The organism is Pseudomonas sp. P1_F7 (assembly GCF_056405655.1).
Map to the genome: position 1 here is coordinate 107,758 of NZ_JBFUBR010000026.1, position 40,933 is coordinate 148,690.

At 57.8% G+C, this 40,933-nt stretch carries 33 protein-coding genes and 2 pseudogenes; 17 read left to right on the forward strand and 18 right to left on the reverse strand.

Features of this window, described 5'->3' with window-relative positions; genetic code table 11:
- Positions 1-35 precede the first annotated feature (35 nt).
- Positions 36-1,649, reverse strand: a complete 1,614-nt coding sequence (locus AC1D1M_RS29095; protein WP_477778350.1) for an inorganic phosphate transporter — start codon at positions 1,647-1,649, stop codon at positions 36-38.
- A gap of 129 nt (positions 1,650-1,778) precedes the next feature.
- Positions 1,779-2,687, reverse strand: a pseudogene (locus tag AC1D1M_RS29100) (transporter); the annotation flags it as partial.
- Between the two features lie 271 nt (positions 2,688-2,958).
- On the opposite strand from AC1D1M_RS29100, the gene AC1D1M_RS29105 reads away from it, so the two are divergent.
- A complete protein-coding gene (locus AC1D1M_RS29105; protein WP_477778351.1) occupies positions 2,959-4,584 on the forward strand; it encodes a methyl-accepting chemotaxis protein in 1,626 nt (541 codons plus the stop codon).
- A gap of 199 nt (positions 4,585-4,783) precedes the next feature.
- Here the strand turns inward: AC1D1M_RS29105 and AC1D1M_RS29110 are convergent, their stop codons facing one another.
- A complete protein-coding gene (locus tag AC1D1M_RS29110; RefSeq protein ID WP_477778352.1) occupies positions 4,784-5,092 on the reverse strand; it encodes a PepSY domain-containing protein in 309 nt (102 codons plus the stop codon).
- Between the two features lie 151 nt (positions 5,093-5,243).
- Here AC1D1M_RS29110 and AC1D1M_RS29115 point away from each other — a divergent pair, with 151 nt between their 5' ends.
- Entirely contained in the window at positions 5,244-6,131 is an 888-nt protein-coding gene (locus tag AC1D1M_RS29115) for a sterol desaturase family protein (protein WP_477778353.1), read from the forward strand.
- 1 nt (position 6,132) lies between these two features.
- On the opposite strand, the gene AC1D1M_RS29120 is transcribed toward AC1D1M_RS29115, so the two are convergent.
- Both AC1D1M_RS29120 and AC1D1M_RS29125 read right to left on the reverse strand, forming a co-directional pair.
- A complete protein-coding gene (locus AC1D1M_RS29120) occupies positions 6,133-6,816 on the reverse strand; it encodes a helix-turn-helix transcriptional regulator (RefSeq protein ID WP_477778354.1) in 684 nt (227 codons plus the stop codon).
- Positions 6,817-7,947 (reverse strand): glycerophosphodiester phosphodiesterase, encoded by a 1,131-nt coding sequence (locus AC1D1M_RS29125; RefSeq protein ID WP_477778355.1) that lies wholly within the window; start codon positions 7,945-7,947, stop codon positions 6,817-6,819. It lies immediately after the preceding gene.
- A 211-nt stretch (positions 7,948-8,158) separates the two neighbouring features.
- Here AC1D1M_RS29125 and AC1D1M_RS29130 point away from each other — a divergent pair, with 211 nt between their 5' ends.
- Positions 8,159-8,485, forward strand: a complete 327-nt coding sequence (locus AC1D1M_RS29130) for a DUF2025 family protein (RefSeq protein ID WP_477778356.1) — start codon at positions 8,159-8,161, stop codon at positions 8,483-8,485.
- Positions 8,486-8,627: 142 nt separating this feature from the next.
- On the opposite strand, the gene AC1D1M_RS29135 is transcribed toward AC1D1M_RS29130, so the two are convergent.
- Together AC1D1M_RS29135 and AC1D1M_RS29140 are read right to left on the reverse strand one after the other, a co-directional pair.
- Positions 8,628-8,951, reverse strand: a complete 324-nt coding sequence (locus tag AC1D1M_RS29135; protein WP_477778357.1) for an antibiotic biosynthesis monooxygenase family protein — start codon at positions 8,949-8,951, stop codon at positions 8,628-8,630.
- Positions 8,948-9,655 carry a CTP synthase C-terminal region-related (seleno)protein gene (locus AC1D1M_RS29140; RefSeq protein ID WP_477778358.1) on the reverse strand — a complete coding sequence of 236 codons (708 nt, stop codon included), beginning with the start codon at positions 9,653-9,655 and terminating at the stop codon, positions 8,948-8,950. The genes AC1D1M_RS29135 and AC1D1M_RS29140 overlap by 4 nt, the downstream gene beginning before the upstream one ends.
- A gap of 15 nt (positions 9,656-9,670) precedes the next feature.
- On the opposite strand from AC1D1M_RS29140, the gene AC1D1M_RS29145 reads away from it, so the two are divergent.
- On the forward strand, positions 9,671-10,612 hold the full coding sequence (locus AC1D1M_RS29145) for a LysR family transcriptional regulator (protein WP_477778359.1): 942 nt from the start codon (positions 9,671-9,673) through the stop codon (positions 10,610-10,612).
- A gap of 6 nt (positions 10,613-10,618) precedes the next feature.
- Here AC1D1M_RS29145 and AC1D1M_RS29150 read toward each other — a convergent pair whose 3' ends face one another.
- Together AC1D1M_RS29150 and AC1D1M_RS29155 are read right to left on the reverse strand one after the other, a co-directional pair.
- On the reverse strand, positions 10,619-11,149 hold the full coding sequence (locus tag AC1D1M_RS29150) for a DUF1003 domain-containing protein (protein ID WP_477778360.1): 531 nt from the start codon (positions 11,147-11,149) through the stop codon (positions 10,619-10,621).
- A gap of 125 nt (positions 11,150-11,274) precedes the next feature.
- Positions 11,275-11,886, reverse strand: a complete 612-nt coding sequence (locus AC1D1M_RS29155) for a TetR/AcrR family transcriptional regulator (RefSeq protein WP_477778361.1) — start codon at positions 11,884-11,886, stop codon at positions 11,275-11,277.
- Between the two features lie 213 nt (positions 11,887-12,099).
- Between AC1D1M_RS29155 and AC1D1M_RS29160 the strand changes: the two genes are divergently transcribed.
- Complete coding sequence (locus AC1D1M_RS29160; RefSeq protein WP_477778362.1) at positions 12,100-13,158, forward strand: MBL fold metallo-hydrolase; 1,059 nt, start codon at positions 12,100-12,102, stop codon at positions 13,156-13,158.
- A gap of 61 nt (positions 13,159-13,219) precedes the next feature.
- On the opposite strand, the gene AC1D1M_RS29165 is transcribed toward AC1D1M_RS29160, so the two are convergent.
- The 3 genes from AC1D1M_RS29165 to AC1D1M_RS29175 form a co-directional block, all read right to left on the reverse strand.
- Positions 13,220-13,471, reverse strand: a complete 252-nt coding sequence (locus tag AC1D1M_RS29165) for an XRE family transcriptional regulator (protein ID WP_080925349.1) — start codon at positions 13,469-13,471, stop codon at positions 13,220-13,222.
- A gap of 10 nt (positions 13,472-13,481) precedes the next feature.
- Positions 13,482-13,799: a helix-turn-helix domain-containing protein gene (locus AC1D1M_RS29170; protein ID WP_477754433.1), complete on the reverse strand. Its 318-nt coding sequence runs from the start codon at positions 13,797-13,799 to the stop codon at positions 13,482-13,484.
- Positions 13,800-13,918: 119 nt separating this feature from the next.
- Entirely contained in the window at positions 13,919-14,884 is a 966-nt protein-coding gene (locus AC1D1M_RS29175; RefSeq protein ID WP_477778363.1) for a hypothetical protein, read from the reverse strand.
- A gap of 118 nt (positions 14,885-15,002) precedes the next feature.
- Here AC1D1M_RS29175 and AC1D1M_RS29180 point away from each other — a divergent pair, with 118 nt between their 5' ends.
- From AC1D1M_RS29180 to AC1D1M_RS29190, 3 genes are all read left to right on the forward strand, one after another.
- Positions 15,003-16,781, forward strand: a complete 1,779-nt coding sequence (locus AC1D1M_RS29180; RefSeq protein WP_477778364.1) for a SulP family inorganic anion transporter — start codon at positions 15,003-15,005, stop codon at positions 16,779-16,781.
- Positions 16,782-16,890: 109 nt separating this feature from the next.
- Positions 16,891-20,394: an alkaline phosphatase family protein gene (locus AC1D1M_RS29185; RefSeq protein ID WP_477778365.1), complete on the forward strand. Its 3,504-nt coding sequence runs from the start codon at positions 16,891-16,893 to the stop codon at positions 20,392-20,394.
- Between the two features lie 62 nt (positions 20,395-20,456).
- Complete coding sequence (locus AC1D1M_RS29190) at positions 20,457-20,702, forward strand: type II toxin-antitoxin system Phd/YefM family antitoxin (RefSeq protein ID WP_477778366.1); 246 nt, start codon at positions 20,457-20,459, stop codon at positions 20,700-20,702.
- Positions 20,703-20,969: 267 nt separating this feature from the next.
- Here the strand turns inward: AC1D1M_RS29190 and AC1D1M_RS29195 are convergent, their stop codons facing one another.
- From AC1D1M_RS29195 to AC1D1M_RS29205, 3 genes and pseudogenes are all read right to left on the reverse strand, one after another.
- The gene (locus tag AC1D1M_RS29195) at positions 20,970-21,695 is read right to left on the reverse strand and encodes a sulfite exporter TauE/SafE family protein (protein ID WP_477778367.1); all 726 of its coding nucleotides are present in this window, start codon (positions 21,693-21,695) and stop codon (positions 20,970-20,972) included.
- 445 nt (positions 21,696-22,140) lie between these two features.
- Positions 22,141-22,288: pseudogene (locus AC1D1M_RS29200) on the reverse strand (DUF1615 family protein); the annotation flags it as partial.
- A gap of 267 nt (positions 22,289-22,555) precedes the next feature.
- Positions 22,556-23,065: a BRO-N domain-containing protein gene (locus tag AC1D1M_RS29205; protein WP_477778368.1), complete on the reverse strand. Its 510-nt coding sequence runs from the start codon at positions 23,063-23,065 to the stop codon at positions 22,556-22,558.
- 606 nt (positions 23,066-23,671) lie between these two features.
- Between AC1D1M_RS29205 and dcm the strand changes: the two genes are divergently transcribed.
- The 8 genes from dcm (at position 23,672) to drmB (ending at position 37,630) form a co-directional block, all read left to right on the forward strand.
- Positions 23,672-25,102 (forward strand): DNA (cytosine-5-)-methyltransferase, encoded by a 1,431-nt coding sequence (gene dcm, locus AC1D1M_RS29210; RefSeq protein WP_477778369.1) that lies wholly within the window; start codon positions 23,672-23,674, stop codon positions 25,100-25,102.
- 58 nt (positions 25,103-25,160) lie between these two features.
- Positions 25,161-25,643, forward strand: coding sequence for a very short patch repair endonuclease (locus AC1D1M_RS29215; protein ID WP_409078356.1), 483 nt, complete (start codon positions 25,161-25,163; stop codon positions 25,641-25,643).
- A gap of 351 nt (positions 25,644-25,994) precedes the next feature.
- Positions 25,995-27,329, forward strand: a complete 1,335-nt coding sequence (locus AC1D1M_RS29220) for a type II restriction endonuclease (RefSeq protein WP_477778370.1) — start codon at positions 25,995-25,997, stop codon at positions 27,327-27,329.
- A gap of 601 nt (positions 27,330-27,930) precedes the next feature.
- A complete protein-coding gene (locus AC1D1M_RS29225; RefSeq protein WP_477778371.1) occupies positions 27,931-28,710 on the forward strand; it encodes a hypothetical protein in 780 nt (259 codons plus the stop codon).
- Positions 28,711-30,312 (forward strand): hypothetical protein, encoded by a 1,602-nt coding sequence (locus AC1D1M_RS29230; protein WP_477778372.1) that lies wholly within the window; start codon positions 28,711-28,713, stop codon positions 30,310-30,312.
- Positions 30,312-32,033 (forward strand): nuclease-related domain-containing DEAD/DEAH box helicase, encoded by a 1,722-nt coding sequence (locus AC1D1M_RS29235; protein WP_477778373.1) that lies wholly within the window; start codon positions 30,312-30,314, stop codon positions 32,031-32,033. The genes AC1D1M_RS29230 and AC1D1M_RS29235 overlap by 1 nt, the downstream gene beginning before the upstream one ends.
- Positions 32,026-35,715 (forward strand): helicase-related protein, encoded by a 3,690-nt coding sequence (locus tag AC1D1M_RS29240; protein WP_477778374.1) that lies wholly within the window; start codon positions 32,026-32,028, stop codon positions 35,713-35,715. Before AC1D1M_RS29235 ends, AC1D1M_RS29240 begins: the two co-directional genes overlap by 8 nt.
- Positions 35,705-37,630, forward strand: a complete 1,926-nt coding sequence (gene drmB, locus AC1D1M_RS29245; RefSeq protein ID WP_477778375.1) for a DrmB family protein — start codon at positions 35,705-35,707, stop codon at positions 37,628-37,630. The genes AC1D1M_RS29240 and drmB overlap by 11 nt, the downstream gene beginning before the upstream one ends.
- Before the next feature lie 248 nt (positions 37,631-37,878).
- Here the strand turns inward: drmB and AC1D1M_RS29250 are convergent, their stop codons facing one another.
- The 3 genes from AC1D1M_RS29250 to AC1D1M_RS29260 all read right to left on the reverse strand — a co-directional run bounded on the left by AC1D1M_RS29250 (position 37,879) and on the right by AC1D1M_RS29260 (position 40,372).
- Positions 37,879-39,126 (reverse strand): ribonucleotide-diphosphate reductase subunit beta, encoded by a 1,248-nt coding sequence (locus AC1D1M_RS29250; protein ID WP_007978181.1) that lies wholly within the window; start codon positions 39,124-39,126, stop codon positions 37,879-37,881.
- 527 nt (positions 39,127-39,653) lie between these two features.
- Positions 39,654-39,929: a hypothetical protein gene (locus AC1D1M_RS29255; RefSeq protein ID WP_477778376.1), complete on the reverse strand. Its 276-nt coding sequence runs from the start codon at positions 39,927-39,929 to the stop codon at positions 39,654-39,656.
- Between the two features lie 179 nt (positions 39,930-40,108).
- On the reverse strand, positions 40,109-40,372 hold the full coding sequence (locus tag AC1D1M_RS29260; RefSeq protein ID WP_477778377.1) for a DUF2790 domain-containing protein: 264 nt from the start codon (positions 40,370-40,372) through the stop codon (positions 40,109-40,111).
- 428 nt (positions 40,373-40,800) lie between these two features.
- Between AC1D1M_RS29260 and AC1D1M_RS29265 the strand changes: the two genes are divergently transcribed.
- Positions 40,801-40,933 (forward strand): acetyl-coenzyme A synthetase N-terminal domain-containing protein (locus AC1D1M_RS29265; protein WP_477778383.1); only part of this gene is annotated, 133 nt, incomplete at its 3' end.

Below are 40,933 nucleotides of genomic sequence, written 5' to 3' on the forward strand. Positions count from 1 at the left end.
GGAGCAAGCTCCCTCGCCGCAGGGTGTTGCAGTGTTTAGAACAATTGGGTGAACAACCAGTACAAGCTACCCGACAGCAGGATCGCAGCCGGCAAGGTCAACACCCAGGCCATCAGCAGGTTGCGGATGGTCTTCATCTGCAAGCCGCCGCCGTTGGCGACCATGGTCCCGGCCACGCCCGAGGACAGCACGTGAGTGGTCGACACCGGCAGGCCGAACATGTCGGCGGCGCCGATGGTCAGCATCGCCACGGTTTCTGCCGAGGCGCCCTGGGCGTAAGTCAGGTGGGTCTTGCCGATTTTCTCACCGACGGTCACCACGATGCGCTTCCAGCCGACCATGGTGCCCAGGCCCAGGGCGATGGCCACGGCGATTTTCACCCACAACGGAATGAATCGCGTGGAGTTGTCGATCTGTTGCTTGAACAGTTGCAGCTTGCCATTGGTGTCGGCGTCGAAATTGCCGACCTTGTTCTTGTCCATCAGGCGAATGGTTTCGCTGCTCAAATACATGTCGTTACGCACGTTGCCCACGGCCTCGGCCGGGACTTTTGACAGCGAGCCATAACCCTTGACCTGGGCACCGATGCTGCCGGTCAGCGCCGCCAGCGCCGGCACCAGTTGCGGGGTCGCTTCCTTGCTGCGCACGTATTCGGACAGCACCGCGCGTGGGTCGGCCGGCGCTGGCAGGGGCGCCGCCTTGACCAGCGCTTGCTGGGTCACTTCGGCGACCGCCGCGAACTGCAACGCTTGATCCGCCGGCATGGTGCGGTTCAATGCGTAAGCCATTGGCAGCGTGCCCACCAGAATCAGCATGATCAGGCCCATGCCTTTCTGGCCGTCGTTCGAACCGTGGGCAAACGACACACCGGTGCAGGTCACGATCAGCAGGCCGCGAATCCACCATGGTGGCGGGGTCTCGCCCTTTGGTTCCTTGTACAGCGCACGATTTTTGACGAACGCGCGCAGGGCCAGCAACAGCAGCGCGGCGCAGCCGAAGCCGACCAGTGGCGAGAGCAGCAGCGCGTAACCGATCTTGATGGCTTGCGCCCAGTCCACACCGCTGGTGCCGTCGCGACCGTGCATCAGGGCGTTGGCCACACCGACCCCGATGATCGAACCGATCAGGGTGTGCGATGACGACGCCGGCAGGCCCAGCCACCAGGTGCCGAGGTTCCACAGGATCGCGGCGATCAGCAGGGCGAAGATCATCGCGAAGCCGGCCGACGAGCCGACTTGCAGGATCAGCTCCACCGGCAACAGGGCGATAATGCCGAACGCCACCGCGCCGCTGGACAGCAGCACCCCGAGGAAGTTGAAGAAACCGGACCAGACCACCGCCACGTTCGGTGGTAGCGAGTTGGTGTAAATCACCGTGGCCACCGCGTTGGCGGTGTCATGGAAGCCGTTGACGAACTCAAAGCCCAGGGCAATCAAAAGCGCCACGCCGAGCAGCAGGAACGGCGTCCAGGTGGTGACCACCGTGCCGAGTTCGTTCATGTCGTGCATCAGGCTGTAGGCGGTAAACAACAAGCCGATGGCCAACACGGCAAAAAACACCACGATGGTGATCAGGCCGGGTTTCTTGTCGAATTGCGGTTTGGCGCTACTGGCGGGTGCCGGGGCGGCGGTGAAGGAGGGCGTAGCCATCACGGACATTCCTGAGGAGGGAGGTGTATCAGTGATAATCGTTGCCAATTGTTACAGGGAGACTGCTTTGGATCAGTGTTTGGGTTTTTTGCAGGGCCGCTGATCTGAAGCCACCTGTCTGTGGAAGTGAACCCTGTAGCCCCAGAAACCGGCGATGATGTTGATCGGCAGCGCCAGCACGGTCACCACCGTCAGGGTGAACAGCGTGCGGTTGGTCTGTTCGTTGATGTTGGCGGCGATCTCTTCCTGCAACAGCTTGATCCGCTCGCCCAGCGCCGTGAGGTCGTTGATGATCAGCGCAAACTCTTCGGTGGATTTGCGCAGCTCCTTGACGTCTTCCTTTTGCAGCCATTGCGGCGGCCGGTTGAGCAGACGCAGCAATGAGCCTGGCTCCAGCGCCAGCAGCCGTTGCAAACGCACCAGCACCCGGCGATTGGCGCCCAGCTCGGCGCGGTTGGTCGACAGGCGCGAAGAGAGCAATTCATCTTCGATCTGGTCCACGCTCTGGCTGGTCTTGCGCACGATCTGGGTCAGCACTTCACCCTGGTCGCGCAGCAAATGCACCAACAGCTCCAGCGGGGAGCGAAAGCATTCCCGGGCCTTCACCGACGAGCGCAATTTGTCCACCGAGTGCAGCGGTTGCAGGCGGGCGCTGATGATCAGCCGGCTGCGGGCGCACACCCACAGGGTCGAGACATCCGACGAGACCATATTGCTGAGGTTGAACACCACGTCGTTGACCACCGCCAGCAACGCCGAATCGACATGTTCGATGCGCGTCGAGCGCGAGCCTTCGTGCAGCGCTTCGAAAAACTCCTCGGGCAAATCCAGATGGCTTTTCATCCAGCGCTCGCACGCGGCGTGGGCGAGGTTCAGGTGCAGCCAGAGAAATTGCTCGTCGCTCTCCGGTTGTTGCAGGTACTGCAAGGCCTCGGCGGAATTGATTTCCCGACCGGGCTCACCGGGGCGAAAGCTGAAACCGTAAAGCAGGCCGAACAGATCCGTGTCGCGATGACTGTGATCGATGCTGTGGTTCATGAGGGCTCGCAAGGGGAGACGCCTGTCGCAGGTTTCGCAGGTTCACTTGAGCGGCATCATCGCAAGGCAGGGTGACGTTTTTGTGACAGGAAAATAACGCAAACGATTGCACTACCGGCGGTCGGGATTTTCTCAAGAACCGCTCTGGCTAGCCGATCACGCTTGGGTTGAATTGCGCGCCGCAGGCCTCGGCCGTGAACGCAGACAGGGAAGTCCGGACACCTTTCACGCCTTACCGGGGCGTGCCTCATTCCTGTCATGAGTACATCCGATGGTTTTGCAAAAGTCCCTGAGAGCACAAATTCTCGCCCTGCTGAGCGGCAGCCTGCTGGCGATGCTGTTGATCGCCCTGGCGTGCTTTCACTTCCTGTCCAGTGGCGTGCAGCGCTACGCCAATCTGATCGAGGGCCCGCTGCATACCTCGCAATTGATCGATGAAGCCAACCTGCAATTCAAGGTGCAGGTGCAGGAGTGGAAAAACGTCCTGTTGCGCGGCAAGCAACCGGCGGACCTGAGCAAGTACTGGGGGCAATTCGAAGCCCGTCAGCGCGATGTGCAAAACATCCTCGGCGAACTGGCCGCGCAGAAGGGCATCGAGCCACAACTCAAGAGCCGCATCGAGCGCTTGCGTGACGAACATCGCCAGTTGGGCGCGGCCTATCAGAAGGGTCGGGACGCGTTCGTGGCAGCGGGCGGTGACCCGACGGCGGGCGACACGGCGGTCAAGGGCGTGGACCGCACCGCCAGCGATCAGATGAGCGAACTGGTTAGCGAGTTGCGCAAACAGGGCGCCGAGCAATCGACACTGATCAGCGCCGCCGCCGATCGCACGGTGATGCTGGGGATTATGGTGATGTTGGTTTCGGGGCTGCTGATCGGTCTGCTGAGCCTGTGGCTGGTCAACCGCCATCTGGTCGAGCCGATCCGCAAACTGATCGAGTACGTGGCGCAACTCAGCCAGGGTCGTTTTGCCGAGCGGGTGGCCAGCACCCGTCAGGACGAGTTGGGCAAACTGGCGATGGCCGCCAACACCCTGCGCGATTTCCTCGCCGAAACCTTCAACCGTTTGCAGCGCAGCGCGTCGGACCTGGACAGCGCCAGCGGCGAGTTGAATTCGATTGCCACGGTGATGGCCGGCGGTACCAACGAGCAGTTCAACCGCACCGATCAGGTGGCCACGGCGATGAACGAAATGTCCGCCACCGCACAGGAAGTGGCCCGTCATGCCGCCGAAGCGGCACGGGCCGCCGATGATGCCGACCAGTCCGCCCAGCAGGGCGAAAAAGTCATGCAGGGCACCATCCACACCATCACCCAAATGCGCGGCGAAATCGCCAACACCGCCACGGTCATCCGCCAGCTGGAAACCGACAGCGGGCGTATCGGCAAAGTGCTGGAAGTGATTCGCGGCATCGCCGAACAGACCAACCTGCTGGCGCTCAACGCGGCCATCGAAGCGGCGCGCGCCGGTGAAGCCGGACGCGGATTCGCGGTGGTGGCCGATGAAGTACGCAGCCTGGCCCAGCGCACGGCGGCGTCGATCATCGAGATCAACCAGATCATCCAGACCGTGCAGACCGGTGCAATCGAAGCGGCCCAGGCGATTGAAAGCGGTCAGTCACGCAGCGAACAAAGCGTGCAGCAAGTGACCGAGGCCGGCGCCATGCTCGAACGCATCACCCTGGCCGTGGAAGCCATCCGTGATATGAACCGCCAGATCGCCACTGCCGCCGAAGAGCAGACCTCGGTGGCCGAAGACATCTCGCGCAACCTCACCGAGATCACCAGCATCGCCAGCACCAACCTGGACAACGTGCAGCGCACTGAAGCGGCCAGCACCAACCTGCACGGTTTGTCGGGGCAGTTGAACGAGGTGACGGCGCGCCTGAGCGCTTGATGAAAGGGACTGTGTACCGGGTTCCTTATCGAGTCGGTACACAGTCGGTCTCAAGTGCAGATATAGGGTGTCGATGACGGGTTGAAGCTGAATCCACATTGGAAAAAAAAACGCCATGGTCAGCACGTCGGCCTGATCAATCATCCAGACGCAGAAAAGCCGCACGATCCGAAAACCGTGCGGCTCTTTGTTGTGTGCATCAGACGTCTTTTTTGTTCTTCAGGACTTCGCCGGTGGTGGCGTTCAAATCCACGTCCCATTCAACGTTGCTGGCGTCACGCAGTTCGACTTCGTACTCGTAGATGGCAGAGTGTTTGTCCAGGTCGCTGTCGGTAATGGTGGCCCCCGGGTGCAGCTTCAACACGATCTGGTTCAACTCTTCCATAGGCTTGATCTTGCCCTCCTTCACCAGCTGAGGGATCTGGTCGACGGGAACGTCTTTGGCCTGGGCCAAACCAGCGGTGAGCGTCAGGGCGGCAGCGGTGAAGAGGGCAGTCAAAGTCTTCATGAGTTCTTTCCTTGGGATAGTTGTTCAAGTGGGATCAGGTTAGTCGTATCAACTTAATTCACCCTTAAAACTGAGCGTTCGATTGCTTCGTTTGTTCAATTCTGTGCCCGGATCAACTCGCATGCTTTGCCTTCAATCAATGGAGGTGGCGATGAAAACTATCATTGCGGGGTTGTACGCACCGGTATTCTGGGGCGGATTCATCGGGGCAGGGGTGTGGCTGATCGGTGTCGGTGGCCTGTCGACGCTGTGGTTGATGCTGCTGTTTATTGCAGCCTTGCTGGTGTCGTTCCTGGCTGAATGGGCACTGCCCTATGAAGCTTGCTGGAACCGCAGCGCCGGCGATCGTCGGCGGGACATCCTCCACGCACTCATCAACGAAACCTTGGGCGCCCTCGGGCTTTTGGCATTGCCGGCTCTGGTGGCGTTGCTGGCGATTGATGGTGCGTGGCCACGGGGCTGGCCGTTATGGCTGCAACTGGGGCTGGCGATTTTCGTGGCAGACGCCGGGGTCAGCCTGATGCACTACGCCAGTCATCGACTGCCCTGGCTGTGGCGATTGCACGCGGTCCATCACAGTGTGCAACGCCTGTATGGCTTCAACGGCTTGATGAAACATCCGCTGCATCAAATGCTGGAAGCCTCGGCGGGGCTGTTGCCGCTGCTGGTGCTTGGCATCCCGCAAGATATTGCAGCGCTGTTGGCGTTCGCCATGGCGATCCAGCTTTTGCTGCAGCATTCGAATGTCGACATGCGCCCTGGTCCCTGGCGCTGGATCTTTGCCTGGGCACCGATGCACCGCTTTCACCACATCAAGTACGGCAAAGCTGGTGACGTCAATTTCGCCTTGTTCTTCAACCTGTGGGACTGGCTGCTGGGGACCGGGTTTTACACGCAGGACTATCAGGTTCGCCAAGGCGATCTCGGGATCGGCAGTCGTCCGGATTTTCCTTTGGATTATGTGGCGCAGTTGCTCGACCCGTTTGAGTCGATAGCGCTGGCAGAAGAGCCGCTCGTGCCGCCAGCGTTGCGTCGCTGAGTCAGTCCAGCAGATGCAGGTCGAGATGCCGCAAGGCTTGGCGGGCGGTCACGCCAAAGAGTTTTTTCAGGCTGCGGGAAAAGTGCGCCGAGTCGGCAAACCCGGCCGCATGGGCCGCCAGCGTCACGGCTTCGCCCGCCAGGATCAATTCCATCGCCAGACGCAGGCGTCGCCACAGCACCAGCCTGCGCACTGGCAAGCCGACCTGGCTGACGAACAGTCGCTGTAGCTGGCTCATGGATAGATGAGCGGTGTCGGCTACCGCGCGCGCGGCCACTTTGTTTGCCAGGGATATATCGATGGCAGCGATGGCGCGTTCGATCCGTGGGTCGGTCGGTGCGCGTCGCGAACAGTTGCGCACCGCCTGATCGAGACCTTGCAGAGACTGCTCGGCGTCCGACATTGCCTGGCTGAGTGTCGGCGCATCAAAGACCAGCGGCTCGGCATACAGCGTGAACAGCGGATCCGGCGCTTCGACAATGGCATGTCGAACGTGTGAAGGAATCAGCAGGCGAGTGGCGGTGACAGGCGTGCCGTCGAGCTCAACGGTCACCGGTTTGTCGGGTGCGAAGATCAGTTGATGGGCGTAGTGAGAGTGGGGCGCGGTGCGCCCCGACCGACCGTGGATCAGGGCATAGTCACGCCCGAGCCACAGTTGGCCAGTCCACTCGTTACCTTGGGTCATTTAAAAACCGTTGTTCTTCAACACCTGATCGACACTCGCCGCCGGGCGTTTATAGAACTTCAACAACTCACTGGCGCGATTGGTGAAGATGCCGTCGACTCCGGCGTCCATGACTTTCTGGTAATCCACCGCATCGTCGATGGTGTAGACGTGCACCAGCAGGCCCTGGTCGTGGGTGTACCGGTTCATCCAGGGTTGCACCAGATCCGAGTAACTCTGGTCGCCGCCCTGGGTCAGTGCGGCGGACGGGCCGGTGCCGATGGCGCCCTGGGCCTTGGCGTAGTCGACCCAATGCTGGAACTCGGTTTTGTCCTTCGGTTCCTGCCTGGCGTAGTAAGCGGCTTTGTCCTTTTCGCCGGACTCGGCAAATGTCACCTTGGACTTGGGCTCGATACTGCCTTCACCGACCCACAGCAAAAGGATTTTCGGCACCGTCGGCATCTCTTTTTGCAGCAGTTCGAGGCTGCTCTTCTCGAAGGTTTGCAGGACCACCTTGCCTTTGCCCTGGCCGACCGCCAGCTCGCTTTTTGCCAGCTTTGAACCGGTCGGGCTCAGCCACCCGCGGTCCTGAAGTTTTTCCTTGAGGTCGTGCTCGATGCCGGGAAACTGCTTCGGCTCCTTGGTCTCGATGTACAGGCCGGGCTTGTGCAGGCTGTTGCCCTCGGCGATATCGATGATTTCATCAAGGGTCAGAATCTTCAGGCCGGCGAAGGCAGGACGCGCGCGATCCGGGTACGCGGCATTGAACCAGCTGCCCGCATCCAGGGTTTTCAGCTCGGCCATGGTGAACGCATTGGCGGGGCTGTCCTTGCGCTCGGGGAATTTGCTGGCGACGTCGGTGGTGCGTTGCAGGTTGTTGTCGTGCAGGGCAAACAGCACGCCATCCTTGCTGCGTTGCAGATCCATTTCCAGGTAGTCGGCGCCCAAGTCGCGGGCAGTCTTGTAGGCGGCGGCGGTGGATTCCGGCGCATCGAAAGACGCGCCACGGTGGGCGATCACCGCCGGATGTGGAATTCCCAAGCGGGTCGCCAGCGCTGTGGGACCGGGTTCGCTGGCGGCCTGTGCCTGGCCGAGACCGAGACCGAGCAACAGGCTCAGTAACAGGGCGCTTTTGGTAAAGGTTGCGGGCATGGTCGAGATCCTTTCGCAATGAGTGAGCGGTCCCTTTTAACAACTGATCTTTGCAGGCGCTATAGCGAGACCGACATAAACCTGTCTAAAGCTGATTTTCGTCAGCGCTTTTGTGCGCCCGTTTGCAGTACGCTGGGGCGCTGCAATTTCCCCGGCAGAGGGAAACGCAGGCCCTGCGTGCAAACCAACGATCACCATTGCGGGGTTTACCATGCGCATCACTTCCCAGCTCATCTGCCAGGCTGCCGACCAACTCAAGGGCTTCGTCGGCCTCAACCGCAAGACCGGCCACTACATCGTGCGCTTCAGCGAAGACTCGTTCGGCATGGACGTGGCGGATGACGGCATTATCCCGACCAGTGAATTTGTCTGGGTCGCGGGTCCCGGGCAGACCATGACGCTCAAGCGTGAGTTGATTCAGTTGCTGCTGGACCAGAACATCGATGACCGGATCAACATCACCGAGCCGTTGCGGGTGTACATGAACCGGCGGGAAGTGCCGGAGATTTCGGCGGTTCGCAGTCTGGTTCAGAGCTGAGTTTTTGCGGTGATTTGACTGGCCTCATCGCGAGCAAGCTCGCTCCCACAGGTTTTTGTGTCGGGAATATGTCTTGCGTACACCCGCGCCCCCTGTGGGAGCGAGCTTGCTCGCGATGGCGGCCTGAAGAACTCTAAATCAGTTACTGATTGAACCCGTAGGCCCGCTCAACCCGACACACCCGCGTATGACACCGCGCATACCAGGTCGAGCGTCCGCGCTCGCGAATGGCCGCATGCTCAGGATGATGCTTCCACGCCAGAATCGCCGCTTCGCTGGCCCAGTACGACACCGTAATCCCAAGCCCATCCTCGCCCCGGGCCGATTCCACGCCGAGAAACCCCGGCTGTTCACGGGCCAGTTCCAGCATCCGTGCAGCCGCTTCGGCGTAACCCTGGTCACCCTCGGTGCGCAGTGAGGTAAAAATCACCGCGTAATAAGGCGCATCCGGCGTATCGGCGATCATGCCGAGCGCCCCGCACAGGCTTCGACAAAGGCGCCAACCAACGGCGGCAAGACGCCCTTGAGCGCTGCCCGCTCGGGCTGGAACAAGGTCGCGACAAAGAACGGATGGCCGCTGAGTTCGACCGCCCGCAGTCCGTGTTCCGAATCGTGGCCGACGGCGTGCAGTTCGCGCTTGAGCAGCTCCCCTTCGAACTGCGGATTCACCCCATAACGACAGCGATAGCCTTCACGAATCTCGGCGCTTTCGTACGCCTGGGCGAGCAACGAACCCTCAAGCAAATGAATCGTATCGACCGCTTCCACCAGCGTGCACGACAGTGGCGTCAGCAGCGCCCGTGCTGCATCGGGATTTGTCTCGCCGTGTTCGGCATCCGACCAGCCCAGCACGTTGCGCGCATATTCCAGCACCGCGTGTTGAAAACCGCCGCAGGTGCCGAGGAAAGGTCGCCGTTGTTCGCGGGCAAAGCGGATCGCTGTTAATGCGCCGTCCGTGCTCCGGTAAGGGCTGGCCGGTACGCACCAGAAGCCATCGAATGTGTGCAGCGGTTTCTCGGCGTGGATTTCATCGGTGGTCAGCCATTGCCATTGCACGTTAAGGCCACTGCGTTCAGCGGCCTTTTCGAGGGCGACGGGAATGGCCTGGTGGGCGGTGACGTGTGGGTCGTAGTCGCCGATCAGGGCGATGCGAATCGGGCGGGTTTCCATGAGAGGCCTCTGCACTTGTTGATTCCAGGTGCCCACTATAAATTGGCGTTCACGCACTCAATATTGGCGTTTTCCCAAATGATCAATGCGCTGGCGCACTATCGACTGGACTATGCGGACCTGGCCCTGATCCTCGCACTCGTGCGCGGCGGCTCTCTGGCTCGGGCTGCGCAACTGCTGAAGGTGGATGTCTCGACGGTGTTTCGAGCGGTGCGCCGGCTGGAGGCTGCACTGGGTCAGCAATTGTTCGAAAAAAGCCGCGCCGGTTACCTGCCCACCACCCTGGCGCAGTCCCTGGCTGAACAGGCCGAGCGCGCCGAGCAGGCGCTGGAGGCGGCGCGCATCGGGGTGGAGCAGGGTGGTGAAGTGATCAGTGGCATCGTGCGCCTGACCTGTACCGATTCGGTCCTGCAAGGTTTGCTGTTGCCGGCGTTGGCGCAGTTCATGCCGAACTATCCGGCGCTGACGCTCGAGCTCAGCACGTCCAATGATTTTGCCAACCTCAGCCGCCGGGATGCCGATATCGCCCTGCGCCTGACCCGCACGCCTCCGGAGCATCTGGTAGGACGGCGGCTGGCGGATATTTCCTACCGCGTGTGCGCCAGCAAGCGATACCTGCAATCGGTCAATACCACTGACCTGGCCTCATTGACCTGGATCGCCCCGGATGACTTTTTGCCTGATCACCCGACCGTTACCTGGCGTCGCCAAGCCTGGCCGGGCGTAACGCCGGGCTATCGCTGCAACAGCATGCTGTCGGTGACCGAGCTGGTCAGGGCGGGCCTGGGTGTAGCGGCGTTGCCGGACTTCTTGATCGGCGACGGATTACAGCCGCTGAGCGAACCGTTGCACGGATACGACACCGCGCTGTGGCTGCTGACCCGTCCCGACTGCCGCGCCTTGCGTTCGGTGGTCACCTTGTTCGATGAGTTGGGGCGGGCGCTGAAACTGCCGTGAAACCGTTCAGGCCTTTGGCTCATCCTTGCGCACGAAGTGCTGATGCATTTCCGTGGTCAGGTTTTCGATGCGTTCGGTGAGGGCCTTGGTCATCTCCGTGAGACGGGTGTTCTGCTCAAGCAGCTCCAGCAGTTGCGCAGTGTTTTTCGCGGCTTGCGCCTGTCGCTCACTGTTGGCAGTTGCCAGCGCTTCGCGGTGCTGCGCATCGGCATCGGATTGGGCTTTGTCCCGTGCGGCCTGACGAGTCTGGGCCAACAGAATCAATGGCGCGGCATAGGCCGATTGCAGGCTGAAAGCCAGGTTGAGCAGGATGAACGGGTACAAATCGAAATGGGTGAAACCGGACAGGTTGAGGCACACCCAGGCCACCACGATCAGCGTTTGTGCGCCGAGAAAAGTCGGTGTGCCGAAGAACCGCGCAAAGGCTTCGGCGCGCAGGGCAAACTTGTCATTGCCAAAGGTCGGCGCCAGGTGGGCATGAGGGCGATGGAAACGCAGGTGGTCGACGTGGGGGGCGGTTTCGTGGCTAGTGGTCATGATGCTCTCTGTCTGGCGCTGGGACTGAAGCTCACTATAGCCTCAGCGCCAGTTTCATTCTGAAACACATTGCACCATTCAAATCAGCGCCATCAATCCATCGACACCGCCGTCGACCTTGTCATTTATTGCACCTGATAGCAGGCCAGAAACATGTCCAGCGCGGACTCGGCCACCCGGTGTTGTTCTTCGGCTGACAAGCCGGGTTGCCCCATGGAAATCTGCGGCCAGAATGCAAAAGACTTGAGCAGGCCATGGATCTGTTGGGCGGCGAATTCGGGAGCCACGGCCTTCAATCGGCCATCCGCTTGAGCGGCCCGAATCCACACCGTCAGTCCCTCTTCGCGCGCGCCCATTCGGGCCACCATGTCCTGCGCCCGCTCCGGGGAATGAATTGTTGCCGCAATGGCGACCCGTGCCAGGTCGAGCAGATTGTCATCGCCCAACATTTGCAGTTTGGCCATCAGCAATATGCGCAGTTGATCGCGCAGCGGCAGGTCGGGACGGTAGGACCTTTCCTGTTCTGCCGTCACCCGTATCCACAACTGATTGAGGATCTCGGCGAACAACTCTTCCTTGCTGGGAAAGTGGTTGTACACCGTGCGCTTCGACACGCCGGCAGTGGCAGCAATCTTGTCCATGCTGGTGATCTCGAAACCGTTGTCACGGAATTCGTTGATCGCGGCTTGAATGATCGCTTGGCGTTTTCGGTCGGTGAGGCGCTGTGGAGCTGTCATAAGTACGCTTCGGCAGGGAAAAGGGGGTAATTACACTCAGCAGTTTACTTGTCCTCGACATTGATGCAACCTAGAAACTACACTGTGCAGTGTAATGTTTTGTTAACCCTGCCCAGTAAAAATAGAAAGTCCGGCTAATGCGTGCGTGCCTTGGCCATTTATCGTCCCAAAGCGGAGAATCGCGTCATGCGGTTTTTCTGGAGTCATTCAGTCATGGCCAATTCAAACTCCCCGGCGGACAACGCCTCCACACCTGAAGCGTCCCGACAGGCTCAAGGGCAGTATCAAAACTTCACGCCGGTTCAACGTTTAAGCTTTGGCAAAACCATGGGCATCCTGTGGAACGTGCTGTTCCACAAACCGCAAAATACCCGCCCGAGCGCACCCGTCCCGGTGCAAGCCCTGACTCAAGCCGCGCTGATTGCCGCGCCGAACCACAGCGTCTATCGCCTGGGCCACTCCACGGTGTTGCTCAAGCTGCGCGACAAGTTCTGGATCACCGACCCGGTCTTCGCCGAGCGTGCCTCGCCGGTGCAATGGGCCGGCCCCAAGCGTTTCCACCAGCCACCGATCAGCCTGGAAGAATTGCCACCGATCGAAGCGGTGATCCTGTCCCACGACCACTACGACCACCTGGATCATCAGGCTGTGCTGAAGCTCGCGGACAAGACCAAACATTTCCTTACCCCGCTGGGCGTAGGCGACACCTTGATCAAGTGGGGCATCGACGCCAGCAAAGTCCGCCAACTGGATTGGTGGCAAGGCACGGAAGTCGATGGCATCCAGTTCATCGCTACTCCATCGCAGCACTTTTCCGGCCGTGGCCTGTTCGACAGCAACAGCACCCTCTGGGCTTCGTGGGTGATGATCGACGGCGACACACGCATTTTCTTCAGCGGCGACAGCGGCTACTTCGACGGCTTCAAACGCATCGGCGAACAGTACGGCCCATTCGACCTGACCCTGATGGAAACCGGTGCCTACAACGTCGACTGGCCGCACGTGCACATGCAACCCGAACAAACCCTGCAGGCCCACCTCGACCTCAAGGGCCGCTGGCTACTGCCGATCCACAACGGCACCTTCGACCTGTCGATGCACGCCTGGTACGAACCCTTCGACCGCATCCTGGCCCTGGCCTGGGAGCGCAACGTATCGATCACCACGCCGCAGATGGGAGAGGCGTTCAACTTGATGCATCCGCAGCGTGGTGGGGCGTGGTGGCTGGCGGTGGAAGGGGAGAGTGATCGGGTGGTGGTGCAGAACGCGTAGAGTTGTGATCCCGGCCGGTCTGCGGACCGGCTTGGGAGCTCAACTAAATCAGTTAGCCACGCTAGTTCTTTAACTGCTCAAGGAACCCCGAGATCTTTTCCACGCTCAGGTCGCGAAACTTCCCTCGAAGTATTTCGTTTAGTTCTTCGGCAGACAATCCGAGCTTCTGCGCAGCATCAGTCTTACTCAATCGACCGCTTTCCAGCAGAAGGCCAATCTTCATAACGCATTCAGATTTGGCTCGCATATCACCAGCATCGGGAATGCCCAGTGCCTGATAAACGCAGTTTTCGCCATCGTCGATTTCGTTCATCTGTTGATCCTCACTCCACCATCGCAAAATCCGCCCGCCCAACCGGATTCGGCGTAGACCCCTTCACATTCATCCCTCGACCCGGCGCAAACCCCGGGAAGAACACCAGCCCCTCCGATTCGAACCGATAGGCCAGCGCCAGGCGCGTGACATCCAGCACCTCCTGGCGTGCCTCGAAACGTTGAATGGCTTCCACCGAGACCCGGGACTCCCGCGACAGCTCTTGCACACTCCAACCCAGCATCGCTCGGGCCTGGGCGCAGTGGGCCGGGGTGAATTGGAAGAGGGCGATACGTTCCAGGGTGATTTTCATCGCTTGAGAGGCCATGGTGTTCTCCGGGCTCGAGAGTGTTGGTCAAAATATACTGTGTTTTTGTACAGTTGTTTTGAGCCCGGATCAAACGCATTTTTTGATTTGTCTTTTCAGGCAGACGAACGGCACTGCGCCTATTTGTCCGCCAACCCTGGCGCCTCCCGCACAATAAAGTGATCCAGATTTTCAATGTTGGCGCTGAACACCCCGAACGTCTGCTCGGGGTTTTTCTTGCTCGGCACCTGCTTCAGCTCGGGCGTCACGCCATAAAAGAAGCAATACAGCTCCCGCCCGCTCTCGATGGCGTGCTTGATCTCCTCCAGGAACGCCTTGCGCTTGCGGTAGCTATCGATCAGCTTCTTGCTCAGGTAAACATTGACCGAGTACGGCTTCCTCTCGAACCAGACCTTCTTCTCGAAATCGATGCGAAAACTCTGGGTGTAGTCCTTGATCTCCTTGACCTTGCCCCAGTAAATCAGCCCCTTGTTGTCTTGCAGATACTCGATCTTCTTGAAAAACGACCCGTAAGGCGCGGTGTGCTCGCCAATCTTCAGCGGCACGCGCTTGAGCAAATCCTTGTCGTCGAAGTTTGAAACGAAACACTCCACCGGATGGGCGAAAACGCTGGTTTTGTCAGGTGTCGAATCCCGACTCGGTTGCTCGACATTGCTAGCCGCCTTAGGCGCCAATGGCTCATCCCGAACCACATCGGCAATCACCACCGGGCTGGACGGCCTACGCACATACTCACGCCGGCTCAGTAACAATTCCGACGGGAAATTTTCCTCGCGACTGTCATCCGTTTCCGCCTCATCCACACCCGACGCCGGCGTCTTCAAGCTGACATAAGGGCAACCCTCGACATGCCGCGTACTCGGCAAGTTCTTGAAGTGTGGCGTGCGCACGTAATTCACGTTCTTCGCGTTGAACGTGCCCAGCTCATTGGCCGTATCGAACGCCAGGCGACAGGCATCGTTGGGGCACTGGAAGTGTTCCCTGGCGGAATCGAAATCCATCGTCTCGTCGAAATTCAGATCCCGAACGTCGTAGATCGACAACTTGTCGTTGAGGCTGAGGCAGTAGGCGAGGTCGAATTTCATGTCGGGTTCCAAGTCCTTTAGGTGACCAGCTTCCAGTGATGGCGCATTCGAAGCAATAGCTACACTGAGATCACTTCGATATCGCCGAGTCTGCATCGTCCAGCAAAGAGGGCGGTTTATGAGCCATTCAGATACTTCGTCCCCCCTTCCGGAACCGGGCCGGATAGCCCTCCGGGATGAACAGACCGGTTGGCGCCGCTGGCTACCGGGGCTGGGCATGCTGCGCGAGTACCAACCGGCATGGTTGCGTTACGACCTCGTGGCCGGCCTGGTGCTGACCACAATGCTGGTGCCTGTCGGTATCGCCTATGCGGTGGCATCGGGTGTCCCCGGCATTTATGGCCTCTACGCGACGATCGTTCCGCTGCTGTTCTATGCCTTGTTTGGCCCCAGCCGAATTCTGGTGATGGGGCCGGATTCCTCCCTGGTGGCCGTCATCCTTGCCGTCATCATTCCACTCTCCGGCGGCGACCCGCAGCGTGCCGTCGCATTGGCGGGGATGATGGCGATCGTCTCGGGAGCGGTGTGTATCCTGGCCGGTATGGCGCGCCTGGGTTTTATCACCGAGTTGCTGTCCAAACCGATCCGCTACGGCTACATGAACGGCATCGCACTGACCGTATTGATCAGCCAACTGCCCAAACTGTTCGGTTTTTCGATTGAGTCCAACGGTCCATTGAGAGACTTATGGACCATTGCCTCAGCGGTGATGGAGGGAAAGGTCAACTGGACCACCTTCATGGTGGGCGGGCTCACCCTGGCGGCGATCTTGCTGCTCAAAAGATGGCCGCGACTGCCGGGCATCCTGATCGCTGTGGTAGGCGCGACAGTCGCCGTGGGCGTACTCGACCTTGCGACACGCGCCGGTGTGAAGGTCCTCGGTTCACTCCCGCAAGGCTTGCCCGGATTCGCCATCCCCTGGATCACCAGCGCCGATATCGTCCCGGTCTTGATTGGTGGTTGCGCCGTCGCACTGGTCTCGTTTGCCGACACCAGCGTGCTCTCCCGTGTCTATGCGGCGCGGACCCGAACCTACGTCAACCCGAACCAGGAAATGATGGGCCTCGGTATCGCCAACCTGGCTGCCGGATTTTTTCAGGGTTTCCCGATCAGTAGCAGCTCGTCACGGACTCCCGTGGCCGAGGCCGCGGGCGCCAAAACCCAACTGACCGGCGTCGTCGGCGCACTGGCTGTTGCCTTGCTGCTGGTGGTGGCACCGGACCTGCTGCAACATTTACCGTCCAGCGCCCTGGCGGCGGTCGTGATCGCCTCGGCCATCGGCCTGATCGAGGTCACCGACCTGCGACGGATCTATCGCATCCAGCGTTGGGAATGCTGGCTATCGATTGTCTGTACCGTCGGCGTGACCGTGTTCGGCGCGATCGAGGGCATCGGCCTGGCCATCGTGATTGCCGTCATTGAGTTCCTCTGGGATGGCTGGCGCCCGTACTCCGCGGTATTGGGGCGCGCCGATGGGGTCAAGGGCTACCACGACATCAAACGCTACCCCGATGCGCGGCTGATACCCGGCCTGGTCCTGTTTCGCTGGGATGCGCCCTTGTTCTTCGCCAACGCCGAACTGTTCAGCGACCGAGTGCTGGACGCCGTGGCGGCATCGCCCACACCGGTGCGCTGGCTGGTGGTCGCCGCAGAACCGGTCACCAGCGTCGACGTGACCTCTGCCGACATGCTCGCCGAACTGGACGACACCCTGCACGCGGCAGGTATCGAGCTGTGCATTGCCGAGATGAAGGACCCGGTCAAGGACAAGCTCAAGCGGTTTGGATTGTTTGCGCGCTTGGGTGAAACGGCGTTTTTTCCAACGGTCGGAACGGCTGTGGATAGCTATGTCGCGACGTATTCGGTGGATTGGGTGAAAGGGGGCGCGCATCGCTGAGCGGCGACTGGCAGTCCGTTCTGCGAGCCTGCCAGCGATTGACTGCATCAGCTCAGTCTCTACGCTTATGCCGAGGACGAAATCGAGACGTCACATCAAGGAGCGCACCATGCCGAACAACTGGCCCGCCGGGATTGAGCACGTTGTCGTGCTGATGATGGAAAACCGATCATTCGATCATTTGCTGGGGGATTACACCCGCATCAACCCTGCGTGTGACGGTATCGACCGTAACGCGCCCAGCACCAACCCGCTGAAGCTGGCCAATGGCAATTCGACGGTGATCACCCAGGCCTCGGAGTTCCCGGAGAACTACAGCCTGTGGGCGCCGCCGCCCCCTCTACCTCCGGCGCTACCGCCGAGTAACAGTGAGGGTTTCGACCTTGGCCACGAGTTCGTCAACGTAGAGAAACAACTGGGCGTCTCCTTCAAGACCAGCCCGGCCAACCCTACACTCGCTGGTTTTGCCCAGGACGCCTACGACAAGGCCCGCACCGATCTGAAGGTGTACAAAACCTGGTCGCAATCCATGGCCCAACGGGCGATGAACTACATCCCGTTCGGCGCTACGCCAGCGAAGGATACGCTGCCGGCGATCCACGGATTGGCGCGTAACTTCACCGTGTGCGACCGCTGGTTTTCCTCGGTCCCAGGCCCAACCTGGCCGAACCGCTTTTTTGCCATGCTCGGCAGTTGCAATGGTCATCTGCTGATGCCCTCCACCGGCACGGTGCTGGCTGGCATCAAAAGCCTGATCGCCCAGTTCGGCGGCGAGAGCATTTTTTCGCTGCTGCGCGACAACGGCCATGACGCACGTATTTACTCCGACGGCGCCGTTCCGCTGGCGGCGCTGGTCAAGGGTGGTTTGCAGCACCTGAGCATCGACGACTTCAAGTCAGACGTCGCCGGAAACAAACTCCCCGAACTGTCCTGGATCGAGCCGAGCTATGGCCTGCTCAATGGCAAACTCGGGCCAAACGTGTCCCATCATCCGCCTGAAGACCTGCGCTTTGGCGATCAGTTTGTCGGTGAGGTGTTCAATGCCTTGTCGGCCAATCCCGCTGTCTGGAACAAAACCCTGTTCGTGTTGCTGTACGACGAACATGGCGGCTTCCATGACCACGTGGTGCCGCCGACTTGCGTGGCGACCGGTTCAACGGTCGATGTCCCATGGAAAAACCCCTTCACCCGCCTTGGCGTGCGTGTACCAGCGATCCTGGCTTCGCCGTGGCTCAAGCCGGGTTTGATCCCCTGGACGGGCGATGTCCAGGCGCAGCACTACGATCACACCAGTTTGCTGGCGTTTCTTTGCGATCACTTCAAATTGCCGCGCAGCGCCCTCGGCCCACGGGTGATCGCGGCGCAGCACTTTGGTAATGCGCCCATCTGGCGTGCTGCACCGGGCGTAACGGCTGCGCCAAAATTGGCGGCCACCGTGGTGCCGAGTCGCGCCGGGTTGCCATTGATCGAGTCCGAACTGGCGACCCAGAGTCGACAAGTGGTGGACAGCGCCACCGGTTACCTCGACGGCCTCGATCCAGAGCAGATCTGGAAGAGCAGCGCCCAATGGGTCAGCGGTTTTCTCGGCAACCGCAGCCGCGCCTTGGCTGATCCGGGTCAGGCTGCGCTTACGCCTGCCGCGCCCAGTGCGGACAGCCTGGAGGCGAAACTGCGGCGCCTGCAGGATTTGATGGTCACCGCCCAAGGGCAAACGGTTCCTGCGGTTGCGGTGCCGGCCAGCAAAGCCTTGGTCGAGCCGGGATCGGATGCCGCGCTAACACGGCTGCGCATCCTGTGCCTGCCCGGTGTCGGGTTCAGCCGGGCAGCCGGCGGGCAGGGCGGTATCGATGCGAACTGGCAGGAGCAGTGGCGCACCTTGATCCGCACTCAACTGGCGCAGAACGGTCGCCCAATCGATGACCAGGACATCGACTTTCTGACTTTCGATGACCAGCTCAAGGAGGGGCCGGACTTCGCCCAGATCACCCGAGGCCTGGCGATGCTGAGGGCCGATGCCAGGGGCAAGGCCGACGAGAACTTCGGCAGTTGGGGCTTGCCGGTCAACCAGATGTTGCGCACCACGGTGGGCGCCCTCGTGCAATGGATCGAAGACGCCGATTTGCGTACGGAGTTGACTCAACATCTGCTCGCAAAGATCGAGGAATTCAATCCGCAGATCATCTTCGCCCAAGGCCTGGGCAGCCTGATCGGCTACGACGCCCTGCGCCGTTCGGTGGCGAAAAAAGGTTCGGCGCTCAAGCGCATCGATGGCCGAGTATTCGTCAGTTTTGGCTCACCGATCGCACTGCCGCTGGTGATGCGCGAAGTGTGGGGCGGGCGGGTCTTGCGCCTGAGCGAAAACGGCCGAGGCATCCGCCGCTGGTTCCACCTCCATAACCCCAACGACGGCTTGCTGACCCGGCCGATCACTTCGCCGGACTCCGCGCGAGTCGACCTGCAAACCGAATTCACCTTGCCATTGCGCGATGATCTGCTCGACCTCAATCACGCCGCCCAGGCCTACTTGTCGTCACCCACCAGCCAGACCGGCCTCTGGCCGCAACTGGCCCGCGATGTGGTGGCCGCACGGGCACTGGAAGTGCCGGCGTTCCTGTCCCGCAGTGGCCAACGCAAACGCCGCGCCCTGGTGGTCGGCATCAACGATTACCGCGACCCGAGCGCACGCCTCGACGGCTGCATCAACGACACCTACCTGATCAGCCGCATGCTTCAGGAAAGCGGCTACGACGCCGGCGACATCCGTTTGCTGCACGACGCCCGAGCGACCCGAGCCAACTTCGTCGAGCGCCTCGAGTGGCTGGTGGAAGGCGCCCGCGCCGGCGACGAGCGCGTGTTGTTCTACTCCGGCCACGGCACTCAGCTACCGGTCTACAGTAGCAGCGGCGAAGCCGATTGCATGGACGAAACCCTGGTGCTCCACGATTTCGACTGGGACGACGAAAGCACCCACTTCACCGACAAACTGTTCCGCCAGTTCTACAGCCACCTGCCATTCGACCCGGACGGCCACGGCGCCAAACTCACCGTCATGTTCGACTGCTGCTACGCTGGCGGCATGACCCGCGGCAACGGCCGCGTGCGCGGCATCACCCCACCCAGCGACATCCGCCACCGCATGCTGCGCTGGGACCCCTACGCCGGCGACTGGGACCGCCGCGTCTACGCCGTCGACGCCGACCGCCGCGACTTCAGCGAACAAGACAACAAAACCCGCGGCCTCACCCGCACCCGCACCACCCAAGGCGCCGCCACGGGCCTGCGCCCCGAGAAAAAAGCCCAACTGCTGCGCCAAGGCAAACTCTACGGCCACCACGGCCCCTACATGCCCCTGATGCTCTATGCAGCGCGGGAAAACGAAAAGGCCAGCGAATATGTGGCGGGCTCCAACCACTACGGCGCCTTCACCTATGCCCTGGTTGAACAATTACGCAAATTGCATCAGGAGGATTCGACGCTGGGGTTTGATCAGTTGATTGAGCGGGTGGGGAGTGTGCTGAGCGCGAGGTCGTTGGGGCAGACGCCGGAGATTGTCGGGCCGAGTGGGGTTAGGGCGGCGGTGTGTCCGTGGCGGATTAGTGGGTTGGGGAGGTGAGGGGCTGGCCTATCGAAAAGCTACCGCTTCGGCTAGTTTGGCTAACTCCATGGAGGTGCCAAATGACTGAGCGGGTAAAAGTAAACATGCGCGAAGCCAAATCACAGCTTTCTCAACTTGCTGAGCGTGCATGGAATGGTGACAACGTGGTGATTACCAAAAACGGTAAGTCTTACCTGGATCTGCTGCCCCATGTCGATACACCTCGGGCTCGAACGCCTGGGCGGTTGAAGGGGGCAATTCGGATGTCTGCGGATTTTGACAAAACTCTCGATGATCTAATCGATGGATTTGAGGACCGTCTATGAGGTGCTTGCTGAATTGATGTTTCCCAAACCGACGCAGATCCCCTGTGGGAGCGAGCTTGCTCGCGATTCGCAAGATCAACACAACAACCAAGCCAGCCACCCACCTTGTGGCGAGGGGGCTTGTCGGAACGCCAATCCGCTCCGTTGGGCTGCGAAGCGGCCCCAAATGCTGCAACTCGCGGAGTATCTGACAAGCCGAATGGTGCGGAAAAGGTTCTTCACGGAACCTCGGGAAACACTGAAACAAGAACATCGTGCTGATCTCCCTCAGGTCAATCCTCCTGCTATCAAAGAAATTCCCGAAAGCAGCATTAAAACATCCAGAAGTCTTTGGAATGTCGTCATGGAGATTCTTAGCGTGATGAACTTGCCAATCGACATGCCTGCAGCAAGCGAGAGTCCAATCAGTAAGCCTTTTAATACGACGCTCAGGGGAAGGCCTCCAATCGCTTTGAACGTGATTGTCTTGCTCAAATAAATAACTAACGAGGCGGCTGCTTCGGTTGAGAGCAATGGTCCTTTCAATAACCCGTACGCGGAAAAAATCGGAATGGTCAGCGGCCCGGTGGAAAGAACAATACCTGTGAGGTAGCCAACAAAAGCCCCTGTGACTGAGAGTTGCCAAAGCGAAAGGGTGAAGTTTCTTGATTTTGCCCAGTGGCGATAGGGAATCATCAGCAGAAAAAATGTCCCGAGGGCTATATCAATCCAGGTCGCCTTCAGGCTCCAGAGTGTTTGTGCACCAAAAGCCGCTGCCGGTACCCCCGTCACCGAATAGGCTAAAAACGCCTTCCAGGGAATGTCCTTTCGCCAAAGGATAACTCTTGAAATATTGCCGACGATTGCTGCCACCGCCATGATCGGCACTGCCTGCTTTGGGCCGAAACAAAGGACGAGTGCAGGCAGAAGCATGATGGAGGCCCCCGTCCCGATTACACCGCTGACGACTCCTGAAATGACCCTGATAAACAAAACGAGTAAGTATTCTGTCATTTGACTTCCACAGCGGATGTTTGGTTATAGTCTCAACTCTGACCTCATCAACAGTGTATGCGCTCAAGGTTTACCACCCCCGTTAACCTTCAAAGTAAGTGCGAGCTGGCTAAGTAGCTGCTCTGTTGATTCGCTACATTCTTATTGGGGTGAAATGAGATGTCAAAGACAACAATTTGAATTTATCTCACATGTCAGTGAGCTTTAATCATAGATTAATTTAAGCGGAGATAGACTTGAGAGATCTTTCTTTTAAATTTGTAGGCAATTTCACTGGCTTTGTTACATGGCTGTAGGAAAGCTTTGAATAAAAGTCGACAGAGTATTCTGACAGCGCGGACAATTCGCAGTGCGTATGTGTACATCAATTGCAGGTTTTTAAACTAAGAAAACTCCCCGAGTACTGCAATAACTTCAGGGGCGAGTGTCTTGATGACTGTGCTGATGAACCGTGGTGGATCAGGTCGGCATCGAGCGCTAGGGGGGGCGCCCGAAGCGCGACTGACGGAGTTCTGAAAAGCGGCGTTGCGGCTGGCGTATCAACCGGCATTAAAATCGGCAAAGCGGTACCGCGGTCTGAAGTAGCCCACCGGATTCAGCGGCCCTGATAACACCCCATTCTCAAGCCGGCCGCAGACCCCACGTGCGAGCCTGCTCGCGATTCGCTTGATCAACGCAGCAACTAAGCCAGCCACCAACCTTGTGGCGAGGGGGCTTGCCCCCGTTGGGCTGCGAAGCGGCCCCAAATACTGCAACTCGCGGAGTATCAGACAAACCGAATTGTGCGGAATGGCAACTACCAGCGAGAAGAAATTGGCTACCTAAAACTCAGGCAACCAATTTTTTATGTGAGCGAACAATCAGTACCCACGCATCACTCGTGAAGCCTTCCGCCACCAGGACTCACGCTGATTGAAAGGATCATCCGCCAACACACATGGCATATCCCGCAACCGAATCCACGGCTCATCCTGCCAATGCAACATACAGAGCGACATCTTCGGCCAATCAAGCACACTCAATGTCGGGCGCTCCACCATTCGCGACGGCCGCGCATCACGCAGGGCAGGCACCACCTGATGCGTCAGCCACTCTCGCAGAAATCGATTCTCCGGGCAGTAGTGATAAATCAACAACGCATACACACCTGACTCGCTGACCATCAAACGCTCTTTAACGGCGCCATAGTGGTCAACGAGCATCATTTGCCTCTGGTCCGCATCGAGCTTGCGCGTCATTCGCTCATCGAGATGTTTACCCATCAGCCGTCCGAGATCATGTGCGCAGAACCAGGCCTGGTTCTCCAAAAGAAGGGCATGCAGGTGGACGTTGTGACGAGTGAAAACGGTAGGGGTGAGTGATTCAGGCATGGCGGGCCTCCTGGAGCGGAAGCGCATGGCTGGATTTGTGGGCACGGCGAGTCACCTTCATCGTGAAGGTCGGATTGTCAGGCATTTCCTTTACCTCTGGCTGCTTTCTTAGGGCATTCGTTAAGGGTGTCGGGAGCTAAGAAACCCACCAGAGACGGGCCGGACATATTCCCCTTTCGGGTCTTGTATTCGCCCACTCCCGACATAACGGGGATTTTCTCGCAGGCGTAGAGAAACCGCAGACGAAAAAAAGCCGCATGACTGTCGGGTGCGGAGAACCGCTCTGGTTTGTAGAGTTTCTTAGGCTCTGAGACGGGAGGTTAGGAGGAATGCGGGGGAGGGTCAAGTCATGGGCTGAGTGGGGTAGGCCATACCGAGCTATTAGCCTCATCACCAATCTAATGACGCGGTAGCCTCGACAAAATTTCGAGTCGGCATATACTGTATTTATATACAGCTAATCCTGTGTGCTAGGTCACATTTATTTCGTTCCCACCATGTGGCTGTCATTTCGTGATTTAGCGAAATGATAAATTTACATTGGCTGCGCAAGGGATAGAATAGTGATCATTCGTCACAGATTTGACCCAGAGGAAAGCAGGGCTCATGAACCTTTTTGAAACCGCATTTACACAAGCCGACGAGACGAGCCCGCATTCATTTCAGCCAGATCCTCATCCGGCTCAAGACCTGGCACTTCTGTACAAACTGCTTGAGATCTACGACCAAGGCCAACTGGCCGAAAAGCTCAGTGAGATTGGTTCGCCTCACTGTCGCGAAACGGTCAACCGCTGGGTGAAGGGTAAAGCGTCTCCGAAGCTGACCCACGCTGAGTACACTCATCTGGAGTCTCTACTTCCTAAGCGGTTGAACCATAAACCTTCTTTTACATTCATTGATCTGTTCGCAGGGATCGGAGGCATTCGAAAGGGATTTGAAGCAATTGGTGGTGAGTGCCTATTCACCTCCGAGTGGAACAAATACGCCGTTAAAACCTACAAGGCGAATCACTACTGTGATCCTGACCGGCACAGCTTCAATCTGGATATCCGCTCGGTAACTCTGTCCGACAAACCAGAGGTAAGTGAAGACGAAGCCTATTTGAACATTGATCGCAAAATCCCGGATCATGACGTATTGCTTGCCGGCTTCCCTTGCCAGCCGTTTTCGCTGGCTGGTGTCTCCAAGAAAAACTCGCTAGGCCGTAAACACGGCTTTGAGTGCGAAACCCAGGGCACCCTCTTTTTTGACGTGGCACGGATCATTGCCGCTAAACGTCCAGCTGCTTTCCTGCTGGAGAACGTGAAAAATCTCAAGAGTCATGACAAAGGCAACACATTCAGAATCATCTGCGAAGCGCTTGATGAGCTTGGGTATGAGGTTGCAGACGTAAATGCCCCGAAGGGGACAGATCCGAAAGTTATCGATGCCAAACATTTTCTTCCCCAGCACCGTGAGCGGATTGTGCTGGTGGGCTTCCGCCGCGATTTGAATGTTCACCAAGGCTTCACCCTGAGTGAAATCAGCAAACTCATTCCGAAGCAAAAACCGACGTTTGGCGATTTGCTAGATAAAGAAGTAGATAGTAAATACATCCTGACGCCAAAGCTCTGGGATTACCTGTACCGCTATGCTGCGAAGCATCGTGAGAAAGGTAATGGCTTCGGTTTTGGGTTGACTCGGTCTGATGATGTGGCGCGTACACTGTCAGCTAGGTATCACAAGGACGGCTCTGAAATCCTTGTTGACCGAGGCTTTGTCGAAACTCTGGACTTCAATAGCGAATTGAACCAGATTAATCGACCTCGTCGATTGACGCCTCACGAGTGTTCACGCTTGATGGGATTTGATAAGCCTGGTGAGAGCTCCTTCATTATTCCGGTTTCTGATACACAGGCTTATCGTCAGTTTGGCAACTCTGTTGCCGTACCCGTTTTCGAGGCGGTAGCTCGATTGATGAAGGACCGTATCCTGAAAGCGAAAGAGAAAATGGCCGACACTGGGCAGCCCCAGCTGGAGTTCGCCCTTCCAGCCTGATGAGGTAGCCGCGTCGGCCTTTACTCAGGAGCGCCCAGCGCTCCGTTATGGAGGTTATTTGACTGATGTAGTGGATTTAGCTACACGCTCGAGAATGATGGCTGGGATTCAGGGTAAAAACACCAAGCCTGAACTTCTAATCCGCAAAGCCCTGCATGCACGGGGCTTTCGCTTCCGTTTACATGTCAAAGACCTTCCCGGTAAGCCTGATCTGGTGTTACCGAAATACCATGCACTTGTCTTCATCCATGGCTGTTTTTGGCATGGGCATGCATGCAGGTATTTTAAGGTTCCCCAAACTCGTCCTGAGTTCTGGTTAGAGAAAATCGGAAAAAATAAGGCTCGGGACAGCCTTCAGGAAGGTGCCCTTAAAGCAATGGGCTGGAGGGTACTTATCGTGTGGGAATGTGCTGTACGGTCGATGAAAAAAGAAAAGTCCCCATTGCTTGTTGACCTGATAGCGAGCTGGCTGATAAATGGATCGGAATATTTCCAGATCGATGAAGATGCGTTGGAACTAGGATGCAGGTCTTCACACTAGGGAGAGTTGATTGTGGCTCATTGGCAGTTCCGCCCGCTAAATCCGAACGAAATTTCGGGGGCAAGCATTTCCGACGACAACTTCGCAGACGAAGAGCGCACCAGTGTTGAAGTCCGTGTCCGTGAAACTCTCCAGAACCCATTGGATGCGCGAAGCAGAGATTCGCTTGATCGATTTTCTCTGACGAACGGGGCAGAGACTTTCTAGCCAGCGAACTGATCGAAACCGATGAGCAACCTGCCAAGATGACGTTTCTTGTGATCTAGGATTTCGGAACGATTGGTCTGGAAGGGGGCTACACAGACTCCTCGTGTGAAGGCTCGTCCCCAATATCAGAAATAAGGAATAACAATGGGCTTCCATCCGGAATGGAATGATATTTCCACTTTGATCAATCAAAGTGAGAGTCTCTTCATCAAAAAACTGTCACGCAATGACACATCTTGGGCAGATAGTCCAAAGAATGGGCATCAGAATGGCTTTTTTATCCCTCGTCCTATTGCAGAGTCTGATTTCTTTCCAAAACTGAAGAACTCCAACCCGGACAAACCGCACATTTACGATGTCGAATATCCAACGTTCTGGCCAGCCTCTGGCGAGATAAAGACATCGATGATCAAATATTTTTCGATGCGCAATCCAACCAATAAAGAGAAATCAAAGCCAAGGTACGAGTGGCAGCACACGGGTATACCCAAGGAGCAATTCCAGCTGCTTTCTCCAGCCTCGCTGCTCGTTATCGGAAAACTCAAACAAGATAGGTTTGGTTCCAGATATTGGTTCATCGTCGTCGATTCGGTAAGCGAAGAAGCGGAAATTATCGAGACCGCATTCGAGCTGGATGCCGATTTCCACTACAGCCTGTTCGATCCTGCTTCGCTTGCTGAGCCTGCTTCCGAAACGGATCAGCTCATTGCAGAGCTGTCGCAGGCGCTCAAGGATGGAACCTTGGAGCAATTCATTAAGCAGCAGACTCTTCCATCTCCGGAGATGCTGGCAGGAAAAGCGCAGAGCAAATGGCTTAATGAGAAGGGTTTCTGCGACATGAATCCATTCTCCCTCTCCCAGCCTGGTGACGCGGTCATGCGTATCAGCAGGGACATTGAATATTCCATCTACAAGCAGGCAGAACTTCGCTTTCGTGCAGCTCAAGTCGCCCGAATTCTCCTCCAGGGGGGAGGCGATCCTGTTGGCAATCTTGTTCGGGCATTCTCTGAGCTCGATTCGATATTCCTCAGCGCGGCGCAAACCAGAAAGAGCAGAGCTGGGCTTTCGTTTGAGCATCATGTAGCAAGGCTATTCAAGGATGGTCGAATTCGTCACGAAGCGCAGGCTGTCTTCGGTGGCCGGCGCCCGGATTTCGTTTTACCGGACGTCAAGGAGCTCAACATGAAAGGTGATGCGGTAATTGTTTCCTTGAAGACAACACTGCGCGAACGATGGAAGCAGTTGGCCTTAGAGAAGCCGCTTGGAGCAATTTTTCTCGCTACTGTTGATGATCGAGTGTCGGGTGAGGCCATTGATGAGATGGATAGGAATTCGATTTCGCTGGTTGTGCCGGAGTCTTTGAAGAAAGCTAAAGAATCTGCTTACGAGGGCTACGAAAATGTCATCACTTTCAGACAGTTTTTCGATAATGAGGTGAGATTGAAGCGCCCTTCATTGATCCTTCCGCTGTACCCCTGACTAGCTCATTAGTCAGGGGTTTGCCTCAACTCCTGCCTACCACCGTAGCCGACTTGGATGACGTTGGTGGGCGCAAAAAATGAGTGAAAACCTGTTTTTCCGTTGTTCTATTGACCTGCGGTTATTTCTCACAAGCCCAGCTTGGCAGCAGTTCTTTACTACACTCTCCTTGGCCTCACGCAGCCAGCCGTGCTTCATCGGATCCTCGAATTGATTCAATGGTGTCGAATGGCTCATTTAACCTCAGTTGAGAACGGCCTTTAAATGAGCAGCTGAGTGTTGGCTAGTAGCAGGAGGCACTATTTGAGCGCCTCGCTCTTCAAAGGATGCTTGAGAAAGTCAGGGGCGGCAGATGCGGTATTTCGAAGGGGATGTGTTACATGAGACTGCCCCGACGTGGGTAGAAGCAGCGCTCAGTCTGGGTTATAGCTGGCGCCAGAGCTGCAATGACACTCGTCGAATCGGGCTATTGTCGATGCCGTGCGGTTCGGAGGTAGCTGGTCTCGTCGCGTTGGGGGCGCTGCGGAGCGATCTTGAGCGTGCTACAGCAAACCATGTTGATACGCACTTTGACCTACTTCTGCGGAGGTGCCTTGAGCGCATGGCTGCACTGAGGCGCGGTGACTCCACCGGGCTGCCCTCGTGGGATGTGCGCAATGTCGTCGAGAATACCTGCTGGCGGTTTGCTTCTGACAATGAGAGCCCCGATGAAATTGTGATTGAGGACAGCACGCACCAGCGGCTTATCAAGCGTGGTGGAAAACTCACTCCCAATCCGAACGGACCATGCCGCCGTTACATCAGGCGAGAAAGCGCCCTTGGCTGGCAGCTACACAATCTTCCGCTCCCACAGATAGGCCCCAGTGGATCAGCACTGGAATTGTCAATTTACAGTGCTCTGCCTGGCTGTAACGGGCCGATCATTGAAGACAACCTGCGTCGCTCCTATGACGGTCTGGTGCTGGTCGGGCAGGGCGCTGCGCGCGACACAACCTATATGCAAAAGTTTTATGCCGCGGGTTTCGCATCCGATAATTGCCAAGTGCCGCTGGGCGAGCTGCTGACCCTGCATTCCAAGGAAAGGAAGTATATACAGCGTCTGGTTTTTTTTAATGAGCGTGCTCCAGATAATTCTGGACACGAAGCCTGGCTGGTTGTTGCCGATGGCCTGCCCGCGCTGCTCTCTGCAGAGAGACTGTTTCCTGCCAGCGACATTATTGGTGTCTGCAACCGCGATGCCACTATCGAAGCCACCGATCAGCTAAGAGACCGGATGAACGAAATCATCCGCTACTACACCGATATATACACGGGCAATTGTCTGCCTAGCGTACTGCCAGAGGGCATGTTGCTGCGCGTGCTGCAACGGAAGGCAAACTAAATGACGTACATCTCGACGACTGAGCGCATGAGTTTCCTGGCAGACAACCCTCCAGTTCAGGAGCTCCATGTGTGCGACTCGCAGCTGTTTTCAGCGATTCGTAGTCATATGCGGGCGCTGTTTGCCGCCATCTATTCGCCAGAAGGCGATGCGCGACAGAATGAACCCGCACTGGCGCTGCGCATGGAGATGATGAAATGGCTGACATCGCCGTTGATACCGAATACCGATTTTCTCCAGAGTTGCGGTTTGGCCAACGAACTCCACATTCGCCACAGGTGGGGCGAGTACGCTGTGCGCGAAGTTATGTCGCTGAAAGCCCTAATCAGCCGCTACCGCGAAGAAGGCTCGGTGCTGAATAAGGAGTTCGTACAGGTATTTTGCAACCTGACAGTGGAATTTGGTCAGGACCGGCTCAAAATTTGGTGCCACCGTAATGAGCGTGATCTTTTCCGCGCGTTACTCGAGGGGCTGGCCGAGCTTGAAGATCATGCGTTCATTTGCTCGCTTGCCGAATATCGCAGCTGTCCGCCAGTCGATGCGCTGATCAGGTTAGGGCCGCTGCGCACCCACGGAATGGCAAAAACACCGGAGGCACTGATCACTTCGCCGGTTTACCGCAGGCTGTTCAGGTTTGTCTGGAAAGGGTTGACAGATGAGGAAGAGTTCGCGGCCGATCCTTTGGTCCCGGAACACAACTGGCTAACAACCATGCGGTCCGTGAGGCACAGCGTCACCGACAGCGCTAGGGTAGGTGCATCCCTGCCGGTGGAGGAGCCAACCGACGACATTGTTTTCTTTGCCGGGACCAAGGGCACCGATCGAGGCATGCACCGCTGTGTACTAGTGGAATTGCCCGGTGATTGCGGGGTTCTGCTACGGCCCGGAACAAGCCAGCTGATTTTTTCCCCTCTTCGAAATGACTGCGACGCAATCGCCTACCGCCATATCATTGACGTGGAAGAAGGCGATTATCTGCTGATCCACGACGCTGATGCGGATTTTGGGGAGATCAGTGTTGACGCCGCGAAAGCGCCACTGGCGGCCGTCTGGAAAAAGGCGCTGGCCGACTTGTACAAACGACAGTCGGGCCTGTGTGTCCAGAAAATGAAGGATGCCGGCATTTCACTACGCAATCTTCATCGAGCGGCAGAGAGCTGGATGTCGATGAATGGCAGCGTGATTCATGCGCCTCAGCGTCGTGATCATTTTCAGGCGCTGCTTACCTTTGTGATCGATCCGAAACTCATCCCTCCACGGAGCCACAATGGACAAACGGTTCCTGGCTGGCGTCTGGCTTGGGCCGAAGTGGCGGCCTCACGGTCGACAGCAGTCGAGCACGGTGTCATGGAGTCCGCCATCGTCAATGAGCAGCTCATTGTGGAGTTGCGCAAAGAGCTCGGCCATCTGCGGGACATGATTTCGCCCGATGGGGGTTACCACCACTTGTTGACTCCGGAGAGCGGACTGGCTGGCAGTGTGAGGTTTGATCCGGTCATCAGCATTGCACCAGGCTTTGCCGCACCGCCGGAGGAGTTTGGTAAGCCGATGAAGCTGCTGGTCGCGGAACAGTATCGATGTGAATCAGGAGATGCGCTGTAATGCACATGATCCCCGTTTTCATCGATGAGTCTGCTCCATTAGGTGAAATAGACGTGTTCCGCAAGCTGGAAAGCTCGGGACACGACTGGATCGTGATTCACTCACTCGATCTTGCTCCATACAACAATTATCGTCGCACCGAGATCGACTTTGTCATTCTGATTCCCGACGTCGGTATTCTCTGTGTTGAGGTAAAATCGCATCGTGAAATCGGGTTCGACGGCAGCTGCTGGTATCCAGACAGCGTCACTAAGTCGCCATTTCGCCAGGCACAGGATGCGCGATTCGCGCTGCGTCGTCGTTTAGTGGGCCGGCTATCCGCGTTTGCGCATGTGCCGGTCATTCATTGCTGCATTTTCCCGCGAGCGGACTTCGCCGTGCCGGCGAATGTGTCCATTCAGTCGTTCGAAGTGATGGATCGCCGCCGGTTTGCCGGATGCGGTACCGGCGAGGCATTCTGCGACGCACTCAAGCGCATGGCACAGCTGGCCATCGGCGCCGATCCACAGATCTCCCCGCTGAAGGTGCTGTTATCGGCATTTCATCGTGACGAGTTTATCAATTTCTGTTTTCCGATCCGCAAGCGCCGACCCGAAAAAGCTGCCGAAATACTCCATCGCGAGGCGGAGCTCGAGAAGCTACTGCGCGAGCAGCAGCGGCCGGTTCTCAGGTTGACGGACAACAATCCTCGAGTTCTGGTGGAAGGGGGGGCGGGGACAGGAAAATCACTGATAGGCATTGAGGTCGCCCGGCGCAAGGCCACCCAAGGGCTTCGCGTCGGTTATCTATGTTTCAACCGGTTGATCGGCAACTGGGCTGCTCGTGAGTTAGCGGCCGACCACCATCCGGATCTGATCGGCGGCTCCGCATTCAGCGTATTGATGTCGTTGACCGGGATTGAACCCCCGAATGATCCAGATGCCGATTTCTGGGCTCAGCTTCCGCTGCTGATTCAGGACCGTCTAACTGATCCAGCTTGCGCACATGATGCGCGATTTGACTATCTGGTGATTGATGAGGCGCAGGATATTCTCGCGCGGCCCGACCTTCTGGACTGCGTCCGCCTACTGATCGACGGAGATCTAATCGGTGGCAGTTATCTGATGCTGGGTGACTTTCGAAATCAGGTGCTAACAGGAGCTGACGAACTCGAGGCGAATCTTGTCGAAGTGCGGCATCAAGCCGCCCGTTGGCTGCTCACGGAAAACTGCCGGAACTACAAGTCCATCGGGCAAGTTGCAATGACCCTGTCAATGGCTGACCGGAGCACGTATTCAGGCTATATGCGTCATGGAGGCGGCCTGCAGACGTGGGATCTGACCATGTACGAAGACGCGAAGGATCAGGTCCGTAGAATCAGCGAGTGCATTGACTTGGCCTTGGACAGTGGTTTCCGCGATGAGGAGATAACGGTGCTGAGTTTCGGTGCAGAACAAAAATCGGTACTACCTCTGCTGCGGGAACAGTCTCAACGGCGCTTTGTTTCCGCAGCGCAGTTCGAGGCCAAGGGCATCCGGTGGTCCACTGTTTCTGCATACAAAGGCCTTGAGAACAAGGTCATCATTATTGCCGACGTGATGCCGTCCGACAGCGGGTTTAACCGCCATCGCTTCTACACGGGCATCACCCGTGCGATAGAGCGGCTTTACATCCTCTGTCACGCTTCAGGCAAGTCACAGCTGGTCGAATGGGTGGCCTGTACGGGGAAAGACAATGAATAGAGAGCGTTCTGCCGAGATCGAATTTCTGCGCGGTGAGCTGGTGGGACCTGCGCGCACTTTGGATGCCAGCCGGCCTGGCACCACGGTGGTCTTTGATGCGCAGCGCGCTTTCCAGGCGCCAGCCGACGCCAACGGGACGCTGTTCTGGACTCCTGTAGGTATCCAGGTCCCGCAGGAGATCGTGTACTACCGCGGAGAAACTCCACTGCAGCGCTATGGCGCGGGACTGTTGCACCCGCGCAATGATGTGCCCGGGCCAAGAAGCGACGAACCGGCGGCTGCTACGCAAACTGCAGAAGAGCTTGCTGGCGATGCGGCGGTTGAAACCGCACAAGCGGTTGTCGCCGAGACAGAAGAACCGGCGTTGCCTGATGCGGGAGCCGAGAGCGTCGATGCAGCGACGGTGGGGCTGGATGACGATTTCGAAGTCGCCAGTGCCGACATGTATAAGCCCTCGGTCATGGGCATTAGTTTTTGTATCGAAGACGAGCCGGGCGAAATTGTGGTGGTGCTGCCTGCGCAGAAAAAATTCTTCTGGCAGCTGCCGGATGCGACACCTTTCCCGGTCAATGGCAGTTACGAACGCTGTGTCAAAGTCATACGACCGGAGGGTGGTGGCGAGCAGCCTTTCGATGCATGGCGGCGAGTGCCGGCGACCACCGCAGAGACTTGCGAGCGATTTGAACTCGACAAGCTGAAGCCCGGCGTTACCGAATCCAGAAAGCTGGATCTTCCCTGCGGATTGCCCCTGGAGATCCAGCTGTTTCCTCGACGCATGCATGGCAAGTGGCTCATCACCTGTGTGCTGCGCAATCTGCAGGACGCCAGCACTCTGAATACGCAGGAGGAGCGCATCCGCAATGTGCTCTTTCAGGCGTATTTTGAAGTGCGCGTCCAGGGCGGCGCGAGATTCGGCCGCTACCCCGAAGGCGTCAGGCCGTTCGAGCAGTTTGATGACGACGAGCAGACCCTCGCGCTGCTCTACCGTGATGCGGCCACCTGGGCGATCGGACATGGCTGTGCCGCTGGCTGGGATGGGGTGGATGGCGACACGCCGGAAGTGGTTTTCGCGGATGTGATGCCGGCCGTGGAACTCCCTAGCATGACGCCCAACATTAGGGGCCTTGATGACCAGCTGATCACCCTGTCGATGCGCGAACTCGCCGGGCTGCCTTCCTTCGGTGAGGGCGGTGCGGGCTGGCAGACACTCACCCGTCTCGCAGACGAGTACGCGGCGTGGATTACGGCAAGGGAACAGGAGCGCACAGGGCTGGATGCACATTATCAGGATGTGGCTGAGCGCCATCTTGATGACTGCCGGCAGTGTCTGATGCGTATTCGACGTGGGATTGCCATTCTGCAGAAGGATGAAACTGCGCTGGAAGCGTTCCGGTTGGCGAATCAGGGCATGCTGCTGCAGCAGATCGCGTCCAAGCAGATCGAACGCCGCCCTCTCAGCCGTCTTGAGGGTTACGTCGCGGCCGAGGAACTGCCGCTCGGTAAGCCGCGCACCGCTTGGGATGTCTGGGCCGCTGGCACGGAAAGGCCCGATGTCGGACGCTGGCGTGCATTCCAGGCGGCCTTCCTGCTGATGAGCATCTCCGGGCTTGTCGAAGGGCACTCCGACGACCGCGAAATCGTCGACTTGATCTGGTTCCCAACCGGAGGTGGTAAGACCGAGGCCTATCTCGCGGTTGCCGCGTTCTACATGTTCCACCAGCGCCTGATTGCACGCCCGGACGATGCGCTGTCCCGCGATGGCACCAACGTCTTCATGCGCTATACCCTACGCATGCTGACCACGCAGCAGTTCCAGCGAGCGGCCAGTCTGATCTGCGCCATGGAGCAGATCCGTGTGCGCCTGCGTGTGGAAAGCGCGCGGCCCCAGCTCGGGGAAAGCCGATTTTCGCTGGGGTTGTGGATTGGAGGCGATGGCTCGCCGAATACTTGGGATGACGCCCGCGTCGAGATCAGGAAGTACAGCCGGGGGGAGGTGGAGGGCAATCCGCTGGTGCTCACCGAATGCCCTTGGTGCCGAAGCGCGATCGGGCGCCTGGCATCTGACCGGCCCGCCCGCTATGCAAGGCGCAACGAGAATAACCTTGCCGGACTGGCCGAGTCCAACAAACGTCCTTATCTCAAGTGCTCCGACACCCGCTGCTCGTATGGTGGCGAGCACGACAGTCTTCCCGTCGAAGTGGTCGACCAGTCCATCTACGACACGCCGCCGTCCATGTTCATTGGTACGGCGGACAAGTTCGCAATGATGGCATGGAAGCCGGAAGCCGGCGCGCTGTTCGGTTTCCATCATGGGGCCGCCGGGACAGTCACGCGTATTAGCCAGCCGCCAGGCCTGATCATCCAGGATGAATTCCACCTGATCTCGGGTCCGCTGGGCACGATCTACGGACTGTATGAAGGCGTGATCGAAAGATTTTGCAGCGCGGAGGACCGTACGGGCATGATCCGACCCAAGATCATTGCTTCAACGGCCACCATCCGTGGTGCGGCGGAGCAAGTGCGGGCCGTTTATGCACGCGAAGGGCTGCAGCTGTTTCCCAGCCCCGGACTGCAGATGGGCGATTCGTTTTTCGGCCGTTACGCGAAGGAGGGCGTCCGGTATGCCGAGGGGCGCCTATACCTCGGCATTCATGCCAGCGGTTACCGATCTTTCCTGACCACGCAGGTCCGGACGTTTTCGGCGGCGCTGTTCAGGGCCTGGATGTTCGATGGCGAAGACAAGGATGCATGGTGGACCTTACTGGCGTTCTATAACAGCCTTCGTGAACTCGGCGGCGCCCGGACACTGTTCGACTCGGACATCGCGTCGCGCCTGAAGGATTACTCGTTCCGCTATGGCCTCAAGGGAAGCGAGCAACGCTATCTCAATACGGTCGAGGAGCTGACCAGCCGTCGTGGTCAGGCGGAACTGGTGCAGTTGATGGACAGGCTGGCACTGGACTGGAAAGAGAAGGGTTCCATCGACGCCTGCCTGGCTTCCAACATCATCGAGGTGGGGATCGACATCGACCGGCTAGCACTGATGGCCGTGGTCGGCCAGCCCAAGTCGACCGCGCAGTACATTCAGGTGACGGGCCGTGTCGGGCGGCGCTGGACCGAGAGGCCAGGTTTGATCCTGAGCATGTTCAATCCGGCCAAGAGTCGTGATCGCTCGCACTTCGAGCAGTTTCACAGCTACCACCGCCGGTTGTACGAGCGCGTCGAACCGACATCGGCAACCCCTTATTCGGTCGAGGCGGTGGAGCGTGCTCTCGCCGGGGTCCTGTTGGTCTGGGCCAGGCAGTGTCATGAAGCCGATTCGCCCGGTGAGGCCTTCGGTAGCTATGACGGCTACCTACAAGATGCGCTTGATATGCTAATTGAGCGCTGTATGGCCATCATGGAGCAGCAGCCCGATGAGGCGCGCCGTGTCTGCAATGCCATGCAGAAAGTTTTCGACAGACTCCGCAAGAAGTGGCGGGGCAATCCGCAGCAATGGTGGGCTTACCCGCAGAGGACGGACGGCGAGTATCTGATGCTATGGTCGAGCGAATACGCCACACCCGGACAGAAACTGAAGGGGGAGCGGATCCTTAGCAGCATGCGCAACGTCGACGGCAATGCCCGCGTGGCGATCAGCAACGATTATTTCGCGGAGGAGCAGATCGAACATGGCCAGTGAGATTCGCCTGGGGCAACTGATTGCGCCCTTTGGCCCGGGGAGCATCTATACCGACAAGAACGGTGTTCCGAACATCATCTGCGGACTGGACTTCTGGTATCGGAAGACGGATGAGCGGGGGCAGTGGCAGATGGGTGAAACGGCCTTGCGCAAGCATGTGGTCGATGAGCCAAGACTTTCCGCGCTGCTCAACGTCCCACAATTTCGCCAGCCGCCGCAGTATTGTTCTGACGACCAGAACCCCGACCTTTCGTATCTGCAAGTTCAGACGCATCGGTTTCCAACCTGGTATGTCAACAGCACCAGTGGAAAGTTGCGCAAGTTCAGCCTAAATACGGAGAAGCTGGCACCTTTGGAAAAGGGCCAGGGCCGATGGCGGCCAGTCCGCTTCATCAGTGTCTGCGCCCATGGTCATATAACGGACTTTCCTTGGAAACAGTGGTTTGGATGTGTCTGTCCTGGCGATGAAGGTCTGGTCCTGAATGACTCGGGCGGCCCAGATCTGCGGTCCGTGAAAGTTTCCTGCAGGACCTGTTTGAAATCGAAGACGCTTGCTGGCGCGATGTTCATGGAGCGTCATCTTACCAATGACACTATCATCGCTTCCGGACTTGGAAATGCAAATATTACCTGCGGAGGTGATCGTCCATGGCTGGGGAGGACTGCGGGAACGTGCACCGAACACCCGGTGGCCGTGCTGATCAACCAGTCAAACATCTACTTCGGCAAGACCATTTCCTCGATCTATCTGCCTGATCTCGCTAGTCAGCGGGAAATTGTCGATATACAGGAGATACTCAGGCAGCAGGACCTGGATCTGACCATCGTAAAGATCCTCCTCAACATGGAACGACGTCCCAAAGCCCTGGAAATGCTTCGGGAGATCCTGAAACCCCATTACACAGTGCTTCCCGAAGACGGTGCGATCCTGAAGGCTTTCGAATCCCTCAGTCAGGGGATCACAGCGACCACCGGCACCCTTCAGCCTGTCTCTCATGAATCAAAGAGTCTGATGTTCCGGCGGGCCGAGTACAACGTCCTCCGGAGTGAGGTTGGTCCGGGCAAGAGCAGTGAGCTGCGTGTCATACCTAGCCTGGTTCCAGCAGCCTTCACGTCGTGGCTGGGGACGGTCAACCTAGTGGAGAGATTGCGCGAAACGCGTGTGTTTTATGGATTCGAACGTCTGGTACGGTCGAAGGATCCGCTCGAAGGCATGCCGTCATCCGCAATGGGCCAGCTTTTTCTGCATCCGCCAGAGCCCGAGTATCAGTGGCTGCCCGCCATCAAGAATTACGGCGAAGGGTTGTTCATCGAGCTGCGCGAGGAGGCAATCAGTGACTGGCTACACAGGGACGCCGATTGGCTACAAAAGCGGCTCGACCAAGGGTTTGTGGATCGCATGGCCAACGAAACGTGGCTACTGCCCCCTCTGAGTAGGGGATGCACGTGGGAATGGGCTGCGCGTTACCTTCTAGTCCATACGCTTGCCCATATTCTCATTAATCAGTTGGTTTTCGAGTGCGGTTACTCCTCCGCTTCTTTGAAAGAACGCATATTTGTGTCAAATGACGATGGCGCGCCCATGGCTTCCTTCCTCATTTATACGGCTGCAGGTGATTCGGAGGGTAGCTTAGGTGGGCTGGTCCGCCTTGGCCGTCCTGAGTTGTTTGAGCCAATGGTTCGCCGGGCCGTCTCTCGTGCGTCTTGGTGTTCCGCGGATCCTGTGTGTTCAGAAGATCTGGGAGGCAATGGTTCGAGGCGGGTGAACAAGGCGGCCTGTCATGCCTGTGTGCTGTTGCCGGAAACGGCATGTGAGACGATCAACAACGGGCTGGACCGAGCGACGGTCGTTGGGRCACCGGAGGAGCCCCAAGCTGGATTCCTGTCTGGTCTGATTCAGGGATTCGCCATCTGAAAGGGTTTTATATGCGAACCAGATGGTCTTCTCACAAAGTGCAAAGTCTAGAAGTAGGCTTGTTGTTCGATTGACGAGATGTAGCCGTCTTACGTTCGAATATCGGGTTGCGCTCTCGTGTTTCGATCTATGTCGCCAGATATCGGAACTGATGGCCACAAAAAAGCCCTGAACAAGTTCAGGGCTTTTTTGAATTTTCCAATCTGCCGATTCAAATCACAACCGGCAAATCGTAGCTAGCTCAGGAATCAATCCCAGCTCAAAGCCCCACCCGTCTGATACTCAATAACCCGAGTCTCAAAGAAGTTCTTCTCTTTCTTCAAGTCCATGATCTCGCTCATCCAAGGGAACGGGTTAGTCGTCCCTGGGTACTCTTCCTTCAACCCAATCTGCGACAGGCGACGGTTAGCAATGAACTTCAGGTAATCCTCCATCATCGCCGCGTTCATGCCCAGCACGCCGCGAGGCATGGTGTCACGAGCGTATTCGATCTCCAGCTGAGTACCCTGCAGAATCATCTGCGAAGCTTCTTCCTTCATCTCGGCATCCCACAAATGCGGGTTTTCGATTTTGATCTGGTTGATCACGTCGATGCCGAAGTTCAGGTGCATGGATTCGTCGCGCAGGATGTATTGGAACTGCTCGGCGACGCCGGTCATTTTGTTGCGGCGGCCCATGGAGAGGATCTGGGTGAAGCCGCAGTAGAAGAAGATGCCTTCCAGAACGCAGTAGTAGGCGATCAGGTTGCGCAGCAGCTCTTTGTCGGTTTCGACGGTGCCGGTTTCGAACTTCGGATCGGAGATCGAACGGGTGTATTTCAGGCCCCAGGTGGCTTTTTTCGCGACCGACGGGATCTCGTGGTACATGTTGAAGATTTCGCCTTCATCCATGGCCAGCGATTCGATGCAGTACTGGTAGGCGTGGGTGTGGATTGCCTCTTCGAAAGCCTGGCGCAGGATGTACTGGCGGCATTCCGGGTTGGTGATCAGGCGGTACACGGCCAGGACCAGGTTGTTGGCAACCAGGGAGTCGGCGGTGGAGAAGAAGCCGAGGTTGCGCATTACGATGCGGCGCTCGTCGTCGGTCAGGCCTTCCGGGTTTTTCCAGAGGGCGATGTCGGCGGTCATGTTGACTTCTTGCGGCATCCAGTGGTTTGCGCAGCCGTCCAGGTACTTCTGCCAGGCCCAGTCGTACTTGAAAGGTACGAGTTGGTTGAGGTCGGCGCGACAGTTGATCATGCGCTTTTCGTCAACGGCGACACGGGCGGAGGCGCCTTCGAGTTCGGCGAGGCCTTCGGCGACGTCGAGGGAATCCAGGGCAGCTTTGGCGCGGGCAACGGCGGCGGAGTCAGCGGCGGTCACGGCACGGGCTTCCAGGGCGGCGGCACCGCCAGCGCTGTCGAGACGGTCCATGTTGGCTTCGGTGGCGTGGCCAGCGTTGGCGCTCTTGACTGCTACTTCCGTGTCTTCTTTGTCGAATTCGTCCCAGCTCAGCATGACGTGTCGTCTCCTGCGTGAGGGCCAGTGTGCCCGTGTGAAATTGGATAGGTCGGTTTTTCACACAGCCTTACTGGCCGCGTTGGATCTAAAGGAATCGTTTTTTGCAGCAGCTATACGCAGGCATCAAACAGAATTTTGTACGGGGTTCCGAGAGCCACTGATGGGCGCAGCAAGCTTTGATCGCCTGTGCGGGGCTTCAGACTGGCTTTTCATCCCTGTAAGGGAATATTGCAGGCCCGTTTAAGGCCGCATTATAGGGAAGTTTTGCGTGCTGTGGTGCGGCGAAATGGCTCACGGATCGGTCGACGGGGGCCGTTTTTCGGTCGGAGCGAGGGTTTACAGGGCTTTGAGCGACGTTGGCGGGGGAGGATTTTTTTTCCTGAATTTTTGCCCTGGAATATTTTTGCTCAAGAAATAACCAAAAAAGGCTTTTTTCACTACATCTTGTGTTTCGGTGGGGTTTTCTCAGGTTCCAGACACAACTAAGCCCGACCGAAGTCGGGCTATGAAGTCACGCTGGTGGATCAGCTCAGGCGACCTGCACCGATGTGGTCGGCACCATCGGCGGCGAGGCGGGCGGCGCCAGTGCGGTCAGAGCCGTCGGATGCGAGTTTGCCGGCGCCAATGTGGTCTGCGCCATCGGCTGCGAAGGACGCTGAACCGGTGTGGTCATAACCGTCGGAAGCGACAGCGGCTTCAGTGGTGTAAGCGGCCGAGCCGGTGCGGTCGTAACCATCGGCAGCGAAGGTGTTGGCAGCCAGGACGGAGAGGGTCAGGGCGAGGATCAGTTGGGTTTTCATGGTCGTTGCTCCAGTTTCGTAAGCGTTGTTTGTCTTGGGTTGCGGTTGATACTACGCCGACTATTTCGATTAAAAAGTGCAAATAAATGCTTAAAACAATCGAGCTAATCGATCATTAAGGTTCGGCGCTTCATCTGCCTGATCGCGGCGGGTGGGTCGAACCTTTTGGGGGGAGGGGATCAGCCGTTGGAGCAGCCGTTGCCCATCGCGCTGTAACGCAGGATATGCCGTTGACCGTTGGAGTCTTCGTATTCCATTTTCATCGGCACAACTTCACACACGTTCGGGGCTTCGCTCATGGAGATCACTTTGGCGATGTCCAGATGGGTGGAGTAAGTGTATTCCTCGATGGGCGGTTGTTGCTCGGCGACATCAGTCGGGACCTCGCCGGCCATGGCGGTCAGGCACACGCTGCTGAGGGCCAGAACCAATAAAGCTTTCATTTAATATTTACCTTTTAGAGGTCGAAAGGGGGCACGCAATCTTTTTGGGATTGCGTGTGGAACTTCAGTACCAGAGTGTTTGATTAACTGCCTTCGTGGGGGCTGCAACTTGGTTAATCAGGTTGCCTTGTTGGCGTGGCTGATTTTAGGTGTGCGCGCCTCGTCCATATAGCCGTGGATTTGATAAACACTTTTGACAGATCCTGTAACAATCCCCGGTCTGTGTGGGTCTCAGCCTTTAAATGGGTGTCCTTTAGTGCCCCTTCGCGAGCAGGCTCGCTCCCACAGGTACCGCGGCGGTAGTGGGTTTGAAGGTTTTTCACGACATTTTGTAGGGGCTTGTTACTACCATCGTCGAATGGTTCTATAGGCCCGGCCCGGCTAAAACAGGGTCATACAAAAAYAACTATTCCACCGAGGTAAGAAAGATGAGTGCGGCTTCCCTGTATCCCGTTCGTCCCGAGGTTCTGGCTAACACGCTGACCGACGAGGCGACCTACAAGGCCATGTACCAGCAGTCGGTCGTCAACCCGGACGGCTTCTGGCGCGAGCAAGCCAAGC

Coding starts and splice junctions, on each gene's coding strand:
- AC1D1M_RS29095 (WP_477778350.1), bottom strand. CDS start 1,649: ATGGCTACGCCCTCCTTCACCGCCGCCCCGGCACCCGCCAGTAGCGCC.
- AC1D1M_RS29105 (WP_477778351.1), top strand. CDS start 2,959: ATGGTTTTGCAAAAGTCCCTGAGAGCACAAATTCTCGCCCTGCTGAGC.
- AC1D1M_RS29110 (WP_477778352.1), bottom strand. CDS start 5,092: ATGAAGACTTTGACTGCCCTCTTCACCGCTGCCGCCCTGACGCTCACC.
- AC1D1M_RS29115 (WP_477778353.1), top strand. CDS start 5,244: ATGAAAACTATCATTGCGGGGTTGTACGCACCGGTATTCTGGGGCGGA.
- AC1D1M_RS29120 (WP_477778354.1), bottom strand. CDS start 6,816: ATGACCCAAGGTAACGAGTGGACTGGCCAACTGTGGCTCGGGCGTGAC.
- AC1D1M_RS29125 (WP_477778355.1), bottom strand. CDS start 7,947: ATGCCCGCAACCTTTACCAAAAGCGCCCTGTTACTGAGCCTGTTGCTC.
- AC1D1M_RS29130 (WP_477778356.1), top strand. CDS start 8,159: ATGCGCATCACTTCCCAGCTCATCTGCCAGGCTGCCGACCAACTCAAG.
- AC1D1M_RS29135 (WP_477778357.1), bottom strand. CDS start 8,951: ATGATCGCCGATACGCCGGATGCGCCTTATTACGCGGTGATTTTTACC.
- AC1D1M_RS29140 (WP_477778358.1), bottom strand. CDS start 9,655: ATGGAAACCCGCCCGATTCGCATCGCCCTGATCGGCGACTACGACCCA.
- AC1D1M_RS29150 (WP_477778360.1), bottom strand. CDS start 11,149: ATGACCACTAGCCACGAAACCGCCCCCCACGTCGACCACCTGCGTTTC.
- AC1D1M_RS29155 (WP_477778361.1), bottom strand. CDS start 11,886: ATGACAGCTCCACAGCGCCTCACCGACCGAAAACGCCAAGCGATCATT.
- AC1D1M_RS29160 (WP_477778362.1), top strand. CDS start 12,100: ATGGCCAATTCAAACTCCCCGGCGGACAACGCCTCCACACCTGAAGCG.
- AC1D1M_RS29165 (WP_080925349.1), bottom strand. CDS start 13,471: ATGAACGAAATCGACGATGGCGAAAACTGCGTTTATCAGGCACTGGGC.
- AC1D1M_RS29170 (WP_477754433.1), bottom strand. CDS start 13,799: ATGGCCTCTCAAGCGATGAAAATCACCCTGGAACGTATCGCCCTCTTC.
- AC1D1M_RS29175 (WP_477778363.1), bottom strand. CDS start 14,884: ATGAAATTCGACCTCGCCTACTGCCTCAGCCTCAACGACAAGTTGTCG.
- AC1D1M_RS29180 (WP_477778364.1), top strand. CDS start 15,003: ATGAGCCATTCAGATACTTCGTCCCCCCTTCCGGAACCGGGCCGGATA.
- AC1D1M_RS29185 (WP_477778365.1), top strand. CDS start 16,891: ATGCCGAACAACTGGCCCGCCGGGATTGAGCACGTTGTCGTGCTGATG.
- AC1D1M_RS29190 (WP_477778366.1), top strand. CDS start 20,457: ATGACTGAGCGGGTAAAAGTAAACATGCGCGAAGCCAAATCACAGCTT.
- AC1D1M_RS29195 (WP_477778367.1), bottom strand. CDS start 21,695: ATGACAGAATACTTACTCGTTTTGTTTATCAGGGTCATTTCAGGAGTC.
- AC1D1M_RS29205 (WP_477778368.1), bottom strand. CDS start 23,065: ATGCCTGAATCACTCACCCCTACCGTTTTCACTCGTCACAACGTCCAC.
- dcm (WP_477778369.1), top strand. CDS start 23,672: ATGAACCTTTTTGAAACCGCATTTACACAAGCCGACGAGACGAGCCCG.
- AC1D1M_RS29220 (WP_477778370.1), top strand. CDS start 25,995: ATGGGCTTCCATCCGGAATGGAATGATATTTCCACTTTGATCAATCAA.
- AC1D1M_RS29225 (WP_477778371.1), top strand. CDS start 27,931: ATGGCTGCACTGAGGCGCGGTGACTCCACCGGGCTGCCCTCGTGGGAT.
- AC1D1M_RS29230 (WP_477778372.1), top strand. CDS start 28,711: ATGACGTACATCTCGACGACTGAGCGCATGAGTTTCCTGGCAGACAAC.
- AC1D1M_RS29235 (WP_477778373.1), top strand. CDS start 30,312: ATGCACATGATCCCCGTTTTCATCGATGAGTCTGCTCCATTAGGTGAA.
- AC1D1M_RS29240 (WP_477778374.1), top strand. CDS start 32,026: ATGAATAGAGAGCGTTCTGCCGAGATCGAATTTCTGCGCGGTGAGCTG.
- AC1D1M_RS29250 (WP_007978181.1), bottom strand. CDS start 39,126: ATGCTGAGCTGGGACGAATTCGACAAAGAAGACACGGAAGTAGCAGTC.
- AC1D1M_RS29255 (WP_477778376.1), bottom strand. CDS start 39,929: ATGAAAACCCAACTGATCCTCGCCCTGACCCTCTCCGTCCTGGCTGCC.
- AC1D1M_RS29260 (WP_477778377.1), bottom strand. CDS start 40,372: ATGAAAGCTTTATTGGTTCTGGCCCTCAGCAGCGTGTGCCTGACCGCC.